Origin of the sequence: Mesorhizobium sp. IMUNJ 23033 (genome assembly GCF_044778005.1) — a bacterium.
In the GTDB taxonomy this organism is placed as follows: domain Bacteria; phylum Pseudomonadota; class Alphaproteobacteria; order Rhizobiales; family Rhizobiaceae; genus Mesorhizobium; species Mesorhizobium amorphae_A.
Genome location: NZ_JBJACT010000024.1, coordinates 57,672 through 113,120 on the forward strand (window position 1 = coordinate 57,672; position 55,449 = coordinate 113,120).

At 63.8% G+C, this 55,449-nt stretch carries 53 protein-coding genes, 1 tRNA gene and 1 pseudogene (2 of these 55 running past the window's edge); 34 read left to right on the forward strand and 21 right to left on the reverse strand.

The features are described from left to right. From ACFX5Q_RS23620 to map, 3 genes are all read right to left on the reverse strand, one after another. Nucleotides 1-111: the start of a RadC family protein gene (locus ACFX5Q_RS23620; protein WP_404281904.1), read on the reverse strand. 510 nt of this gene lie to the left of the window's left edge; 111 of the gene's 621 nt are visible here — the first part of the coding sequence; the start codon lies at nt 109-111; the stop codon falls past the left edge of the window. Nucleotides 112-220: 109 nt separating this feature from the next. Then, on the reverse strand, nt 221-991 hold the full coding sequence (locus tag ACFX5Q_RS23625) for a TIGR01458 family HAD-type hydrolase (protein WP_404281906.1): 771 nt from the start codon (nt 989-991) through the stop codon (nt 221-223). 74 nt (nt 992-1,065) lie between these two features. Next, a complete protein-coding gene (gene map / locus ACFX5Q_RS23630; protein WP_192177701.1) occupies nt 1,066-1,893 on the reverse strand; it encodes a type I methionyl aminopeptidase in 828 nt (275 codons plus the stop codon). A gap of 215 nt (nt 1,894-2,108) precedes the next feature. On the opposite strand from map, the gene ACFX5Q_RS23635 reads away from it, so the two are divergent. The 4 genes from ACFX5Q_RS23635 (at nt 2,109) to ACFX5Q_RS23650 (ending at nt 3,728) form a co-directional block, all read left to right on the forward strand. Further along, nucleotides 2,109-2,501: a hypothetical protein gene (locus ACFX5Q_RS23635; RefSeq protein WP_404281908.1), complete on the forward strand. Its 393-nt coding sequence runs from the start codon at nt 2,109-2,111 to the stop codon at nt 2,499-2,501. 115 nt (nt 2,502-2,616) lie between these two features. Next, nucleotides 2,617-2,853, forward strand: coding sequence for a hypothetical protein (locus tag ACFX5Q_RS23640; protein ID WP_404281910.1), 237 nt, complete (start codon nt 2,617-2,619; stop codon nt 2,851-2,853). A gap of 133 nt (nt 2,854-2,986) precedes the next feature. Beyond that, entirely contained in the window at nt 2,987-3,283 is a 297-nt protein-coding gene (locus ACFX5Q_RS23645; RefSeq protein ID WP_006201677.1) for a DUF982 domain-containing protein, read from the forward strand. Between the two features lie 172 nt (nt 3,284-3,455). After that, nucleotides 3,456-3,728 (forward strand): DUF6074 family protein, encoded by a 273-nt coding sequence (locus tag ACFX5Q_RS23650; RefSeq protein ID WP_404282006.1) that lies wholly within the window; start codon nt 3,456-3,458, stop codon nt 3,726-3,728. 36 nt (nt 3,729-3,764) lie between these two features. Here ACFX5Q_RS23650 and ACFX5Q_RS23655 read toward each other — a convergent pair whose 3' ends face one another. The 5 genes from ACFX5Q_RS23655 to ACFX5Q_RS23675 form a co-directional block, all read right to left on the reverse strand. Further along, nucleotides 3,765-5,306: an efflux transporter outer membrane subunit gene (locus ACFX5Q_RS23655; protein ID WP_404281912.1), complete on the reverse strand. Its 1,542-nt coding sequence runs from the start codon at nt 5,304-5,306 to the stop codon at nt 3,765-3,767. Nucleotides 5,307-5,436: 130 nt separating this feature from the next. After that, on the reverse strand, nt 5,437-8,559 hold the full coding sequence (locus ACFX5Q_RS23660; protein ID WP_404281914.1) for an efflux RND transporter permease subunit: 3,123 nt from the start codon (nt 8,557-8,559) through the stop codon (nt 5,437-5,439). Beyond that, a complete protein-coding gene (locus ACFX5Q_RS23665) occupies nt 8,556-9,707 on the reverse strand; it encodes an efflux RND transporter periplasmic adaptor subunit (protein ID WP_404281915.1) in 1,152 nt (383 codons plus the stop codon). Before ACFX5Q_RS23665 ends, ACFX5Q_RS23660 begins: the two co-directional genes overlap by 4 nt. Continuing rightward, nucleotides 9,688-9,879: a hypothetical protein gene (locus ACFX5Q_RS23670; RefSeq protein ID WP_404281917.1), complete on the reverse strand. Its 192-nt coding sequence runs from the start codon at nt 9,877-9,879 to the stop codon at nt 9,688-9,690. Before ACFX5Q_RS23670 ends, ACFX5Q_RS23665 begins: the two co-directional genes overlap by 20 nt. Nucleotides 9,880-10,005: 126 nt before the next feature. After that, nucleotides 10,006-10,701: a hypothetical protein gene (locus tag ACFX5Q_RS23675; protein WP_404281919.1), complete on the reverse strand. Its 696-nt coding sequence runs from the start codon at nt 10,699-10,701 to the stop codon at nt 10,006-10,008. Nucleotides 10,702-10,913: 212 nt separating this feature from the next. On the opposite strand from ACFX5Q_RS23675, the gene ACFX5Q_RS23680 reads away from it, so the two are divergent. From ACFX5Q_RS23680 to ACFX5Q_RS23710, 7 genes and pseudogenes are all read left to right on the forward strand, one after another. Continuing rightward, nucleotides 10,914-11,639, forward strand: coding sequence for a response regulator (locus ACFX5Q_RS23680; protein ID WP_404281921.1), 726 nt, complete (start codon nt 10,914-10,916; stop codon nt 11,637-11,639). Continuing rightward, nucleotides 11,636-12,883, forward strand: a complete 1,248-nt coding sequence (locus ACFX5Q_RS23685) for an ATP-binding protein (protein ID WP_404281923.1) — start codon at nt 11,636-11,638, stop codon at nt 12,881-12,883. The genes ACFX5Q_RS23680 and ACFX5Q_RS23685 overlap by 4 nt, the downstream gene beginning before the upstream one ends. A gap of 125 nt (nt 12,884-13,008) precedes the next feature. Beyond that, nucleotides 13,009-13,302 (forward strand): hypothetical protein, encoded by a 294-nt coding sequence (locus ACFX5Q_RS23690; protein WP_404281925.1) that lies wholly within the window; start codon nt 13,009-13,011, stop codon nt 13,300-13,302. 976 nt (nt 13,303-14,278) lie between these two features. Next, the gene (locus ACFX5Q_RS23695; protein WP_404281928.1) at nt 14,279-14,524 is read left to right on the forward strand and encodes a hypothetical protein; all 246 of its coding nucleotides are present in this window, start codon (nt 14,279-14,281) and stop codon (nt 14,522-14,524) included. Nucleotides 14,525-15,384: 860 nt separating this feature from the next. Next, nucleotides 15,385-16,066 (forward strand): annotated as a pseudogene (locus ACFX5Q_RS23700) (Crp/Fnr family transcriptional regulator). 1,424 nt (nt 16,067-17,490) lie between these two features. Then, on the forward strand, nt 17,491-17,622 hold the full coding sequence (locus tag ACFX5Q_RS23705) for a hypothetical protein (RefSeq protein ID WP_404281930.1): 132 nt from the start codon (nt 17,491-17,493) through the stop codon (nt 17,620-17,622). Between the two features lie 1,031 nt (nt 17,623-18,653). After that, nucleotides 18,654-18,818: a hypothetical protein gene (locus ACFX5Q_RS23710; RefSeq protein WP_404281932.1), complete on the forward strand. Its 165-nt coding sequence runs from the start codon at nt 18,654-18,656 to the stop codon at nt 18,816-18,818. Nucleotides 18,819-18,913: 95 nt separating this feature from the next. Here the strand turns inward: ACFX5Q_RS23710 and ACFX5Q_RS23715 are convergent. From ACFX5Q_RS23715 to phaC, 3 genes are all read right to left on the reverse strand, one after another. Beyond that, nucleotides 18,914-18,988 (reverse strand) — tRNA-Glu (locus ACFX5Q_RS23715). Between the two features lie 177 nt (nt 18,989-19,165). Further along, nucleotides 19,166-20,305 (reverse strand): D-Ala-D-Ala carboxypeptidase family metallohydrolase, encoded by a 1,140-nt coding sequence (locus ACFX5Q_RS23720; RefSeq protein ID WP_404281934.1) that lies wholly within the window; start codon nt 20,303-20,305, stop codon nt 19,166-19,168. A gap of 327 nt (nt 20,306-20,632) precedes the next feature. After that, a complete protein-coding gene (phaC, locus tag ACFX5Q_RS23725) occupies nt 20,633-22,468 on the reverse strand; it encodes a class I poly(R)-hydroxyalkanoic acid synthase (protein WP_404281936.1) in 1,836 nt (611 codons plus the stop codon). A 97-nt stretch (nt 22,469-22,565) separates the two neighbouring features. Here phaC and ACFX5Q_RS23730 point away from each other — a divergent pair, with 97 nt between their 5' ends. The 5 genes from ACFX5Q_RS23730 (at nt 22,566) to recJ (ending at nt 28,589) form a co-directional block, all read left to right on the forward strand. Further along, entirely contained in the window at nt 22,566-22,973 is a 408-nt protein-coding gene (locus tag ACFX5Q_RS23730; RefSeq protein WP_192177658.1) for a hypothetical protein, read from the forward strand. Between the two features lie 60 nt (nt 22,974-23,033). Beyond that, nucleotides 23,034-24,251: an LL-diaminopimelate aminotransferase gene (locus tag ACFX5Q_RS23735; RefSeq protein WP_404281938.1), complete on the forward strand. Its 1,218-nt coding sequence runs from the start codon at nt 23,034-23,036 to the stop codon at nt 24,249-24,251. A gap of 45 nt (nt 24,252-24,296) precedes the next feature. Beyond that, complete coding sequence (locus ACFX5Q_RS23740; RefSeq protein ID WP_192177657.1) at nt 24,297-25,610, forward strand: homoserine dehydrogenase; 1,314 nt, start codon at nt 24,297-24,299, stop codon at nt 25,608-25,610. A 144-nt stretch (nt 25,611-25,754) separates the two neighbouring features. After that, nucleotides 25,755-26,738 (forward strand): class II fructose-bisphosphatase, encoded by a 984-nt coding sequence (glpX, locus tag ACFX5Q_RS23745; protein WP_404281940.1) that lies wholly within the window; start codon nt 25,755-25,757, stop codon nt 26,736-26,738. Nucleotides 26,739-26,804: 66 nt separating this feature from the next. Continuing rightward, nucleotides 26,805-28,589 carry a single-stranded-DNA-specific exonuclease RecJ gene (gene recJ, locus ACFX5Q_RS23750; protein WP_404281942.1) on the forward strand — a complete coding sequence of 595 codons (1,785 nt, stop codon included), beginning with the start codon at nt 26,805-26,807 and terminating at the stop codon, nt 28,587-28,589. A gap of 18 nt (nt 28,590-28,607) precedes the next feature. Here recJ and ACFX5Q_RS23755 read toward each other — a convergent pair whose 3' ends face one another. The 3 genes from ACFX5Q_RS23755 to folE all read right to left on the reverse strand — a co-directional run bounded on the left by ACFX5Q_RS23755 (nt 28,608) and on the right by folE (nt 30,846). Then, entirely contained in the window at nt 28,608-29,579 is a 972-nt protein-coding gene (locus ACFX5Q_RS23755; RefSeq protein WP_192177654.1) for a patatin family protein, read from the reverse strand. Between the two features lie 85 nt (nt 29,580-29,664). Continuing rightward, nucleotides 29,665-30,123, reverse strand: coding sequence for a phosphoribosyl-AMP cyclohydrolase (hisI, locus tag ACFX5Q_RS23760; protein WP_404282008.1), 459 nt, complete (start codon nt 30,121-30,123; stop codon nt 29,665-29,667). Nucleotides 30,124-30,210: 87 nt separating this feature from the next. Continuing rightward, complete coding sequence (gene folE, locus ACFX5Q_RS23765; RefSeq protein WP_192177653.1) at nt 30,211-30,846, reverse strand: GTP cyclohydrolase I FolE; 636 nt, start codon at nt 30,844-30,846, stop codon at nt 30,211-30,213. A gap of 239 nt (nt 30,847-31,085) precedes the next feature. Between folE and ACFX5Q_RS23770 the strand changes: the two genes are divergently transcribed. Beyond that, the gene (locus ACFX5Q_RS23770; protein ID WP_404281945.1) at nt 31,086-31,532 is read left to right on the forward strand and encodes an iron-sulfur cluster assembly scaffold protein; all 447 of its coding nucleotides are present in this window, start codon (nt 31,086-31,088) and stop codon (nt 31,530-31,532) included. Here ACFX5Q_RS23770 and ACFX5Q_RS23775 read toward each other — a convergent pair. Continuing rightward, a complete protein-coding gene (locus tag ACFX5Q_RS23775) occupies nt 31,529-32,443 on the reverse strand; it encodes a LysR substrate-binding domain-containing protein (protein WP_404281947.1) in 915 nt (304 codons plus the stop codon). The genes ACFX5Q_RS23770 and ACFX5Q_RS23775 overlap by 4 nt on opposite strands. Nucleotides 32,444-32,751: 308 nt before the next feature. On the opposite strand from ACFX5Q_RS23775, the gene ACFX5Q_RS23780 reads away from it, so the two are divergent. The 5 genes from ACFX5Q_RS23780 (at nt 32,752) to ACFX5Q_RS23800 (ending at nt 37,463) form a co-directional block, all read left to right on the forward strand. After that, nucleotides 32,752-32,907, forward strand: coding sequence for a hypothetical protein (locus ACFX5Q_RS23780; protein WP_100084769.1), 156 nt, complete (start codon nt 32,752-32,754; stop codon nt 32,905-32,907). Between the two features lie 117 nt (nt 32,908-33,024). Continuing rightward, a complete protein-coding gene (yidD, locus tag ACFX5Q_RS23785) occupies nt 33,025-33,393 on the forward strand; it encodes a membrane protein insertion efficiency factor YidD (protein WP_404281949.1) in 369 nt (122 codons plus the stop codon). A gap of 148 nt (nt 33,394-33,541) precedes the next feature. Next, nucleotides 33,542-34,360 (forward strand): class D beta-lactamase, encoded by an 819-nt coding sequence (gene blaOXA / locus ACFX5Q_RS23790; RefSeq protein ID WP_404281951.1) that lies wholly within the window; start codon nt 33,542-33,544, stop codon nt 34,358-34,360. Nucleotides 34,361-34,470: 110 nt separating this feature from the next. Next, nucleotides 34,471-36,447 (forward strand): threonine--tRNA ligase, encoded by a 1,977-nt coding sequence (gene thrS / locus ACFX5Q_RS23795; RefSeq protein WP_404281953.1) that lies wholly within the window; start codon nt 34,471-34,473, stop codon nt 36,445-36,447. Nucleotides 36,448-36,524: 77 nt separating this feature from the next. Next, nucleotides 36,525-37,463, forward strand: a complete 939-nt coding sequence (locus tag ACFX5Q_RS23800) for a lysophospholipid acyltransferase family protein (RefSeq protein WP_404281955.1) — start codon at nt 36,525-36,527, stop codon at nt 37,461-37,463. Between the two features lie 22 nt (nt 37,464-37,485). Here ACFX5Q_RS23800 and ACFX5Q_RS23805 read toward each other — a convergent pair whose 3' ends face one another. Next, nucleotides 37,486-38,451 (reverse strand): hypothetical protein, encoded by a 966-nt coding sequence (locus ACFX5Q_RS23805; RefSeq protein WP_404281957.1) that lies wholly within the window; start codon nt 38,449-38,451, stop codon nt 37,486-37,488. After that, on the reverse strand, nt 38,444-38,623 hold the full coding sequence (locus tag ACFX5Q_RS23810) for a hypothetical protein (protein WP_192177645.1): 180 nt from the start codon (nt 38,621-38,623) through the stop codon (nt 38,444-38,446). The genes ACFX5Q_RS23805 and ACFX5Q_RS23810 overlap by 8 nt, the downstream gene beginning before the upstream one ends. Between ACFX5Q_RS23810 and ACFX5Q_RS23815 the strand changes: the two genes are divergently transcribed. From ACFX5Q_RS23815 to ACFX5Q_RS23825, 3 genes are read left to right on the forward strand one after another with little or no spacing between them, the layout of a single operon-like run. After that, on the forward strand, nt 38,607-39,191 hold the full coding sequence (locus ACFX5Q_RS23815) for a nitroreductase (protein ID WP_192177644.1): 585 nt from the start codon (nt 38,607-38,609) through the stop codon (nt 39,189-39,191). The genes ACFX5Q_RS23810 and ACFX5Q_RS23815 overlap by 17 nt on opposite strands. A 7-nt stretch (nt 39,192-39,198) precedes the next feature. Beyond that, nucleotides 39,199-39,807, forward strand: a complete 609-nt coding sequence (locus ACFX5Q_RS23820; RefSeq protein ID WP_404281960.1) for a flavin reductase family protein — start codon at nt 39,199-39,201, stop codon at nt 39,805-39,807. A gap of 18 nt (nt 39,808-39,825) precedes the next feature. Next, entirely contained in the window at nt 39,826-40,500 is a 675-nt protein-coding gene (locus ACFX5Q_RS23825) for a methyltransferase family protein (protein ID WP_404281962.1), read from the forward strand. Nucleotides 40,501-40,503: 3 nt separating this feature from the next. Here the strand turns inward: ACFX5Q_RS23825 and ACFX5Q_RS23830 are convergent, their stop codons facing one another. Further along, a complete protein-coding gene (locus ACFX5Q_RS23830; RefSeq protein ID WP_404281964.1) occupies nt 40,504-41,385 on the reverse strand; it encodes an HpcH/HpaI aldolase/citrate lyase family protein in 882 nt (293 codons plus the stop codon). Between the two features lie 3 nt (nt 41,386-41,388). Next, on the reverse strand, nt 41,389-41,841 hold the full coding sequence (locus ACFX5Q_RS23835; RefSeq protein WP_404281966.1) for a MaoC family dehydratase: 453 nt from the start codon (nt 41,839-41,841) through the stop codon (nt 41,389-41,391). Nucleotides 41,842-41,991: 150 nt separating this feature from the next. Here ACFX5Q_RS23835 and ACFX5Q_RS23840 point away from each other — a divergent pair, with 150 nt between their 5' ends. Further along, complete coding sequence (locus ACFX5Q_RS23840; protein WP_404281968.1) at nt 41,992-43,113, forward strand: DUF2336 domain-containing protein; 1,122 nt, start codon at nt 41,992-41,994, stop codon at nt 43,111-43,113. A gap of 151 nt (nt 43,114-43,264) precedes the next feature. Here the strand turns inward: ACFX5Q_RS23840 and ACFX5Q_RS23845 are convergent, their stop codons facing one another. Together ACFX5Q_RS23845 and parE are read right to left on the reverse strand one after the other, a co-directional pair. After that, on the reverse strand, nt 43,265-45,325 hold the full coding sequence (locus tag ACFX5Q_RS23845; protein ID WP_404281970.1) for an FUSC family protein: 2,061 nt from the start codon (nt 45,323-45,325) through the stop codon (nt 43,265-43,267). Nucleotides 45,326-45,365: 40 nt separating this feature from the next. Next, complete coding sequence (gene parE, locus ACFX5Q_RS23850) at nt 45,366-47,420, reverse strand: DNA topoisomerase IV subunit B (RefSeq protein WP_404281972.1); 2,055 nt, start codon at nt 47,418-47,420, stop codon at nt 45,366-45,368. 254 nt (nt 47,421-47,674) lie between these two features. Between parE and cpaB the strand changes: the two genes are divergently transcribed. The 8 genes from cpaB to ACFX5Q_RS23890 all read left to right on the forward strand — a co-directional run. Then, nucleotides 47,675-48,583, forward strand: a complete 909-nt coding sequence (gene cpaB / locus ACFX5Q_RS23855; protein WP_404281974.1) for a Flp pilus assembly protein CpaB — start codon at nt 47,675-47,677, stop codon at nt 48,581-48,583. Between the two features lie 27 nt (nt 48,584-48,610). Further along, the gene (locus tag ACFX5Q_RS23860) at nt 48,611-50,056 is read left to right on the forward strand and encodes a type II and III secretion system protein family protein (protein ID WP_404281976.1); all 1,446 of its coding nucleotides are present in this window, start codon (nt 48,611-48,613) and stop codon (nt 50,054-50,056) included. A 4-nt stretch (nt 50,057-50,060) separates the two neighbouring features. Further along, complete coding sequence (locus tag ACFX5Q_RS23865; RefSeq protein WP_192177635.1) at nt 50,061-50,330, forward strand: hypothetical protein; 270 nt, start codon at nt 50,061-50,063, stop codon at nt 50,328-50,330. 34 nt (nt 50,331-50,364) lie between these two features. Continuing rightward, a complete protein-coding gene (locus ACFX5Q_RS23870; protein WP_404281978.1) occupies nt 50,365-51,579 on the forward strand; it encodes a CpaE family protein in 1,215 nt (404 codons plus the stop codon). Continuing rightward, a complete protein-coding gene (locus tag ACFX5Q_RS23875) occupies nt 51,576-52,997 on the forward strand; it encodes a CpaF family protein (protein WP_404281980.1) in 1,422 nt (473 codons plus the stop codon). The genes ACFX5Q_RS23870 and ACFX5Q_RS23875 overlap by 4 nt, the downstream gene beginning before the upstream one ends. 3 nt (nt 52,998-53,000) lie before the next feature. Beyond that, entirely contained in the window at nt 53,001-53,966 is a 966-nt protein-coding gene (locus tag ACFX5Q_RS23880; protein ID WP_404281982.1) for a type II secretion system F family protein, read from the forward strand. Between the two features lies 1 nt (nt 53,967). Then, on the forward strand, nt 53,968-54,930 hold the full coding sequence (locus ACFX5Q_RS23885; protein WP_404281984.1) for a type II secretion system F family protein: 963 nt from the start codon (nt 53,968-53,970) through the stop codon (nt 54,928-54,930). Between the two features lie 136 nt (nt 54,931-55,066). Beyond that, a protein-coding gene (locus ACFX5Q_RS23890; protein WP_192177631.1) for a tetratricopeptide repeat protein crosses the window boundary here: on the forward strand, nt 55,067-55,449 show its 5' portion. It continues 88 nt past the right edge of the window; the window shows 383 of its 471 coding nt (coding positions 1-383); the start codon lies at nt 55,067-55,069; the stop codon falls past the right edge of the window.

Consider the following 55,449-nt stretch of genomic DNA (forward strand, 5'->3'; position numbering starts at 1 on the left):
GCGGTCGCGATGGCCGTGATAGTGCGGCTTTTCCACCGCCGCGGCCTTCGCCGGCGGTTCGCTCCACCGCTCGGAGAAGTATCCCCGCTCGTCGTCGCCGTTTTTCCCCATCGAACGCCCATATCCGACTGACCGGAACAGACAGTAGAGCATGATTCTAAAAGGGGAAACCGGCTCGCGATGGTTTTCAAAAGAGCCGCCAGACGCCGATCCCCCGCAGTCAGTCTCGGCGCGCAATGATCCAGTCGGCTGCCGCCGCGAGATCGGCGAAGGTTTCGGTCGGGCGCGGGTCAAAGCGTTTTTCGTCGCCTTGCCGGTATTTGCCCGTCCGCACCAGCAATGCGCTCGAAATTCCGGCGCGCAGGGCGCCAGCTATATCGGCCTCGGCGTCGTCGCCGACCATGATCGCCTGATCCGGCGGACAGTTCATGCTTGCCAGAGCCGACAGAAAGAATGCCGGCGACGGCTTGCCGAGAACGGTTGCGCGTTTCAGGGAGGCATATTCCAATGCCGTGACGAACGGCCCTGCATCGAGGCTGAGCGCACCGTCGGCATCCCGAAACGCCCGGTTGGTGGCGAGGGCCAGCAGTTCGGCCCCCGCGTTCAACTCGCGGAACGCATCATTCAGGACCGTATAGGTGAAGGCCTCGCCGGCATCGCCGACGATGACGGCGCGCTTGTCGCGAACCGGCAATTCGAAAAAGTCCGGCTCAAGGCCGGGATGAACCAACAGATATGGCGCACGACCATTGCGAAGAAGCCATTCGCGCGCCGCGTGCGCCGGCGTGAAAACATCCGCTTTGGTGACGGTCAGTCCCAGCGCTTCCAGATGTTGGAGGACCGTCTGTTTCGACGAACGTGTCGTATTGCTTACGAAGCGCACGGCCAGGCCGGCCTGGCGCAAACGCGCAACGGCTTCCACCCCGCCTGGTATGGCGGTCTCGCCATCATAGATGACGCCTGCGAGATCGAGCAGCACGCCTCGGGTCATCGCCTCAGCATGGCGAGAAGTTCGCCCTGCGTCAAAGCCGGGCGGATGTCAGTCAGGCTTTTGGGCGATATTCATCAGCCCGGCAGGCCGGGGCGGTCGAGTTTTTTCGGCGACAACGTGAAGATCTCGCAACCGGTCTCGGTGACGCCGATCGTGTGCTCGTACTGAGCCGACAGCGAGCGGTCGCGTGTTACGGCCGTCCAGCCGTCCGACAGCACTTTTACGTGCGGGCGGCCGAGATTGATCATCGGCTCGACGGTGAAGATCATGCCCGGCCGCATTTCTACGCCTTCATTGGCGCTGCCATAGTGCAGGATGTTGGGCGCGTCGTGGAACAACTGGCCGACGCCGTGGCCGCAGAAATCGCGCACCACCGAGCAGCGCTCTGCCTCGGCATAGGTCTGGATGGCGGCGCCGATGGCGCCGGTGCGGGCGCCCGGCCTGATCGCCGCTATGCCCCGCATCAGGCATTCATGGGTGACCTCGAGCAGCCGTTCGGCCGCGCGCTTGATGGTGCCGACCGGATACATGCGCGAAGAATCGCCATGCCAGCCGTCGAGGATATAGGTGACATCGATGTTGACGATGTCGCCGTCCTTCAACGGCTTGTTGTCGGGGATGCCATGGCAGACGACGTGGTTGATCGAGGTGCAGGACGATTTGGTGTAGCCGCGATAGTTGAGCGTCGCCGGCAACGCGCCGTGGTCCATGCCAAATTCGAAGACGAAGCGGTCGATTGTCTCCGTGGTGACGCCTGGCTCGACCATCGGCACCAGTTCGTCGAGGCAGCGCGCGGTGAGGTCGCAGGCCTTGCGCATGCCGGCAAAACCCTCTTCGCCATAGAGGCGTATCTGGCCGGTGTTCCTGAGCGGTGCCGTGGCGGCGTCGAGATAGGTGACCATTCTTGTCCGTCTGTCGATTGGGTGGCTCCAAAAATGAGCCGGCGCGAAAATCTCCCCAGATTTGGCACCGGAAGCCGCAAGGTTCAAGGAGGAACTGCCGGCGGCAGGCGTAGCCTGGCGATATTCTTGCCTTTATGGACCCCAGACTGTCTGGCTGCTCCGCTTTCCTTTTGCGGCCCTGTGGGTTAGGCAACATTCGGAGACCCGTGCCCCTGATGGCGTCCAAGCGCGCAACATCATTTCTGTCGCCGATCAGGGCCGCCTGCTCGGGCCTGATGGCGCTGCTGTTGCTGTCGCTGTTATGCCTGGCCCAGTCGGACGCGACGGCTTCCAGGAAGGTCGCGTCGAGCGGCGCCGCTATCAGCGCGGCCAGGCAGGGCGACGCGGTGGCGCTGCTGCGCGTCACCGGCAAGATGAAGGCGGCCGAAATCCGGGCCGCCCGGCCGCTGCCGGCCAAGTTCGTTGGCGGTGACGCGAACACCCTTCTGCCGGAGGCCGGGTTCCTTCCGCTCGATCAACTCTCTTCGGCCTGGGCAGTGCTCGTATCAGCGACCGTGCCTGCGCCGCGCAAGAGAGCCAACCAGCCGCGCGCGCCGCCTTCAGCATAACTGGCGGTCGCGGACCGCGCGTTTCGACCCCATTCATAGCCATTTCGCGTCGTGACCCGTGCGGCGGCCCAGGCCGTGCACCGGCCGCGCGGCGCGTCATTTCCGGAGCCTCCAGATGCAACGTATCAAAACCTTCAAAACCCTCTCGCGTGCCGTTTCGGCCGCCTTGTTTCTCTCGGTGCAGGCGCTGATTTGCATCGGCACCGTCTATTGGGCGATCGCCGAAACGCTTGGCATGACAGGAACGGCGGCGCTGGTCTTCGCGGCGATCTTTGCGGTGCCGACATTCTATGTCCTGACGGTCGTTGTTCGCATGGCCTATGACGCCGAAACCGACCCGGCAAACCAATGAGCCCGCGGTTCGGCCGGGCTTCTTGCGGCTATCGACCGCACTGACGACACATTCCTGCGCCAGAAGCCGGCCAGAGCAACCTTTCACGACGACCGGCGTTGCCGCACGGTGATGCCGGTTCGGGAGAGATGGAATGGACAGATTGCAATTCGAGGTGCCGGTGCGCATTGCGCCCGCGCCCGGCTTGCCGGTCGAGGAAATCTACAGCGTCGAACAGGCGCTCGATTTCCTGCAGAATTGGCCGGCGCGTCGGCAGGGCAAGATCCATGAGGCCGCCTTCAACGCCTGCTTCGGCGCGACGGTGGACGTGGTCAAGACCGAGGACGCCTGCCGGGCGTTCATGACGTTCTGCCGCGTCAGCGGCCTGCTGGCCAAGGACATGATGGTTCCCGGCAAGCGCGGCGGCGAGGCGAGGGGACTGAGGATCTAGGCCGGGCAATTGGCGCTCCAGTCGTCCGTCTGCTGCGATTGCCTCGACTTCGCGGTCCCTTCGCAAATTGAACGATGGACCTCGCCGTTAAGGTTCTGTTTCCAACCTCGCAGCTAGGCCTGTGACCGTAGAGCAGCGTGTGATTCGTTGCGTCAGTGTCGTGGTCCAGAAGATGTCGTCAGCAAACGTGCGAGCCTTTCCAATAGACCGGCAGATGGTCCTGGTTCGCGATGTTGCCGCCAAGCTCGGCAATTTGCATGGCGACACGGCCACATCCTTCTGGAAGGCCACCGCGCGCGAACTCCTCGACCTTGCGATGGGGTCCGGCCGCGATGCCGCTTCCGCCAGCAACGAGGTGCGCCGATTTTTCGCTGCTGTGCAAAAAGAGATGCATGTGCTGACAAGTGAGGCCACTGCTCTGCCTGCGAGATCGTCACCAATCTGAATTGTCCAATTTGCTCTGCTGGCCGAAGCAGATTGGCTATCCCTGGATGTCCCTGTTCTTCGCTGCCAGCCGCGGGCCGGTCTTGGCGTCGACGATTTCGGGTCTGGCGCTGTCGATCGCGCCGTCCCAGCCGCCGCCGAGCGCCTTGTTGAGCGCGATATAGTCGGTGGCGATCAGGACACGGCTTTGCAGAAGAGCGTCCTCGGCCGAATAGAGCGAGCGCTCGGCGTCCAGCACATCGAGGAGACTGGTCTCGCCGGATTTGTAGAGCGTCCGCTCGAGACTCGCCGCGTCGCCGTAGGATTTCGCGGAAGAGGCTAACTTGCCGTTCCTGATGCGCTCCTGCGTCAGCGAAACGCTGGCGTTTTCGACGTCTTCGAGCGCCGTCAGGACTGAGGCTTTGTAGGCGATGAAATATTGGTCGCGCTGGGCCTCGGCGACTTCGACGGCGGCCTGCAGCTTGCCGGCGTTGAACAGCGGCACGCTGAGCGTTGGCCCGAAGGACCAGCCGATGGTGGAGTTCTTGCCGAGATCGCCGAGCTTGAAGGCGGAGGTGTCGATGTCGCCGGTCAGGCTGACGCTCGGATAGCGCGCCGCCTCGGCCTGGCCGATCCTGGCGGTGTACTCGGCATATTGCCGTTCCGCCATGCGCACATCCGGCCGCGAGAGCAGGATATCGGCGGGAACGCCTGTCGGGATGGGCAGGCGCGGTGAGGGTATCGGCGCGCTGTGCTTCAATCGCTCGGTCAGCGCGGCCGGCGGCCGGCCGGTGAGCACCGAAAGGCGGTGTACCGCTTCGGCATAGCTCGCCTCCAGTGTCGGGACGTCGGCCTCGGTGCTGCTCGCCTGTCCCTTCGCCTTGGCAACATCGGCCGCCGTCGCCGTGCCGGCTTCGGCCATGGTGCGGGTGAGCTCCGCCGTCTGCGTCTGCGACGCGGCCGCGCGGCGGGCGAGTTGAGCACGCGCCTGATAGCCGCGCGCCTGGGTGTAATTGGAGGCGACATCGCCGACCAGGGTCAGCAGCGTCGAGCGCAGTTCCTCTTGGGCGGCATCCAGCCCGTAGCGGGCGGCCTCGACGCTCCTGCGGTTGGCGCCGAACAGGTCCAGTTCCCAGCTGGCGTCGAAGCCGGACTGGAACTGGCTGTACGCATCGCTGGCGGTTCCGCCCGAAGTGGTCGCGGCCGTCTTGTTGCGCGTGGTGGATCCGGAGCTGTCTGCGGACGGGAACAATGTCGCGGCGCTCTGGCGGTAGCTGGCACGGGCCTCGTGAATCCTGGCCTTGGCGGTGGCGACGTCGAGATTGCCGGCGACGGCTTCTTCGACAAGCGCGTCCAACTCGGGGTCACGCAGCCGCTGCCACCATTTCGACAATTGCGCCGGTTTGACGGGTGCGGTCTTCTTCTGGCTGCTCCAAGCCGCTGGCATCGCGAGAAAGGGCTTCTGATAGTCCGGGCCGACGACGCAGCCGGCCAGTGTGGTCGCTGCCAGCGCCACGGCGCTCACCTGCCTCCAGGTCGACCGACTGGCCGGCGCCGAGCTTCGGCCGGTCGTCCGGCTCTTGGAGTCCTTACGCGTCATACTCTTACCCTCAACTAGGATTGGTCGTGGCCCCTGCCTTGCATCCGTCGATACGGCCGGGGCATTCGTGAGGCCGCTGTCGGGCGACAACGAAGCCATGATTGGGCGGGCTGCCTTGATTGATGTCCAGTCAGCTTGCGGTGTTGGCGTCCGCTACCTGTCGGTCGGCGTCGGATCGCTCCACCAGCAGCTTGCCGAGATGGCGGGCGAAGAAGCGCTGGATGTCGTCCATGAAGGTGTAGACCACCGGGACATAGACGAGGCTGAGCACCGTCGAGGACAGCAGTCCGCCGACCACGGCGATGGCCATCGGCGCGCGTGTCTCGGCGTCGGCGCCGATGCCGAGCGCGATCGGCAGCATGCCGGCGCCCATGGCGATCGAGGTCATGACGATCGGCCGGGCGCGCTTGCGGGCGGCGTCTAGCAGCGCCTCGAAGCGGCTGAGGCCGCGCTCCTTCTCGGCGACCAAAGCGTATTCGACGAGCAGGATCGAGTTCTTGGCCGCGATGCCCATCAGCATCAAAAGGCCGATCAGCGACGTCACGCCAAGCGCATTGCCGGTGATGAGCAGGAAGCCGAGCGCGCCGCCGATCGACAGCGGCAGCGCGACGAGGATGGTCACCGGCTGCACGAAGCTGCGGAACAAAAGGACAAGCGTCAGGTACATCAGCAGGATGCCGGCGGCGATCGCCGTGGCAAAGCCCGAGAACAGCTCCTGCATGCGGGCGGCGTCGCCGCGCGCCAGCTCGTGCACCCCGGCCGGCAGGTTCTGCATGACTGGCAAGGCGCCGATCGCCGTGGTCGCCTGGCCAAGGGTGAGGCCGGAAAGATCCGCCTCGATGGTCGCGCTGCGGCTGCGGTCGACCCGCGTGATGCTGTTCGGGCCGGCGTTGAAGCCGATATCGGCCACGGCGCCGAGCGGCACGGTGCCCTTGCTGCCGGTCAGCGGCAGCATTGCGAGCTTGGCCGGATCGTCGATGGCGCCGTCGGGCAGAGTGACGACGATCGACACCTGGCGGTCGCCGAGATTGAATTTCGCCAGGCTGGTGTCGGTGTCGCCGATGGTGGCGATCTTGACCGTCGCGGCGATCTCGGTCGGCGTGATGCCGAGTTCAGCCGCCTTGGCGCTGTCGGGACGCACGATGAGCTCCGGTTTGGTCGTGGCGGCGGTCGAGGTCGGGTTGATCAGGCCGGGGACCGATTTCATCTGGTCGATCAGCGCGTCGCTTACCTTCTCAAGTGCGGTGCCATCGTCGCCGACCAGGGTGATCGACACTTTGGCGCCGGAAGAACCGTCGGCGCCGAACTGGATGCGGGCGCCCGCAATGTCGTTGAGCTTGGGCGAGGCTTCGGCCTCGAATTCCTGCTGGCTGACCGTGCGTTCTGCGCGCGGCTTGAGGTTGACGGTGACGGTGGCGGTGCGCACCTCGGCCGAGCTCGAGCCCTGGTTCGGCCCGCCGCCCGAGGCAGCAGCCGTGCCGATGGTGGCAAAGATGCTGTCGACGGCCGGCTCGTCCTTGAGCCGCTTGGTGATGTTTTGCACGACGGCCGTCGTCTGTTCGATCGTCGAGCCCGGCTGCAGTTCGACGGACATCATCGAGCGGCTGCGATCGGTCGCCGCCATGAATTCGGTCGGCAGTTTCGTTGCCAGCGCCATCGAGCCAGCGAAGAAGGCAATGCCGGCGAACAGTGTGATCCAACGGTGGTCGAGCGCCTTGCGCAACAGCCACAGATAGCTCGGCACCCAGGCCGGCGTATCCTCCTCGCTATGGCCGCCGGCACGCACCAGATAGGCGCCCATCAGCGGTGTGAGCATGCGCGCTACCAGCAGCGAGAACAGCACCGAGACGCAGACGGCGATGGCGAAGCTCAGGAAGAACTTTCCGGGAATGCCGGGCATGAAGGCCACCGGCAGGAACACGGCGACGATGGTCGCTGTGGTCGCCACCACGGCAAGCCCGATCTCGTCGGCCGCCTCGATCGCCGCCTGGTAAGCGCTGGCGCCGGTCTGGCGCATATGGCGCACGATATTCTCGATCTCGACGATGGCGTCATCGACGAGGATACCGACCACCAGCGACAGGGCAAGCAGAGTGATGTTGCTGAGCGAGATGTCGAAGGCCGCCATCACGGCAAAGGTCGGGATCAGCGACAGCGGCATGGCGACCGCCGACACCAGCGTCGCCCTGATATCGCGCAGGAACAGCCAGACGACGCCGACCGCGAGCAGGGCGCCCATCCACAACGCCTCGAGCGCTGCATCGTAGCTTTCCTGCACGAAGCCGGACGAGGAGGTGACCTCGGTGAATTTCGCCGCGGTGGACTTGGCACCCATTTCGGCGATCGTGGCGCGCGCGGCCTTGACGACGTCGATCTCGCTGGAACCGACCGACCTGTAGACGTTGAAGGCCACGACCTGCCTGCCGTCGAGATAGGCCGCTTGGCGCGGCTTTTCCCAGCTGTCGACCACGGTGCCGAGATCGGAGAGCTTGACATCGCCGGCGCCTGAAAGCGCGATGCGGGTATCGGCCAGCGCCTCGACGCTCGTGGCACTGGCCAGCGTGCGCACGGACTGTTCCTGGCCGCCGATGGCGGTGCGGCCGCCTGGCTGGTTGACGTTGTTGGAGGCGAGCGTCTGGCTGACATCGCCGGCGCTGATGCCGAGTGCCGCCAGGCGATCCGGATCGAGCTCGACGCGGATGACGCGGTCGACGCCGCCCGAGCGGGTGATCTTGGAGACGCCGTCGACGCCGAGCAGGGCCTTGGCGACATCGTTGTCGATATACCAGCTCAACGCATCGGGCGACATGGACGGCGCCTCGACCACATAGGTCAGCACCGAATTGCCCGTCGCGTTGACCTTGGCCACCACCGGTGTCTGGGCCGCAGCCGGCAGGCTGGACTGCACTTCGGATACAGCGTTGCGGACGTCGTTGGTGGCGGTCTCAGGGTCGGTGCCGAGGGTGAACTCGACCGTGGTGACGGAAGAACCCTCGCTGATCGAGGTCGAGACGTCGTCGACGCCTTCGAGCGTCGCCACGGCATTTTCGACCACGCGCGCGACCTGCACCTCCATCTCGCTCGGCGCGGCACCCGGCTGCGCAACCGTCACCGTGACCGTCGGCAAGTCGATGTCGGGCATGTTGTTGGTGCGCAACTGCATGAAGCCGTAGAGGCCGGCAATCGTCAGCGAGAGGAACAATACGATGGTCGGAACCGGGTTGCGGATCGACCAGGAGGAAATGGCGTTCATTGGGCTGTCTCCGTCGAGGGCGCGGAGGCGTCGGCCTCGGCAGAGGCGATGCGAACCAGATTGCCGTCGCTGAGGAAGCCGGCGCCGGCGACGACGACGCTGTCGCCTGCCGACAGGCCGCTCTCGATGGCGACGCGGCCGTTCTGGCGTGCGCCGGTTGCGACGGAGCGCGCGCTGACCTTGCCTGCGCCATCGACGACGAAAACCGCCGGCTGGCCGTCATGCCAGACGAGGGCCGCCTCGGCGACGCTGAGCTGCTGCGAGGCAGCGGTGGCTATCGACACGCGGGCAAACATGCCGGGCTTCAGGCCGGAGCCTTCGCCGAGGCCGACATAAACGGTGGCAAGCCGCGTGGTCGAATTGACCGTCTCGGCAATGGAGGAAACGCTGCCGGCAAAGGCGCGGCCGGAAGCGTCGGTGACGCTCGCCGACTTGCCAACCGAGATCGCCGCCAGGTCCTTTTCGGGGACGAGGACGCCGACCTCCAGCCTGCCGTCGCGGATGATCTTCATCAACTCGGTGCCGGCCTGGATGATCGAGCCGGCGACAGCGGGCTTGCTGGAGACGATGCCGTCGAAGGGGGCGCGGATGGTCGTCCGGTCGAGTTCGGCCTGCAATCTCTCTGCAGCGGCCTCGGCCTGTTCGACTTGCGCCTGGCCGGTCTTGACGGCGGTTGCTTTCTCTTCCGCGGTCTCGGCGCTGACAGCGTTGCTGGCCAGCAGCTTGTTGGCGCGGGCAGCGGCGGAGACTGCCGAGTCCAGCGTCGCTTGGGCTTGCGCGACCTCGGCCTTCTGCTCGGCGAGCTGGGCCTTGAGCAGCGAGGCGTCGAGGCGCGCGACGACATCGCCCGCCTTGACGTGGTCGCCCTCGGCAACCAGGACATCGGTCAGGCGCAAGCCGCTCTCTTCCGCGCCGATCGTTGCTTCCTGCCAGGCAGCGACCGTGCCGGTGGCGCTGACGGAAGATTTGATGGCATCGGAACGGACCGTCTCGACGGAAACGGTCAGCGTGGCGGCCTGAACCGGCGCGGCCGTTTGCGCAGCGGGTTCGGCCGAGCCGCGGCCATAGGCGTTGAGCACCGCGACAACGCCGGCTGCGACCAAAACGGCCACAAGGAGAAGATGGCTCTTACGCAATTTTCTGGTCATGATCTTTGGTGCTCAAACGTATGGAAATTGGAAGCGACAGGCGGTAGGCGGCGAAGCTCAACCGGACCGCGCCCTTCAGCGTGTCGGCCGGCAGGGTCGGCGGCATGGCGCGAGCGAAATGACCGATCGGCAGGGACGGCGGACCCATCGCCGCGATCAGCCGCAGCATCATCAAGGCTTCCCACATTGTCGTGCTTTCGTTGCTCGATGACGGCCGGGCAAACCGGCCGCCATTTTGGGACAAAAGAGACCGGCCGGCCCGCGAACGGGTGGTCAACGGGCCGGCCGGCGCAACCGGTCAGAGTTGCGAGCCATTCTCGGGCGGCGGGAGCTGCCTGCCATGGTCAGGAAGACCTCCGGGACCGGCTGCGGCATCCGGCGGGCTGCCCCAGGGACCGAGGGGTGGTCTGTGTGGCCGTTCCGCCGAAGCGAGGATTTCGAGCTGTTCGGGCGTCAGCTTGGCGCGGAGCGCGGTAATTGCACCCTTCAGCTTGCCGGCCGAAACCGCACGTTTGGTGATGTCGTCGGCGAGGCTTTCCTGACGGGCGAACGGGTCGCGCGGTGCCTGAGCGGCGCTGCCATCGGGGCCGGGCTTTCCGGCGTCGGGGCCGCGTCCACCGGAGCCGCCCGGACCATGATCAGGCAACGGTGGCGTCAGTGTCTCCTGCAGCGCACTGGTGTAGTCGCGCCAGGCGTCGAGCTGCTCGGCCCGAATGCCAATCTTGGTTTCAAGCGCCGAAAGCCGGGCTGCCAGCATGAATTCCGGCGGCGGTCCCATGCGCTGTGCGCCGAAGCGCAGCGGGCCAAAACCTTCCGGCCGGTGCCGCGTCGGTCCATGCGGACCGGGTTGCATCGGACCCTGGTCCGGGCTGTCCTGCATGGCCACTATTGGCGGTTCGTCGCCCGAGGGGGCGCCAGGGTCGGCTTGCTGCGCCAGCGCCGGATGAATGGCGGCGACCGAGAAGAGGCCGAGGGCAAAAAGTCTGCTTCGCATGATGTTTTCCTTTCCCACATGCTTCGGATGGCTGGAGGATAGGAGGCGTCTTTTGCCGCTTTGCTTCGGCGCGTTGCCGAAGGTTTCCACAAAAGGGAGATTTGTTTCCGAATGTTTCTGTTCGCCGGCCGGAAACATTCGGTTGCAATTTTCCATGCCGCTCGCCTGCGGCTCTCCCTATAATCAAGAGCGAACAGGCAACCGGGCGAAGAATGCAGGCACAATCCCATATCCTAGTCGTCGACGATGACCGCGAGATCAGGACGCTTCTCGGGCGCTATCTCGACGGCCAGGGCTTTCGCGTCTCAGTGGCGGCCGACCGGCGCGAATGCGAACAGAAGCTCGGCACGGGCCAGTTCGACCTGATCGTGCTTGACGTCATGCTGCCCGACGGCTCTGGGCTCGATATCTGCCGCGCCTTGCGCGACCGCAAGCCGCATATTCCGGTGATCCTGCTGACGGCGCTGAAGGAAGATGTCGACCGCATCATCGGGCTGGAGCTTGGCGCCGACGACTATCTCGGCAAGCCGTTCAATCCGCGCGAACTCACTGCCCGCATTCGCGCCGTGCTGCGGCGCTCGGCGCCGGAAGAGGCCGCCCCGCCGCGCGTGCGCGTCTACCAATTCGCCGGCTACAGGCTGGAACCGGACACGCGCAAGGTGACGGATGCCGAGGGCGCGCTCATCGACCTCACCGGCGCCGAGTTCGACCTGCTGCAGGTCTTCCTCGACCGTCCCGGACGGCTCTTATCGCGCGACCAGCTTCTCGACCTGACGCAAGGCCGCGAGCGCGATCCGCTCGACCGCTCCGTCGACGTGCTGATGAGCCGGCTGCGGCGCAAGTTTGGCGACACCGGCGAAGGGCCTCTGTTCAAAACGGTGCGCAATGGCGGCTACCAGCTCACCGCCCGCGTCGAGACGGCGGAGGCCGAGGCATGAAGTCGCTGCGCCGGCGCCTGATCATCCTGCTGGTCGTCTCGATCGTCGGCGTTGTCGGCCTTGCAACGATCGTCGCCATCAAGGTGCTTGGCGGGCCGTCGCCCGAGTTGAGCATGGGGCCGGTGGCTCGTCAGATCCAGTTGATGGTGCAACTGGTCCCGGGCCACGTGCCGGGCGCCGGCGACGCGCCGGTCAATCTCAGCGATCAGCCCGCCGATGGCGTCGAGGACCAAAGGCACACCCGTGTGCTCAACCACATCATGCACGAGTTGGGCCTTGATGTTTCGGCCGTCGTCAGCCGCAATGTCGGCAGACCCGGCATGGTCGCTTCGGTCGCGCTGCCCGACAATCGCTGGATGATCGTCGATGTCCCCGATTTCGGGCCACCGCGAGATGCCTGGTTCGTGCTCTCGGGCTGGATCACGCTGATCGTACTGGGCGCTACCGCCGTGTCGGTCTATTTCACCGCCGTGCTGGTGCGGCCGCTGGAGATGCTCGAGACCGCGGTCAGCAAGATCGGCTCGGACGGCGTTTTAGCGGCGGTGCCTGAGGAAGGGTCGGCCGAGGTCAGGGCGACCGCGCATGCGCTCAACCAGCTTTCCGCCAGGCTGAAGACGGCGATGGAAAGCCGCATGCGGCTGGTCGCCGCCGCCGGGCACGACCTCAGAACACCGATGACGCGGATGCGGCTGCGGGCCGAATTCCTCGACGACGATCGCGACAAGTGGCTTCACGATCTCGACGAGCTCGACCGCATCGCCGACAGCGCGATCCGGCTGGTGCGCGAGGAGGTGAACCAGGATGCGGTGGAGCCGGTGGAGCTCGACAGGCTGGTCCGTGATATCGAAACCGAGATGATTTCGGCCGGCCATGCGGTCTCGATCGACCATCTCGACAAGGTGTCGGTCAAAGCCGGCGCCCTCGGGCTGCGCCGCGCGCTGCGAAATCTGATCGTCAACGCCGCGACGCACGGCAAAAGCTGCACCATTGCGCTCACCGGGCAGGGTGGCCGGGCCGTTCTCACCATCGCCGATCGCGGGCCCGGCATTCCGCCGGACCTCCTGAACAAGGCGTTCGAGCCGTTTTTCCGGGTCGATCCGGCCCGCGCGCAATCTATCCCCGGCGCGGGGCTGGGCCTCGCGATCGCCAAGGAGATCATCGAGCGCTACGGCGGCACGATCCGGCTGGAGAACCGGCAGGGCGGAGGGCTGCTGCAGACGGTGGTGTTTGGCGCGGTTTCCTAATGGACCGGAGCCGTTCAAGCCCTGCCAAATCGAGACGATCTCGGCCTCGCTCGCTGCATCGTGACAGCGCGACCGTTGCGGGCCTGCGAATTTTGGCAGTACAACGTTTTTGCGAGGATGCCACCATGACCATACGCGGGACCATGCTTTGCGCGGCAGCGATAGTGATTGCGGCTACAAATTTCGCAAACGCTCGGCCCGACACGCGAAAGATGACCTGCGCGCAGACCCAGGCGTTGATCCAGAGCCAGCATGCGACAGTGCTGAGCACCGGACTGAATACCTATGATCGCTATGTCCGCCATTTCGGCAATGACTGCGATGCTCCTTACGTGCCGATGGTTGACTATGTCCCGACCGGTGACGGTCAGTGCATGGTTTATCGGTGCGAACAGCCGGCGCCAATGGTTCCGTTTTGATCGGAGGCAGTGCCGCTTTCCCGGCTTTCACGGAATCTCAGACATGGGCCGACGCTGCTCACTTGACCTGCTCGATCTCCGGAGCTGGCGTCTGGTCAATCACTGGAGCCGGCGTGCAAGCTTGCCCCTTGCATGCCTCGACAGGATCCTCGGCCGGCGGCAGGCAATTTTGTCCTTCGCAATGAACTGGCGGCCGCTCTGGCGCTGCTTCGTCGCTCGGCGGAGCAGGCTGATCCTCAGCGCGAACGGCCGCTGGTCCTACCAGGCCCATCATGGCCGTGCACAAGAGCGCTATGCGAAGCAAGTTCATTTCCGCCTCCGCGGCTGACAGCAAGCAGAACTTTACGCTCTCGATCTGAGGCCGACATCCTATCACCCGCGAACGACGTTAACAGCGCGTTTCCGCCCAAGGAATGCGCTCGGCCTTCACGCCCTGGGAGGATGCCATGGCCGATGGTGGAATGAACGTCACGAGGTTCGAATCCAAGTCCCACAACAACCCGGATGAAATTCGGGCGCCCGACAAGACACGTGTCGAAGTGGTCCGGCTTCCCGGCTTCACGATCGGGCGACTCAATATGGAGCCCGGGTTGAAATGGCCCGAGTGCGTGAAGCCTGTCGTCAAGACGGACAGTTGTCAGGTGTCGCATGTCGGCTACGTCGTATCCGGAACCTTGACCGTCAGATTGAATGACGGGACCCCAGAAAACGTTCGGGCAGGGCATGTCCTATACAATTCCGCCCGGCCACGACGCCTGGGTGGAAGGCAACGAACGCTTCGTGTGCATCGAAGTCATGAGCGCCGAGCAGTACGCCAAACCGGCATAGGGCAGGCGCAGAGCTGCAGGCTAGGCTGCAACGGGGTGGCGGGTGTTGCCGCGCCGCGCGTCACCGTTCGCCTTGGCGGACCATTTGCAAGGTCAGTCTCGCAACAGCCAGCACGGATATCATTGAGCCGTCACCAGAGGAGGTCTCAATGGTTTCCGCGATTGCAAGTCAACATCGGCATGTTCCGGAAAATCAACTGAAAGCGGCAAAGCCGGAAACAGGTGAAGGATTTGCGCCGGGCAACAGCGCAGACAGCGTGGGACATCGCGCCAAGGCGATGGTTGCCGAAGCCGGCGACACGGATCCTGGTGCGCAAGGCCGCGCGGCATCGACGATCGCCAGGATGGACATCACAGTTTTGACGCCGCCACCCGAAGAAGCACCAGCGGAGTAGGCTGAAGGACCGCCACTGACTAGACGTGGCACCGACTGGAGCTTGGGATGGCGCGTCACGATGGAAGAGATTCTGGAGCGACGAAGGCGCTGCACTTTCCCAAGCTCAACGTGACCTTCTGGTTTGACGGGTCGGAAATGGTTGGGCTCACTGCAAGAGATCCGGAAGGATGAAGAACGGCCTTCAGCGCGCGCTTACGCGGCGCGCGCAGGCCGGTCCGGGGCCGCGCATATAGTGGAGTTCCGGCCGGTAACGCGGTGCAACGAATTCGCGAACGTCTGATGCCAACCGAGTGATCAAGGCCCACCGCTCCATGACACATTCTCTGCAATACGCCGCTGCAGTAGGCTGTTCATTTCCGATTTTTGTCTGGGCTATCCACAGTCTCGCGGTCATCGAAGCGCTCCCTATGACCTTGTGACGGCCGGCGGACATGATGGCAAAATCCGCGACGTCGATGCCGATGCGATCTCTGCTGATTGACTGCTTGAACAAAAGACCGAGTCGGATTGGGTCGCAGTCAGAAATCCCCAAGAGGTCTCGGACAACCAAAGGGCTGCTCCCAGGGTCGCGGCCAAGAATGCTGCGGGAAGGCCGAACAGAAGCTTACGCGACATCATTGTCCCAACCTCACATGCCGGTATCGAAATGGAACAGCGCCTTTGCGCCCGGCATGTCTGAAATCAGAGGGAGCAAGAACCGTGCCACGCGTACCCGCGCACGACAGCTGTCAGGTGTCGCACGTCGCTACGTCGTATCCGGGACCTTGACCGTCAGATTGGATTCAGCGAAGCGGGCTGCCGTCCTCTATTTTCCCGCGACCTGCGTTAAAATATCACGTACCGATCTGGAGACGCGTCGTGGCCAAGGCCAGCAAGCGCCCATTCAACGTCAACGTCTTCCTCAACACCGTGGACGGCGGAAGGACTGTAGCGACCTATCTCAAGAATGAGACTGTCTATTCGCAGGGCGACCCCGCGGATTCCGTCTTCTACATCCAGAAGGGCAAGGTCAAGGTCAGCATCCTATCGGAGCAGGGCAAGGAAGCGATCGTCGCTCTCCACGGCAGCCGGGGACTTCTTCGGCGAAGGCTGCTTGTCCGGCCAGCCGCTACGCCTGGCTACAGTCTCTGCGATGGTGGACAGCGTCGTCATGCGGCTTGATAAAGCATCGATCACGCGGGTGCTCAAAGAGGAACCGAAGTTCTCTGAGGTATTCATGTCATACTTGCTGGCCAGGAACGCCCGCGTCGAAGAGGACTTGGTGGACCAGCTTTTCAATTCGAGCGAGAAGCGCCTGGCGAGGTTGCTCCTGCTGATGGCAAACTTTGGCAAGGAGGGAGGCCCGCAGCCCGTCATTGCGAAGATAAGCCAAGAGACGCTGGCTGAGATGGTCGGCACCACGAGATCTCGCGTGAGCACCTTCATGAACAAGTTCCGCAAGCTCGGGTTCATTAAGTACAACGGAGATTTGGAGGTTCACAACTCTCTGCTGAATGTGGTCCTCCACGACAATCCTCACCTCAGGGGCAGGGACCTTTGAGGAACCTGTTCTGTATGGAACAGCCAAGCCACTTGCACTCGTGCTAGGTTCTCACGTCGGTTCCGCCCCCCCGGACCGGCCCTACAACCGTGAGACCATCTCGGTGCGGCAACTGCACGACTGCCTGCAGAGTCCCAGTTGTGTGCGTCAGCAAGATGGCTCGGCGTTGTCGGTGACTTCGGCGCGTCCGTCCCAGCCCACCCAACCCCCCAGCGGACGCGCCGGCACCGCCGTTGCGCCGCGGCTGGGGGCGATGTGGAAAAATCGCTTTGTCAGGCCGTGATGGCATTGGCCCGCCGGCGCATTTCGCGGGCTGAAGCTGTTGGACGGAACTCGCGCCTGATATTGTAATCAATCGTGCAGCGGCAAATGCGGCCAAAATCATCAAAACCGCTGTGATGTTCAGAAAGATCGACGACGCAAGAACGGTGCCGCCATAGTCGTAGCAACTGGCGAATTGCATGGCACTTTCCCCTTCAAAACCCACCTGATCCAGCGGCCCCAAACCGCCCTCATGCCTAACTATGATCCATACCAGCCGCGGGCGCTGCCACAGGCGGGCGCCAGGGCGCTTGAGGCGCTTCGCCGGTGTAGGGACAGCGACCAGCACAGCGCGCTCCGGCGGGGGCCATCCGAAGTTGCCACATCAAGGAACGCAACGCGGAACCAAGGCGTTGAAGAAGCGATGTTAATCAACGTGGGGGCTGTGGATGAGCTCTCTTCGTGAAAAGCCTAGCCTAGCGTTCCATGCAGAAGCGGAACGCCACGCCCGCCTCGAAAAGAACGCCCGTCTGAGGGAATTGCGATCTCATGCGTCTTGGCTGGTGTTCGATCCGCATGCTCCGTTTCACGATGAGATCGATTGCTCGGCTATTTTTGAAAGGGAATGCGTCCGCCAAGGCGTCCAAGGGCAATAGCGTGCGGCTGACACTGCCCCACAATGGGTCATTTGCCTTGGCATCAGAATTGCAATGTCAGCAATGCCGGGTGTTGGGCCCGGCAATTGGGGCGGCTGGGGGGCCTCGCCGCTTCGCAAATGGAGCGGCGAGGCTTTTTCTGTGCTGAATTTGGTGCCAGCCCTAGCCAAGGCGCTGGCCTGCGCCGCTGGCACCAGAATTGCTGCGTTAGCAACGCCGAGCGTTGGGGCTCGGCAATCAGGAGTGAGTGGGGGTCCCGCCGCTTCGCAAATGGAGCGGCGGGGCTTTCTGCTCTGCGGGCTGTTTTAGCAACCCTGCAACAAAAGCCAGGGCGGACCGTTTGCAATTTGCCAGATACCACACTCTGGCTACCTCAGACCCTCCCGTTGGCTCCGGCCGGCGGGCTTTTCGGGGAGACGAAGCCGCTCTGCAATGGAACGCAAACTGAAGCTGCAGCGTTCAGTGTCTCGGCCTGACACGTCAGCCAGCGGATTTCGGAAACAGCAAATGAAAAAGGTCTATGAAAAGCCCACGCTTGTGAAGCGCGAGAAGCTCACCGAGATGACCGCTCAAATCGTCGTTTCGGGGGTGACCATCTTCTCGGCGATCGACCATCGTGATGGGGGCTCGGCGGGCTGATGAGGCCTTGCGGCGCTTCGCGGCAGGGCCAACTCACTTTTCGTCTTTATAGGATTTGGCGGCCTCATCGATCTTTCGCCAATCGTTGCCGTGTCGACGCACAAGCTCTCTTGCCTGGTTCGGCGAGACGTCATGCGTTTCGACAATGTGGCTCACTTCCGCCTCCTCGCCTTTTAGCGGGCGCGTGCGTGGCTTCTTGGGCGGCCGAGCCGCGTGATCTCGTCTTGGCACGAACACTCTCTCCGGCTTTGGGTTAACAACCGGCCAGCATTAGAAAGGTTTCATGTACAGAGACGAGCCATTGTCTCGCCGGTAGCGCCAGCGCCATGATCGCGATAGCTGGGCGGGGAGATGGGTTGTGGTATCGTCGGCGAAAGGCCTGACACCCTCTGCAGTGTTAACCACGTTGCTATGTTGGGTCGAACCCGCGGTGTGTCGTTGCCGTTGCGGACCATGGAAGATCACAAAGCGAGATTCCGCTATCGCCCCGAACCGTCGGGTACTTGGAGGGAGCACCTCCTTATCGGTAGGACCTGGCAGCGCGCCAAGGTGGCCTGCGACCGGCTGAGGCGCGTCTACGACAAAAGGCTGAAGGCTCGATCGCAGGGCAGGAAGGGAAAGCCCCCAGCCGATCCGGTAGACCGTGTCGACGATCTCATTTCATCTATCCGAAAGAGCCGCAGCTAGCCGTAACCGACGCGGATCGCTCATGGAAGATGGCCGGCGCCCATTGGGCGGGGGGCTTTGGGGTAAAAGGCGCCGGCCAGGCGGGCAATCAAGTCCGCCGCCTGGGCAAGCTAGCACATGGGCCGCCAGGACGTATGGCGTGATCGCGGAAGTCGACCATGTCGCGCTGCTTGTAGCCAGACGGCGCCGACGAACATTAGAGCGGTGATGTAGACGCCGACGAAGTTCACCAGGCCCATTCTCACCCCTTGGAATAGTTTCGCGACCTGTATCGCAAACCAGATGAAGGGCATCAACGGAACGGATGTGCGGCGATCCGGTTTCAGAATTGGAGGAAACTGGACATGCAAAACAAAATCAAAGATCCGCCACCGAAGCCCGACCCGAAGAAAAAGACACCTGTTCGTCCTGACAAGGAAGCGTCGCCAGAGCCTGAACATGTCGACCCGCCACCGCGAGATGTACGAGAGGCACCGGCGCCAAATCCAAACGGCGATAAGAAGTCCTGACCTCGGCATCCCCTAGGCGACTCAGTTTGCCAAAAAGGAAATTGCCCAGACATTTGACAGGGAAGGGAGGTTTTCAGCTAAGTCCTTGAGAGATCTGGTACGCCCAAGGGGAATCGAACCCCTGTTACCGCCGTGAAAGGGCGGTGTCCTGACCGCTAGACGATGGGCGCGCTCAGATGAGCGGCTTATAATTGCGTTGTTCGCAACCGGCAACCCGTCTGCCGCCGCCTGCGACAACTTTTTTCAACAGTGGCAAAAACAGCGTTTTTGGCTGCGGGCCGCGGCTTCGCAGCTTTGCCCGATCTTCGGAAAACGTATTCGGCAGAGTTGCGCAGGTCGGCGAAAAATCAGCCGGCGCTGCGCCGGCGGCAGCGCCAGTTCCAGTCGCGCTCGGGGCCGACATCGATATGCACGGATTCGGTGTGGCAATAGGTGCCGACGCCGCCACGACCGGGCATGGTACGGATGTAGTTTGCCAGATCCCATTTGGAGACGCCGGGAACCTGGATGTCGGCGGCGGCGCAATACATGTGCAGCGAGTTCTTGGCGCCGTTGGCGCGGCGGTTGCGGGCCGGGTCGCGATAGCCCGAGGTGACGACCATCTTGCGGCCGTAGTGGCCTTCGATCGTCTTCAGCACGCGCACCAGCGAGGGCTTCAGGCAGGCGACGTCGACGCTCTCGTTCTGCTTCAGCAGGCCGTTCGGGGCCAGGCGGGCAAGGCCCGCGGCAGAGGCCACCTGGTAAGCGCCGCCCTCGTCCTCGTTCAGATCGACGTCGCTTTCGTCGTCGAGACCGGATTTGCGCTTGATCTCGAACAGCGCCGTCTGGCGCACGCCGGGCAGGGCGTCGGCACCGGTGATGTGGTTGCTATCGCCGCCGATCGAGGCAAGCTGTACCGGCTTTTCGGCAGGAGTGGCCGAGGCCAGCGTGATAATAGGCTTTGCGGGCGCCGTGGCCTTGGCCTGCACAGGCTGCTCGCCCGAGCGCGCGTTGACCAACGGCGCCGGTGCCGCCGAGGCCGGTGTGGTGCTGAACAGCGAGGCGAGGAAACCCTTCTTCGGTGCGCTGACCTGCTGCGGCGCCGCCTCGCCGGCCGTCACATAGACGGCTTTGTCCACCGCCGGGGCGGCAGCCTTGGCGTCGGCTTTCGGTGCCGTCGTGGAGGCATCGGCGGCGGCGACCTTCTGCGCGACGGCGTCGGTCTCGGCGGCTGTCTGCGCCGGCTGCACCAGCGGCTGCGGCGTATTGCCGGCAACGGTGTCGGAACCGGCAGGCACGTTGATGGGGAAGGCCGCCCCGGGCTTGGTCACCGGCACATAGGCGACCTTTTCAGGCAAAGGCTTGTCGCCCTCACTCATCACGGTCGAGGCCTCCGAAGAGGCTGACGTCGCCTGCATTGACGAATCGGTCGCGGTTGCCGTTGTCGCGCTGGAGGCCGCATTGATGTCGGCCGAGGTGGCGTTGTAGCCCGGCATGCCGACGGACATTGTCGGGTCGCCGGCGGAGGTACAGGACGCCAGAAGCACGGAGAAAAGCGCTGCCGCAATGCTGCGGCTTTCCCCTCGTGTGAGACGCCAACCTGCTGATCTCAAAACAAATTTCCCCCTCGGTATCCGGCCGGTTCATCGTCGACTCGGCGCCTCGCGCTCCATCGCAATGCCCCCTCTGTTCCCCAACCGGAAACGGGACCTGTGTCAAATCTGCAAGCCTCGGATTTATTCGATTGTAGAAGGCGAATTGAGGCTGCCGGATGGTTGACGACACCATTTCGGCCTGTTTTGCCTAGCCGTCAACTCACCAGACATTACAGTCTGTTACACACGCACCTTGACATAGGTGCCCGGCGCATCGCCCAAGGTTTTCATATGCTTGCCCGGTTTGCGGGCTGCAACGCGGGTGTTGTCCTGGGTCTCGATCCAGCGCTGCCAGTGCGTCCACCAGGAGCCGGGATGCTCCATCGCCGAAGCGAACCACTGGCCAAAGTCGCCCACCGGCTTGCCGCCGGTCCAGTACTGGTACTTCATCGAAGCCGGCGGGTTGACGACGCCGGCAATGTGGCCGGAGCCGGCCATCACATACTCGACCGGGCCGCCGAAATACTTCGACCCGAGGAACACCGAAAGCGCCGGCGCAATGTGGTCTTCCTTGGAGGCGAGGTTGTAGACCGGAATGGTGATGTCGGCGAGCGACACAGTGCGGCCGGCAAGTTCCATCGTGCCTTTCGAGAGGTTGTTCTCGAGGTAGCAGTTGCGCAGATAGAAGGAATGGTTGGCGGCGGCCATGCGGGTGGAATCGGCGTTCCAGTAGAGCAGGTCGAAGGGCAGGGGATCCTTGCCGCGCATGTAGTTGTTGACGACATAGGGCCAGATCAGGTCGCCCGAGCGCAGCATGTTGAAGGCTGTCGCCATCTTGGTGCCGTCGAGGTAGCCCTTCTCGTTCATCGACTTCTCGACGGCCGCGACCTGGTCTTCGTCGACGAAGACTTTCAAGTCGCCGGCATAGGTGAAATCGACCTGGGTGGTGAAGAAGGTGGCCGATTTGATGCGGTCGTCGCCCTCTTGCGCCAGCAGCGCCAATGCCGCCGCCAGCAGCGTGCCGCCGACGCAGTAGCCGATGGCGTTGACGTCCCTTTCGCCGGTGGCCTTCTCGGCCATGTCGAGGCCGTATTGCAGGCCCTCGCGGATATAGGCCTCCCAGCCCTTGGCGCCGTGGCGCTCGTCCGGATTGATCCAGGAGATGACAAAGACGGTGTGGCCCTGCTCGATCGCCCAGCGGATGAAGGATTTCTGCGGGTTGAGATCGAGGATGTAGTATTTGTTGATCCAGGGCGGGCAGATCAGCAGCGGCCGCTTGAGCACCGTCTCGGTCGTCGGGTCATACTGGATGATCTCGGCGACATCGCTGCGGCCGACCACCTTGCCGGGTGTGGTGGCGACGTTCTTGCCGATCTCGAAGGGCGAATAGTCGGCCTGCCTGAGCTTCAGGTCGCCCTTGCCGGCGGCGATGTCCTCGGCCAGCATCTTCATGCCGCGCACCAGGTTCTCGCCGTTGGAGGCGACGGTTTCGCGAAACAGCTCCGGATTGGTCAGGATGAAGTTCGACGGTGAAATCGCGTTGGACACCTGCTTGACGTAGAAACTGGCCTTGTGGCGGGTGTGCTCGTCCAGCCCCTCGGCATGCTCGACCAGGTCGGCAGCCCAGCGCGAGGTGACGAGATAGGCCTGCTTGAGGAAATCAAAGAAGGCGTTGCGGCCCCATTCGGGATCCTGGAAGCGCTTGTCGCCGCTCTCCGGCTTGACCGCGTCGTCAGGTGCTTCGGCGTTGGGGCTGACGCGCTGAATGGCATTTGCCCAGACGGTCATATAGCCGGCGAACAGCCGCGTCTGCGCCTCCAGCGCACGCTGCGGGTCGGCAAGCCAGTATTCGCTGAGCTTGGAGAAAGTCTTGACCATGTCGACCACGGGTTCGGCGACGTGATCGCGCACCTCGCCCTTTTCGCGCGGCTCGGCCCAGGCGGAGGCGGCCTTGCCGGCCTGCTCGACCATGCGCGCCATGTTCAGCGCAAAGCGTTCCGGGTCCTTCACCAGATATTGCTCGACGGTCGAAGGTCCGCCATCTTCCGCTTTGCCCGAATCGGGTGTCTTGGACATGGTTCTCGGGGTTCCTCCCGGAGCGTTTTCTTGACATAGTATCATGGGACATTCGGCCGGGTCCAACACGGTCTAACCCGGCTGCCAGGAAAACAATATGACGATTAATGTCGGCGAGACCGTTTTTTCGAGCGCTGTTGGTATTTGCCGCATCGCTGCCGCGATGGCCTTGCTGGGGGGCACCCTGCTTGCGGCCGGCGGCTGCGCCAGCAGCAACACCGGCAACACGACGCCGGTCGCCACTACCGACGGCCCGAAGGACACCGGCTCCTATCCGAACCTCAACATCCCGCCGCAGGTGGCTGCCAAGCAGCTCACGCCTGAGGAGACCAAGGCCAAGCTTGCCCAATTGAAGGGCGACCAGCAGGCGCAGCTCGGCAAGAGCGGCGGCACCGGTGGGAGCAATCCGGCGGCGCTGAACTCGCTGGCGAAGACCCATGGCGACGATACGCTGAAGCAGATCGAGACCAAATGCGATCCCGCCCTCGACCCTACCTGCAATTAGGGCTATATCGCACGCCGAAAGCGTCTCTTTGCCAAACACGTTTAAATGTCTGGAACTGACATGGAAGAATTTCACAAGGTCCGCCGGCTTCCGCCTTATGTCTTCGAGCAGGTCAATCGGCTGAAGGCCAGCGCCCGCTCGCGCGGCGCCGACATCATCGACCTTGGCATGGGCAATCCGGACCTGCCGACGCCGAAGGCCATCGTCGACAAATTGTGCGAAGTGGTGCGCGATCCGCGCACGCATCGCTATTCGTCGTCGCGCGGCATTCCGGGCCTGCGCCGCGCCCAGGCCGCCTACTATCAGCGCCGCTTCGGCGTGAAGCTCGACGCGGACACGCAGGTGGTGGCGACGCTGGGCTCCAAGGAAGGCTTCGCCAACATGGCGCAGGCGATCACCGCGCCCGGCGACGTGATCCTTTGCCCGAACCCGACCTATCCGATCCATGCCTTCGGCTTCATCATGTCGGGCGGCGTCATCCGCTCGCTGCAGGTCGAGCCGGATGACGGCTTCATCCCGGCGGTCGAGCGCGGCATCCGCCACTCGATCCCGAAGCCGCTGGCGCTGATCCTCAACTATCCGTCGAACCCGACGGCGCTGGTCGCCTCGCTCGATTTCTACAAGGACGTGGTCGCCTTCGCCAAGAAGAACGACATCATCATCCTGTCGGACCTTGCCTATTCGGAGATCTATTTCGACGGCAACCCGCCGCCTTCGGTGCTGCAGGTTCCGGGCGCCATCGATGTCTGCGTCGAGTTCACCTCGATGTCGAAGACGTTTTCCATGCCCGGCTGGCGCATGGGCTTCGCCGTCGGTAACGAACGGCTGATCTCCGCGCTGACGCGCGTAAAATCCTACCTCGACTATGGCGCCTTCACGCCGATCCAGGTGGCTGCGGCGCATGCGCTGAACGGCGACGGCGCCGATATCGCCGAAGTCCGCGAGGTCTACCACAAGCGCCGCGACGTGATGGTCGACGCCTTCACCCGCGCCGGCTGGACCATCCCGGCGCCGGCTGCCTCGATGTTCGCCTGGGCGCCGATCCCGGAACCGTTCCGTCATCTCGGCTCGCTCGAATTCTCGAAGCTGCTCATCGAGCACGCCGACGTGGCGGTGGCGCCGGGCGTCGGCTTCGGCGAGCATGGCGACGATCATGTGCGCATCGCGCTGGTCGAGAACGAGCACCGGATCCGGCAGGCTGCCCGCAACATCAAGCGCTTCCTGGCGTCCAGCGCCAAGCAGCCCAACAATGTGGTGCCGCTCTCCGCGCATCGCTGAGTTTGCCTGACATCATCGAAACGAATTTGAGGGGCGTCGCCGGACATGGCTGAAGCGTTGCGTGTTGGAATTGCCGGTCTCGGCACTGTCGGTGCCTCGGTGGTGCGCGTGCTCGGCGACAAGGCGGCGGAACTGACCCGCCAGTGCGGCCGCGACATCGTCGTTACAGCTGTCTCCGCCCGCGATCCGAAGCGCGACCGCGGTGTCGACATTGGCTCGGCGACTTGGTTCGACGACGCCGTGAAGATGGCTGAGAAGGCCGATATCGACGTCTTCGTCGAATTGATCGGCGGCGACGAGGGGCCCGCGCTCGCGTCCGTGAAAGCGGCACTGGGGGCCGGCCGCCACGTGGTGACCGCCAACAAGGCGCTGCTGGCCAAGCATGGCGTGCAGCTTGCCGAGATCGCCGAGAAGAAGGGCGTGCTGCTCAACTACGAGGCGGCGGTGGCCGGCGGCATCCCGGTCATCAAGACAATGCGCGAGGCGATGGCCGGCAATTCCGTCACCCGCGTCTTCGGCATCCTCAACGGCACCTGCAACTACATCCTGACCCGCATGGAGGCCGAGGGCATCTCCTTCGACGCCTGCCTGAAGGATGCGCAGCGCCTCGGCTATGCCGAGGCCGATCCAACCTTCGACATCGAAGGGCATGACACGGCGCACAAGCTGTCGATCCTGACCAGCCTGGCCTTCGGCACGAAAATCGCCGCCAACGACATCTACATGGAAGGCATCTCCAACATCAGCCAGGCCGACATCCGCGCGGCCGCCGATCTCGGCTACCGGATCAAGCTGCTCGGCGTTGCCCAGCGCACCGACAGCGGCATCGAGCAGCGCGTGCATCCGACCATGGTGCCGACCGCCTCGGTCATCGCGCAGGTGCATGGCGTCACCAATGCGGTGGCGATCGAGACCGACATCCTTGGCGAGCTGCTGCTTTCCGGCCCCGGCGCCGGCGGCAACGCCACGGCGTCGGCCGTCATCGGTGATATCGCCGACATCGCCAAGAGCCGGCCGGGCTTCCAGCACGGTCCGGTCTTCGGCCGTCCGGCCAAGGAATTGAAACCCTACAAGAAAGCGCAGATGCGCAGCCATGCCGGCGGCTATTTCATCCGGCTGACCGTGCATGACCGCATCGGCGTCTTTGCGGCGATCGCCAAGCGCATGGCCGACAACGACATTTCGCTGGAATCGATTGTCCAGCACGCCTCCGGGCCGGAAACGGACGCGCAGAAGACGGTCATCCTGGTCACCCACGAGACGACCGAAGCGGCGGTGCGCAAGGCCGTCGACGGCATCACCAAGGACGGCCATCTGACCGACAAACCGCAGGTGATCCGCATCGAACGCGCCGGATAAATTCAATCATATTCCGCCTTTAATCGATTGATATTGCTGCGATTTCGAAAAATTGACGTGGCAAGTCTTGCCGTTGTCATGGAGCTTTGACACAAGAAGCGGGCCTCTGGCGGGAGGTAGCGTGGCAACAAGGATTTTCCATCGATGAATGTCGCCCAGAACATTGTCGCCGGTCTCGACCGGATACTCACCATGGAACTGGTGCGCGTCACCGAACGGGCCGCTGTCGCCGCCGCCAGGCTGCGCGGACGCGGCGACGAGAAGGCCGCCGACCAGGTCGCCGTCGATGCCATGCGCGAGGAGCTCAACCGCCTCGCCATCAAGGGCACAGTGGTGATCGGCGAGGGCGAGCGCGACGAGGCGCCGATGCTCTACATCGGCGAAGAGGTCGGCACCGGCAAAGGCCCGACGGTCGATATCGCGCTCGATCCGCTGGAAGGCACGACGATCTGCGCCAAGAACCTGCCTAACGCGCTTGCCGTCATCGCGATTGCGGAAAAGGGCAGCCTTTTGTTCGCGCCGGACGTCTATATGGACAAGATCGCCATCGGCCCGGGCTATGCCGAAGGCGTCATCGGCATCGACGCCTCGCCGGCCGAAAACATCGCCAGCCTCGCCAGGGCCAAGGGTGTTGCGGTGTCCGAGATCACCGCCTGCATCCTCGACCGGCCGCGCCACGGTAGACTGATCGAGGCGGTACGGGCGACGGGCGCGGCGATCCGGCTGATCGGCGACGGCGATGTCGCCGGGGTCATCCACACCACCGATCCGGAAGAGACCGGCATCGACATCTATCTCGGTACCGGCGGCGCGCCGGAAGGGGTGCTGGCGGCGGCAGCCTTGCGTTGCACCGGCGGCCAGATGCAGGGCCGGCTGATCCTCGACACGCCGGAAAAGGTGGCGCGCGCGGCCAAGATGGGCATCTCCGACCCGAAGCGGGTCTACCGCGCGCAGGACATGGCGCGCGGCGACGTGCTGTTTGCGGCAACCGGTGTCACCGACGGCAACATGCTCGACGGCGTCAAGTTCGGCCGCACCTACATCACCACGCACACCATCGTGCTGCGTTCGTCGTCGCGCACCGTGCGCGAGATCAAGGCACGCCATCAGGATCTGGAAAAGTTTTGATTCCTTCCTGCTTAGCCGTCGCCTATTGATGTCGTGACAGATGGCAATAGGCGGGCGGCACGTCATATGACGGGCGAGAAGAGGCTTTTCCTCGACGTAAGGCAGTCGGCTACCGGTGTCTCCTGGGAACACCGGCTGACCGAGCGGCAGGACATGACTGCACTTGCCATAGCGCAAGGCTACGTCGTGCCGGATATCGTCGCGCGGGTGCTCGCCGGGCGCGGCGTGACCGCCGAGCAGACCGAGCGCTTCCTCGATCCGACGATCCGCGATCTCTTGCCGGATCCGGCATCGCTGACCGACATGGGGAAGGCCGCGGCCCGCATCGCCGGGGCCATAATCGCCAAGGAAAAGGTGGCGATCTTCGGCGACTACGATGTCGACGGAGCCGCCTCGTCGGCGCTGCTCAAGCGCTTTCTCGGGCATTTCTCGGTGCCGTCCGAGATCTACATACCCGACCGCATCTTCGAAGGTTACGGCCCCAATCCGGAGGCTATGCGCGACCTCATCTCGCGCGGCGCGACCCTGATCGTCACTGTCGATTGCGGCACCAACAGTGCCGTCTCCATCGACGCGGCGAGAGAGGCCGGCGCCGATGTCGTGGTGCTCGACCACCATCAGGTCGGCGGTCCGCTGCCGGCAGCCGATGCGGTGGTCAATCCCAATCGCGAGGACGATCTTTCCGGGCAGGGCCATCTTTGCGCGGCCGGCGTCGTTTTTCTCACCCTGGTGCAGACGGCCAGGATTCTGCGCGGTCGGCTGCCGGATGCCACGTCACCGGATCTGCTTTCGCTGCTCGACCTGGTGGCGCTGGCCACCGTTTGCGATGTGGTGCCGCTGACCGGCGTCAACCGCGCCTTCGTGGTCAAGGGGCTGCAGGTGGCGCGCCAGCAGAAGAACGAGGGGCTGGCCGCCCTTGCGCGGGTGTCGCGCATCGGCGAGCCGATCAGCACCTTTCATCTCGCCTATCTGATCGGGCCGCGCATCAATGCCGGCGGGCGCATCGGCGACGCCGCCCTCGGCAGCCGCCTGCTCGCCACCGACGATCCGGTCGAGGCCAACACGATCGCCGAGACGCTCGACCGGCTCAATCAGGAACGCCAGCAGATGGAGCTGGAGATGCTGGCGCAGGCGCGCGCCGAAGCCGATGCCGAGCTTGCCGGCGGCAATGGCCCGGCCGTCGTCGTCACCGCCAGCACCACCTGGCATCCGGGTATCGTCGGCCTGCTCGCCTCGCGGCTCAAGGACCACGCACGGCGGCCGGCCTTTGCCATCGCCTTCAACGCCAATGGCGTCGGCACCGGCTCGGGACGCTCGGTGTCCGGCTTCGATCTCGGACGGCTGGTGCGCGAGGCGGCAGATGCCGGGCTGATCGTCAAGGGCGGCGGCCACGGCATGGCGGCCGGCATCACGGTCGAGCGGGCGAAGCTCGGGGCGCTAAGAGCCTTCTTCGAGGAGCGGGCGGCGGCCGAGGTGTTCCGGCTGCAGGACGAGGAGAGCCTGGCCATCGACGGTGCACTCGCCGCCGAGGGCGCCACACTCGCGCTGCTCGACGCGCTGGAAAAGGCCGGGCCGTTCGGCGCCGGCCATGTCGCGCCGGTCTTCGCGCTGCCGCGCCACCGGCTGGCGGATGCACGGCCGGTCGGCACCAACCACATCCGCGCCGAGCTGCAGTCGCAAAGCGGCGGCCGCATCCAGGCGATCGCCTTTCGCGCCGTCGATACCGCGCTTGGCGAATTCCTGTTCAAGAACCGGGGCAAGACGGTGCATGTCGCGGGTTCGCTGTCGGGCAATTACTGGAACGGCAACCGCACGGTGCAGTTCCGCATCACCGACGCGGCAATAGCCTGAGAACTGTCTGATTGTGGGTCAGGCGAGAACCGTCTGCAGCCGGGTGAGTTCGCTGATCTGCGCCATCGTCGCCTGGTAGCCGAGGCGGATCGCCTCGTCGGCGCGATGGAATTCGGTCAGGCCGATATGGCTGAGCTTGGGCTGCAGCGACATGTCGGGCGGGTCACCGGCCAGCCTGGCGCGCGAAATGCGATCCTGGATGATGTTGAAGGCCTCGACCATGACGCCAGTGATGCCGAGCCGCGTTTGGTGCGACTGGCGCTCGGCGTCGACGTGGCCGGCTCTTGGCGCGTCCTTCTCGATGACCAGTTCACCGGCGCTGTGCTTGATGACGGCGGCGCGGCCGAACAGGTCGTAGTGAAGGTTGACCGCGACAACCAGCGGCTGCTCGTAGGCGCGGCAGACCGAGACCGGCACCGGATTGACCAGCGCGCCGTCGACCAGGACGCGGCCGTTGCAGATTACTGGCTCGAACACGCCGGGCAGCGCGTAGGAAGCACGCATGGCGGTGATCAGCGAGCCGCTCGACAGCCAGATCTCATGGCCGGTGCGGATTTCCGAGGTGACGCAAACGAAAGGCTTGGACAGGTCTTCGAAGCGGATGCCGGCCATGTGCTCGCGCAGCCTGGCGTCCAGCTTCATGCCGCCGAACAGCCCGCTGCCGCGCAGATTGAGATCGAGAAGGCCGAAGAGGCGCCGCTTGGTCAGGCTCCTGGCGAATTCTTCGAGATCGTCCAGTTTGCCGGCAAGGTAGCAGCCGCCGACCAGGGCGCCGATCGAAGTGCCGGCGATCATCGACACTTCGATGCCGGCCTCGTCGAGCGCACGCAGCACGCCGATATGAGCCCAGCCGCGCGCGCAGCCACCGCCGAGCGCCAATGAAATGCCTGTTTTCTTGCCAGGCTTCGTATCGGATGCGCCGCCCGACGAGGAGGGGCCGTTGGCCTCTCGAACGTCTGGTCTGCTACGCAATGACGCCCATTCGAGCATCACAATCTCCCCTTGTCCCACATCCCTTCTACAGCAAGGATGTTCGAGAATAGTGAGTATGAGTGGTTTGTGAATATTGAATGGTTCACAAAGGCTTCCGATACGCTTGTTCCGTATCGAACAGCGGTTTGCTGCCGTCGTCGACAAGCGTCGCCTTGCCGTCGTTCAACCCCACCGTCCGATAAAAGCAGGAACGCCGGCCGGTGTGACAAGTTGCGTCGTGGCCCAACACTTTCACGCGCAGCCACAATGCATCCTGGTCGCAATCGGTGCGCATCTCGACGATGCTCTGGAAATTGCCGGAGGTTTCCCCCTTCTTCCACAGCGCGTTGCGCGAGCGTGACCAGTAATGGGCGATGCCCGTCTCCAGCGTCAGCGCCAGCGCTTCGGCATTCATATGCGCGACCATCAACAGCATGCCGTCGGCGTCATCGGTGACGACCACCGTGACGAGGCCTTTGGCATCGAAGCGCGGCGAAAGGACAGTGCCTTCCTCCAGCGCTTTCTTGTCTGACGGAGCTTTCGGAAATTCCAGTGCCGACATCGCCGGATCTTCTTGTTTGACCATGATCTTGTCCAAAAACCGGTTCCCACTTTTTGGGATCATGGTCTAGCGGCCGGCGAGGGCCGATCAGACCCCGCCGCCGCGCACCATGGTGACGAAACGGACCTGTTCCTCGGGGGTGTCCTTGAAGACGCCGGTGAAGGTTGAGGTCAGCGTGGTGGAGCCTTGTTTGCGGATGCCGCGCATGGCCATGCACATGTGCTCGGCTTCGATCATGACGGCGACGCCGCGCGGATTGAGCACGTCCTGGATGACGCTGGCGATCTGCGCGGTCATCGCTTCCTGCGTCTGCAGGCGATGGGCGAAGATGTCGACGACGCGCGCGATCTTGGACAGGCCGACGACCTTGCCGTCCGGCAGGTAGCCGACATGCGCCTTGCCGATGATCGGCACCATATGATGCTCGCAATGCGAATGGAAATTTATGTCCCTGACGATGACGAGATCGTCATAGCCGGCGACTTCCTCGAAGGTCCGGCCAAGCTCCTCGGCCGGGCACATGTCGTAGCCGTTGAACATTTCGAGGAATGCCTTGGTAACACGCTTCGGCGTGTCGATCAGGCCCTCCCGCTCCGGATTGTCGCCGGTCCATCGCAACAGGGTGCGCACCGCGGCCTCGACCTCGGCTTCGCTCGGCCTGTCGGTGACCGGCTTTTCCATGTAAGTGGACTGGGGCATGAGTTTCTTGATGACGGCATCCATAAAGGCGTCTCCCGTAGTCCCTCTCTCAGGAGGGACGAGTTGAACGGACCACGACCTTTCGGGTGTAAGAAACTCGCGGTTTCCAGCCCTCAAGCGGCGTGAATTAATTTGAGCAAAGACGTGGCCTTCGGCTGCCTTGTCGATGCTCGACTGTGAGCATTATATATGGTCGTGCCGAGCGAATGAAAGACGCATCAGCGGCAATCGCTGTTCGCTGGGCGGCGACAGATTGGAAAAATATGATCGACGACGTCTACAATGCGAAAATTCTGGGTTTTGCCGGAAATATCGCGCGGATCGGCCGGCTCGACCATCCGGACGCGACAGCGCGCGCGCATTCCAAATTATGCGGATCGACCGTGACCGTCGATCTCAAGATGGATGACGGCGTCGTCACCGATTTTGCGCATGACGTGAAAGCCTGCGCGCTCGGCCAGGCGTCGTCCTCGATCATGGCCCAGCATGTCATTGGCGCCAGCGCGGAGGAGTTGCGCGCAGTGCGCGAGACCATGCTGAAGATGCTGAAGGAAAATGGCGCGCCGCCGGAAGGCCGCTTCGCCGATCTCAGATATCTCGAACCGGTGCGCGACTACAAAGCGCGCCATGCCTCGACCATGCTCACCTTCGACGCGGTCGTCGATGCGATCGGCCAGATCGAAAAGAAGCGCGCCGAAGAAGCAGCCTAGATTTCTTTCAGAGAACGCCGGCTCTCGGCAAATTCTGCGCGGATCCAGTCAGCGAAGGCGGCGGCAGGCTCGGACAGATTGCGCAGGCTTTTTGCGACCAGCCAGTAGGCGCCGCAGATGACGTTGGTGTCGAAGGGCTTGATCAAGGCGCCGGATGCCAGTTCCTCCTCGATCAGCAGGAGATCGCCGAGAGCTACGCCATGGCCGAGCATGGCCGCCTGTTTCGACAGCGACGCATCGGCCAGAAGCGGACCGCGTTCCGGCAGTGCATCGCCGGTCACGCCCGCCGCCTCGAACCAGCGCGCCCAGCCCTGGCGGCTTTCCTCATGCAGCAGGGTGTAGCGGCGCAGGTCGGCGGGGCTTCGCAGGGCCGGGCCGGACTTGAAAAGAGCAGGTGACAGGACCGGGGAATCGATGACCGGCGCCAACCGCTCGGCCTCGCTGCGCGGCCATGCGGTGCTGTTGGCGCTGAAGCGCAGAGCGAGTTCGGCCTGGTCGCTGCGGAACTCGATCAGGCGTGCGTCGACCTCGAGGGAAATGTCGATGTCCGGCCGCAGCTCGCGGAACCGGTTGAGTCGTGGCACCAGCCACGAGGCTGCAAGCGAGGGTTCGGCACTGACGCAGACCAGGGACTGGGCCGGTGTGACCACCATTTCCGACAGCATGTTGTCGATATCGCCAAAACTTCTGACGAGCTGATCAAGCAGCCGTCGGCCGGCGTCTGTTAGCTCGACGCGGCGACGATGGCGGAAAAACAGGGGCTGGTGCAGGAAGGTCTCGAGTTCGCGGATCTGGCGGCTGATCGCGGCTTGCGAAACATAGAGTTCCTCGGCCGCACGGCTGAAACTCAGGTGCCTTCCGGCCGCCTCGAAACTCCTCAGTGCCGTCAGGGGAAGGCGTCCGCGCTTCATTCGGGGGTCTTCAGCCTGTCGGCGAGTTTTTGATGCAGTTTGACGATCGGCACGAGTCTAGCTCTTTTTTCCGAGCTTACATCAAGCGCACAAACCGCGCGAAATAGCCCTACGGCCCGCTCAACACAGTAAGCTTGAAGCCGCCGCGGCATAAGCCAGATCGCATAATGATTTCATATAGTTGCATCGTTGTCATGCAGCCGGGCACACTTCAATACGCATAATCTAAAGTTATCCGATGTGGAAATTATACTCGTTTGAAGACGAAGGCCAGCGGCAGTCTAATCGATGCCAAAGGAGATACGGCCATGATCCAGTTCCTGGAGATTTTTGGCGACGTCATGCGGATCGCGACGTTTCAATGGTATGGCGAGAAGCGGCCACAGGCCGGACGCCGCGAACAGGGACCAACCAGTCCCACGCGCTGGGTATCTCCGGCAGATCGGCGCACATTTCACCGGTGAAAGGCAGGACGGCCAGCATCGACAGCCGGCATCACCAAGGGCCAGCATCAACGGGGATTGCGTTCTCTGCTCGAAGTCCACATTTATCCTGGGGCGAAACGCGATACGGAGAATGCGGTGCGCGACCACCATAGGCATGCGCATGCCGCAACACCGGCCCGGCGCGGGCGCAATTGGCCAGGCCCCTGGCGCAAGACGCCGGGCCGCATCCTCGGCACGTCGCTTGTGCGTCTCTACCAGCTGACGCTGTCCGGTTTTGTCGGCAATACCTGCCGCCATCTGCCGACCTGTTCCGAATACGCGCATGAGGCGATCGCCCGCCACGGCCTGTGGGCCGGCGGCTGGATGGGGCTTTTCCGGGTGCTGCGCTGCGGCCCGTTTGGCACGCATGGCATCGATCGCGTGCCGGAGACGCTGGCCGGGCGCTATGTCTGGTTCATGCCGTGGCGGTACTGGCGGATCGGCAAGAAGCGCGGCCAGGTCTGACTGCACCCACGGGCCTCGGCTCCGGCCGGTCTTTACGATCTGGTAGGGTTAACGCAAGCCTGCACAAAGACTGCGAATTTGAGACAAAATCGAGACAAGACGCCTCGCTAAGTCCTCTTCTGCCCACCCGTCAGGAGAGAGATTTTACATGCGCCAGATAGACCGCCTTCCGTTCGTTTTTGCCATCGTTCTGTTCCTGCTGGCGTGGCTGCTTGGGTTCCCGATGCGGGCGCAGTCGGCTCCGCTTGGCGATGTCGAATGCACGCTGATCCAGGATGCGGTAAGCGGCGAAACGCTCTATCGGGACGGCGTCTGCGATCAACGCTTCAGCCCGGCGTCGACATTCAAGGTGCCGCTGGCGCTGATCGGCTACGACGCGGGCATTCTGAACGACGAGCATAAGCCGAGCTGGGACTACAAGCCTGAGTTCAATGCGGTGAAGCGGGACCGGAAGACCGTCGATCCGACGATCTGGGAGCGCGATTCCGTTCTCTGGTATTCCCGCGAAATCACAAGCAGGCTCGGCGGCGAGCGATTTGCCGGCTATGTATCGAAATTCGGCTACGGCAACATGGACGTCTCCGGCAGCGCCGGCGAGAATGATAGCCTGACCCATTCCTGGGTGAATTCCTCGCTCGAAATCTCGCCGGTAGAGCAGACGGCCTTCCTGCGCCGGATACTTGCCGGCAAAATGCCGGTGTCGGCCACGGCGCATCAGATGGCCAAAGCGATCATCCCGAATTTTCGTGCGGGAGGTTGGGTAGTGCAGGGCAAGACCGGCAGCACGAGGCTCGGCAATGGCGGCACGGGCAAACGCTCGCTCGGCTGGTTCGTCGGCTGGGCCGAGAAGGATGGCCGCCGGATCGTCTTTGCGCGGCTGGTGGTTGACGAGAAGCGCACCGACATGCCGAAGGGCCTGGCGACGCGGGCAGGGTTCCTAAATGACCTGCCTGGCCTGATCAAATAGGCGGGCCTCCCGGCTTTACGCCGGCGGCTTCTGCCCCTAAAAGGCTGCCGCCGGACGCATCCGGCATTTCACCACCCGCGCTCGTTTGCGGGACTGGATAGGAGATAACTATGCTGAATTCCGTTTCCCTGACATTTCCCGATGGCTCCGTCCGCGACTATGAAGCGGCGATGACCGGCGCCGGCCTGGCCGAATCGATCTCGAAGTCGCTGGCCAAGAAGGCCGTCGCCTACGCCATCGACGGCGTCGTGCGCGATCTGGCTGATCCGCTTGGCAAGTCCGGGAAGGTCGAGATCATCACCCGCGAGGACCCGCGCGCGCTCGAACTCATCCGCCACGACGCAGCACACGTGCTGGCCGAGGCCGTGCAGGAACTGTGGCCGGGAACGCAGGTGACCATCGGGCCGGTGATCGAGAACGGGTTCTATTACGACTTCGCCCGCAACGAGCCGTTCACGCCCGACGATTTCCCGGTGATCGAGAAGAAGATGCGCGAGATCATCCAGCGCAACAAGCCGTTCACCAAGGAAGTGTGGCCGCGCGAGAAGGCCAAGAAGGTCTTCGCCGACAAGGGCGAGCGCTACAAGCTGGAACTGATCGACGCCATCCCCGAGGACCAGGACCTCAAGATCTACGCGCAGGGCGACTGGTTCGATCTTTGCCGTGGCCCGCACATGGCCTCGACCGGGCAGATCGGCAATGCTTTCAAGCTGATGAAGGTGGCCGGCGCCTATTGGCGCGGCGACAGCAACAACCCGATGCTGACGCGCATCTACGGCACGGCCTGGGCCGACCAGGCGCAGCTCGACGCCTACCAGACGATGCTCGAGGAAGCCGAGAAGCGTGACCACAGGAAGCTCGGCCGTGAAATGGACCTGTTCCATTTCCAGGAGGAAGGCCCCGGTGTCGTCTTCTGGCACGCCAAGGGCTGGAAGATGTTCCAGAACCTGGTCAACTACATGCGCCGCCGCCTCGACGAACAGGGCTACCAGGAGGTCAACGCACCGCAGGTTCTGGACAAGAGCCTGTGGGAGACGTCAGGCCACTGGGGCTGGTATCGCGACGCCATGTTCAAGGTGACTGTCGCCGGCGACGACACCGACGACGACCGGGTGTTCGCGCTCAAGCCGATGAACTGCCCCGGCCATGTGCAGATATTCAAGCATGGGTTGAAATCCTATCGCGATCTGCCCGTAAAGCTTGCGGAATTCGGCAATGTGCATCGCTACGAGCCATCCGGCGCGCTGCATGGGCTGATGCGCGTGCGCGGCTTCACGCAGGACGACGCGCATATCTTCTGCACTGAGGAGCAGCTTGCCTCCGAATGCCTGCGCATCAACGATCTGATCCTGTCGACCTATGCCGATTTCGGCTTCGACGAGATCAGCGTCAAGCTGTCGACGCGGCCGGACAAGCGTGTCGGCACTGACGAGGCCTGGGATCATGCCGAGGCAATCATGGGCGGCGTTCTGGAGACGATCCGGACGCGCTCGGGCAATCGCATCAAGACCTCGATCAATCCGGGCGAGGGCGCCTTCTACGGGCCGAAATTCGAATATGTGCTGAAGGACGCCATCGGTCGCGAATGGCAGTGCGGCACCACGCAGGTCGACTTCAACCTGCCGGAACGTTTTGGCGCCTTCTACATCGGCTCGGATTCGGAAAAGAAGCAGCCTGTCATGGTGCATCGTGCCATCTGCGGTTCGATGGAGCGTTTCCTCGGCATCCTGATCGAGAACTATTCCGGCCATTTCCCGCTGTGGTTCGCGCCGCTGCAGGTGGTGGTGGCGACGATCACCTCCGATGCGGACGATTACGCGATGAAGGTCGTAGGCCAGTTGAAGGCGGTTGGGCTTCTGGCGGAAGCCGATCTGCGCAACGAGAAGATCAACTACAAGGTGCGCGAGCATTCGCTGGCCAAGGTTCCGGTCATCCTCGTCTGCGGCAAGCGCGAGGCGGAGGAGGAGACGGTCAACATCCGCCGGCTCGGCTCGCGCGACCAGGAATCGCTTGGTCTCGCCGAGGCGCTCAAACTGCTTTCCGAAGAAGCGATGACGCCGGATCGCAGGCGCAAGCGCGCTGCCTGATCCACGATGAGATGGCGGTGGAGCGATCCACCGCCATTTTCACATGCCTGTCACGCCAAGCCTGTAACGAGCCTTCCATGCTCAAGCTGAAACTGCGGGAAAGACCGTTTCCCGAGCTTTCCTACGCCAGTCCTCACCAACCGGCGCTGACGCGCTGGTTCATCCATTCGATCGAAGGCCTGTCCGGGCGCGATCATTTTGCCGCACTCTATGATTTCTGGCGCCGGCAGGTGGCGCCGAGCGGCGACCGGGTGTTCAGCCGCATGCTGGAACTGATCGACGTCAAGGTGCGGAGCGCCGATCAATGGCCGCCGGCAAAGCTGCCAGAGACACCGCTGGTGATCGTCGCCAACCATCCGTTCGGCATCGGCGACGGCATTGCCGTGCTGTCGCTGGCCGAGCAACTCGCGCGGCCGTTTCGCGTCATGATCCACAAAGACCTGCTCAAGATCCGCGAGATGGAACCCTATTCGCTGCCGATCGATTTTTCCGAGACCAAGGATGCGCTCAGGAACAACATGGCGGTGCGCCATGAGGCGGTGCGGCTGCTGAAGGAAGGCGTCACCATCGTCGTCTTTCCGGCCGGCGGCGTCGCCACCGCGCCGAAGGGCTTTGGCCGGGCGCGCGACCTGCCGTGGAAGATGTTTCCGGCCCGTCTCGTCCAGGACGCCAGGGCATCGGTCATCCCGATGCATTTCTCCGGCCAGAACGGGCGGCTGTTCCATCTGGTCAGCGGTCCGATGAACATGGCAGAGCGCGATGGGCGTGTGGCGAAATTCGTCGGCAAGGCTTCGCTGACGCTGCGCATTTCTCTGCTCATCCACGAATTCGCGCGGCTGTCCGGCAAGTCGATCGACGTGCGCGTCGGCGACGTTCTGAGCTGGAGCGAACTGGAACCTTTGCGCGACCGCAAGGCTTTGCTAGAGCGCCTCTATCGCGGTGTGTTCGATCTGGCGCCGGCAGCGTCGCGTGGCCGGGTCCATTTCCTGCCGAGGCGCATGCGTAAGGCAGCTTGAGGAACAGGAGCAGAAGCGCTGCTTAGTCCGCGCCTTCCTCGGGATCGATGGCCGAGGCCTCGGTAGCGAGAACCTCGATCTCCTGGTTCTGACCGGCGACCACGGTAAAATCCTTCTGGTAGATGCGGTCGCGGTTCTTGGCGATGATGGTGTAGTCGCCTTCGGCCAGCACCATCGAGGCGAAGGCGCCAACGGTTTCCTTGATCGGATCGCCGGATTCGTTGAGCAGCGACCAGGACGTGTCGGCGATCGCCTCGCCGCCGGTTTCGCGCACCAGCTTCATGGTCATCTCGGCCGCCCGGTGCTCGACGGTGGCCTCGGTCAGCTTGCCGGCCTCGACGCGGATGTCGGAGCGGATCACGGCATTGACCGAGCCATAGTTCGAGACGACATGGTAGGTGCCGGCGTTCAGCCGCACGACGCTGTTCGGTTCGACATCGGGGATGATCAGCGCGTGCTCGCCATTGGCTTCGGTGCGGCTTTCATAGATCGAGAAACGCAGTTTTTTCGGCGGTATGTGCGCCCCGCCCGACAGGACGGCGTCGAGCTTGAGGCCGCCGGCGTCGAGCACCAGGCTTTCGCGCTTGGCCTCCTTGCCGACGGTGATGCGCTTGGTGGCGCCGGCGCGTCCGTAGGAAGCGTGCACCAGATAGCTGCCGGGCTCGAGCTGGAACACGGCGGTGCCGCCATGGGCGGAGGCCACCATCGGCAGCTTGCCGTCGCTCGCGGCTTCAGGCTTGAAGACGCGCCAGACGATACCGCGCGTAATATCGGTGCCTTTGTCGGTCAGCTGCGCCGACAGCGTGATTGCGCCGCCGCTTCCCAGCGCCAGCGACGTCTCGTTCTTGGGTGACGAATAGTTTGCGATTCCGGGAAGTTTGAGGTCGCTGATGCCATCCCTGGTCTGCGCGGAAGCAAGCAAAACCGGCGCCATGAACAGCGCGGCGGCGAACCAGACCAGGAAAAGACGCAAGTTCCCCTCAAACATGCCTTGCGTTGAAGCCCAAGGCGGTGGCAATTTCAAGGCTTAAGAGTCTGATCCGCTCTGCCGGAGGCTCTTCCTTCCGGCGCGCCGCGCCAATGCCCGAGCCGCCCGGATTCCCGATGGCGCGCTTCAGCTCACAGTTCAGGAGACTTGCGCCCATGGCGTCGCCGATCATCGACTTTCTGCTGACTCGAAATTCGGCGCCGATTCCTGAGCTGAAGGAGCCGGCGCCCGGCGATGCCGAGATCGCGACGATGATCGCCGCCGCCGCACGCGTGCCGGACCACGGCCGGCTCGAACCATGGCGCTTCATCCTCTATCGCGGCGAGGCGCGCGTCGAGATCGGCAAGCAGCTGGCGGCACTCGCCGAACAGCGCGAAGGGCCGCTGCCGGAAGGTCGCCGCAACCAGGAATTGGCGCGCTTTTCGCGCGCGCCGCTGGTGATCGGCGTGGTGTCGATCCCTCGGGAGAACCCCAAGATCCCGCAATGGGAAATGTTCCTGTCCGGCGGCATGGCGGCGATGAACCTGATGATCGCGGCCAACGCGCTCGGCTATGGCACCAACATGATCAGCAACTGGTATTCCGACGTGCCGGAGGGCAGGGCGATCCTGGGACTGGCGCCGCAGGAGCGCGTCGTCGGCTTCGTCCATATCGGTTCCTACCAGGGACCGGCGCCGGAGCGGCCGCGACCCGATCCGGCAAAGCTCTATGCCGATTATCAGGGGCCGTGGGCCGGTTAGGGAGAAAATGTTCTACGAGCCGGCGAAAGGGCATGGGCTGCCGCACGATCCGTCCAAGGCGATCGTGGCGCCACGCCCGATCGGCTGGATTTCGACCTTGAACAGGCAAGGCAAGATCAACCTCGCGCCCTATTCTTTCTTCAACGCCTTTTCGACCCGGCCTTTCATCGTCTGGTTCTCGTCCGAAGGCGAGAAGGACAGCGCCAGCTTCGCTCAAGAGACGGGCGAGTTCGTCGCCAATCTGGTCAGCCGCGAACTGGCGGAGAAGATGAACCGCACGGCGGTCGATGCGCCGCGCGGTGTCAGCGAATTCGACTATGCCGATCTCGCCATGGTGCCGTCGCGCCTCGTCGCGCCGCCGCGTGTGGCGGCAGCGCCGGCGGCGCTCGAATGCCGGGTGACGGAAATCCTGCGGCCAAGGGCGCTCGACGGGTCGCAGACCAGCGCCGTCGTTGTCGCCGGCGAAGTCGTCGGCGTGCATATCGACGACGCCTACCTCAAAGACGGCAGGTTCGACATCGTCAGGGCCGGCAATGTCAGCCGCCTCGGCTATATGGACTATTCCAGCATCAGCGACATATTTTCGATGCGGCGGCCGCGCTGGGGGAAGGACTAGCGGATCAGGAGGCATCTTATGATCTCGAAGTTGATCCTGCAGACGTTCGTGTGGTTCGGCGCCATGGGCGCCTTGCTCTTCCTGTCGGCCGGCACGCTGAACTGGCCTGGAGCCTGGCTGTACCTGGTGATGATGGTTGGGCTCAGCCTCACCTTGGGCGTGTCCCTGGCCCGGCGCGATCCCGGCCTGATGAATGAGCGGCTGAGCCCGCCCATTCAGAAGAATCAGACCGCGGCCGACAAGGTCCTGCTGAGCGTGCTTCTGCTGGCCATGCTTGTTTGGCAGGTCCTGATGGGGCTCGACTTCCGCTTCGGCTGGTCGGCGGTTCCCGTATGGGTGCAGGTGGTCGGCACGGCAGTGCTGCTGCTCGGGATCTGGATCTGCTACCGCACGATGCTGGAGAACAGCTTCGCGGCGCCCGTCGTGAAGATCCAGGAAGAACGCGGACAGCACGTCATCACCACCGGCCCATACGGCTACGTCCGCCATCCAATGTATGCCGGCGCCATTCTCTTCTTCGCCGGCGCGGCGCTTCTGCTTGGCTCTTGGTGGGGGCTGGCGTCGGTGCTTGTGTTCGTCGTTCTCCTGGCCATTCGCATATTTATCGAAGAGGGAACGCTGCGGACCGGCCTGCGCGGCTACGACGACTACGCGGAAAATGTCCGCTACAGGCTGATCCCGCTGGTCTGGTAGCGGCTAGACGGAAATCCCCGCCGCCTTGGCGCGCGCCAGAAGCCGCTCGGCCAGCCGCAGATGCGGCCTGTCCACCATCTTGCCGTCGATGCCGACCACGCCGGGATTTCCGGCCGCCGCGAAGGCCTCGACGATCGCCTGGGAGTGTTTCACGGCTTCGGCCGACGGTGTGAAGGCTGCGTTGATCACCGGCACTTGCGCCGGGTGGATCGCCATCTTGCCGGTGAATCCGTCGCGCTCAGCCTCGATGCATTCGGCTTCGAAGGCGCTCATGTCGCGGAAGTTTGGAAAAACCGTATCGATCGCCGCGACCTCGGCGTTGCCGGCAGCAAGGATGGTCATGGTGCGGGCAAGGCGAAAGACATCGGTGTAGCGGCCCCGCTCATCGCGCGCGGCGCGGGCGCCAATGGCTGCCGACAGATCCTCTGCGCCCCAGGTCAGGCCGGCAAGCCGTGCGCTCGCCCCGGCATAGGTCGCGGCCGCCAATACGCCGGCGGCCGTCTCGGTGATGATCGGCAGGATTTTGATTCCGCCATCCGGCAAGCCGTTCTCGGCCTCGTGCACCCTGAGTTTGGCCGAAAGCTGCTGCACATCCTGGCCGCTGTTCGACTTCGGCAGCATGATGCCGTCCGGTTTCGCCGGGACCAGGGCCGCGAGATCATCGTCGGTCAGGCCGGTCGATAGATCGTTGACCCGCACATAGATGGCAGACCTCGTCTGCTGCCTTTGGCTGGCGATGAAGCCCTTCGCAATAGTTCGTGCCGCCGCCTTGTTGGCGGCCGCAACGGAATCTTCTAGGTCGACGATGACCACGTCGGCGCCGGCGCCAAAACCCTTTTCAAGTTTCTTTTCGGAATCGCCTGGAATGAAGAGCAGCGAACGCATCGCTCAGGCCACCTTTTTCATCATCATCGCCTGTCTCGTGCATTTGGCGACGAGAATGTCATCCTGGTTGTAGGCGCGGTGCTCGAACTCGACGATGCCGCGATCCGGCTTGGATTTGGACTCGCGCACTGAAACCACCGTGGTCTCGACGCGAATGGTATCGCCGTGGAAGACCGGATGCGGAAACACGGTTTCCTTCATGCCGAGATTGGCGACGGTGGTGCCGACGGTGATGTCGTTGACCGAGATGCCGATCATCAGCCCCAGCGTGAACAGCGAATTGACCAGCGGTCTGCCCCATTCGCTCTTCGCGGCGAAGTCGAAATCGATATGCAGCGGCTGCGGGTTCAGCGTCATCACCGAAAACAGCATGTTGTCGCTTTCGGTGACTGTCTTGCGCAGCGTGTGCCGGAAGACATGGCCGACGACGAACTCTTCCAGATAAAGCCCGGCCATGGTCGATCTCCTCGTTCCCGTTGCTTGATAGGCGTTGGCCGCTGCTCCATCAAGCCGGTTAAGGAACATGGTGAACGCTTCGTAAACCATTTCAGGCCTACGTTTCCATCGGGGCCAGGCGCGTTCTGGCAAGGGGCGTAAGCAGGCGGCATGGTAGTTTCGCACTTTCTGAAATGGATTGACACGGCGCGGGTCTCCGAGCGCGCCTCCGCAGCCAGTGCGCTGGCCCGCGCCTACATCAATTCCGACCTGCCGTTCGAGGATCGCTGCGCCGCCGAGGCCGCGTTGACGCTGCTGCTCGACGATGCCTCGTCGAAGGTGCGGCTGGCGATTGCCGAAGCGCTGTCGATGAGCCACCACGCGCCGCTGCAGATCATCAGTGCGCTCGCTTCCGACCAGCCGGAAGTGGCCGCCATGGTGCTGGCGCGCTCGCCGCTGCTTACCGACGCGGACCTGATCGACCGGGTTGCCGGCGGCCAGAAGGCGACGCAGAAGCTGATCGCCGACCGGCCTGTCGTGTCGATGTCGCTGGCAGCGGCCATCGCCGAGATCGGCGAGCCGGAGGCCTGCGCCGTGCTGCTCGCCAACAGCGGCGCCGACATCGCCTCGCTCAGCTTTCGCCGCATGGCGGAGCGGCACGGCCACCTCGCACTGGTGCGCGAAGCGCTGATATCGGATGCGCGGCTACCCGCCGACTGCCGCCATATGCTGCTGGTCAAGCTCGGCGAGACGCTCAAGACATCGCCGCTGGTGCTGGCGCTGATGGGCTCCGCCCGTGCCGATCGCGTCATGCGTGATGCCTGCGTCAAGGCTTCCGTGACCTTGATCGAAGGCACGCACGCCGAGGAGCACGCCGCGCTGATCGAACATCTGAGGTTGCGCGGCGACCTCACCGCGAGCTTCATCATCCGCACCATTGCGCATGGCAAGGTCGACTTCTTCGGCTCGGCGCTGGTGGCGCTTGCCCAACAGTCCGAGCAACGGGTGAGGGCGCTGCTCGCCGGCGGGCACGACGTGGCGCTGCAGGCGCTGTTCCGCAGCGCCGGCCTCGCCGCCGCTACCCATGGCATCATCCTGCGCGCGCTGAAGGTCTGGCGCGAGGTTGCCAACGGCAGGCGCGTCGCCGGCGTGCAGGAAGTCAGCTGGCTGATGCTGAAGGAACTCGGCGGTCAGTCCGCCGAAGGCGATCTCGCCGGGCTGGTGAAGTCGATCCATCTCGAGGCCCTGCGTGAAAACGCGCGCGGCCATGCGTTGGCGATCGCAGCCGCCTAGGGTGTGCTGATATTCAGGTGATGCCGGCGTGCAAACGATGACTTCCTGCGCTTCCGGTGCTCACGTACTTTGAGTACGCTCCGCTCCGGTTCTCGGAAGCCATCGTTTTCGACTCGGCCTGACCTGAATCTCAACACACCCTGTGCCGCGCCTAGGCCTTCGCGAAAAAATCCGGAAAGTCCTCGATTGCCGCTGCAATGACGCGCAGCGAGGCTGCGACCTGCAGCATCTCGGCGGCGTCGCTGCGCTCGGCGATGCCTGCCGCATATTGCCTGGCGACGGCGACAGTCGCGGTTTGCGGCTCGCCTGGTCTTCGAAACAGCAGCTCACGTGCCAGACCGCGCAGGAAATTGGTGATTGAAAGCACGGTCTCGGGCGGGATCGCCGCATTTTGCTGGGCAGCACGCAGCCGCAGGATCTCCAACCCGACAGTAACGGTGGCGATGCTGCCACCCAGAACGGCGTCGCCTTGCCTGCCGGTGCGCTGCAACTGCGGCATCAACTGGTTGACCCGGTCGTAGGCAAGGCTTTCGAAGGCCGACCGCCTCGGCACGCGCTCATGCAGGCAAAGCCGCGCCAGATCCTCCCGCATGGCCTGCAGGATGCGGTTGACCGTGACCCAAGGGTCGGCGGGCAGCACGACGATGAAGACGCCGACCGCCAGCAGGATGCCGACCAGGATCGACGCCGAGCCGGCAAAGAACGGGCCGGGGTCGTAGGTCATGGCCTGATGCGGGCTGAGGAAGGCGAAGAAGTTGATGGCGAAGGCGGTCGCCACGCCGACATGGCGCGGATTGGCCATGCCAAGGGCTGCCGGCACCATGATCGGCACGACGAAGACGACGAACCAGCCGAAGCCGGGCAGGGCGGGAAGGGCGATCTGGCCGACGAGAAACGCAAAGGGCAGGGCCAGCAGCGTGCCCTTGAAGAAACCCCAGGCCGAGTCGACGGGATCTGGGCGGGCGGCGAACAGGCTGGAGACGACGGCGACGAGAATGACCGTGCCCGCCGCTTCCGACCATTTCGTCGTCAGCCAGAAGGCCGCGACCAGCAGCGTGGCAAGGGCGGCGCGCACGGCATTGCGCCATGCCGCATGATAGTCGCGGTGCACGACCAACGCCGGCTGCCGCCGGTCGCGGGAGGGGCGGGAAACGGGCGAGCGGAGCGCGTCCAGGCCGCGCAACACTTGCTTCAACGCTTCGGCGAAATCGGCGGCGATGGTGAGGCGGGTGATGGTGCCGATCTTGTCGCCGTCCTGCCCGGCCGGCATTTCCGGTATCCGCCGCGCTCTGGCGGCGATCGCGTCGAGCCGGGCGACCCACGGTCCGGTGTCCTCCAGCGCGCCTGGCTTCGCTGCCAACTCGCCAACAAGGGCCTGCAACTCGCTGCGCACCGGGATCAGCGCCGCGTTCTTCGGCGCGGCGTGAGAATGCAGCGCGCGTGCCGCCGACAGCGCCCACAGAAGCTGTCCGATCGTGCGCCTGACCGGGTGGGCGCGGGTGGCGAAGCTTGGCGCCTCGAGCCTGGCGTAGGTGCGCATTTCGGCGAGCGTCTGGGCGTCAGCGATCAGCTTGCGTTGCAGCCCGGCAAGGATCGCAGGATCGCCGCCGGAAAAGGCGCCGCCGGCATAGGTGGCAAGATCGAGAATGCTGCGCTTCAGCCTGGAGATGATGGCGTCGGCGGCCAGTTTCGGCAGGATCAGCCGGCTGGTCACGCCGGCGCAGACAATGCCGAGCACGATTTCGGCACAGCGCGCGACGGCGAGATCGACGACGAGGTGTGGCTGCCCGAAAGCAGGCAGGCCGATAATCATCGCGGTGTAGCCGGCAAGGGCCGCGCCATAGGCCTCCGGGTTGCGCAGCAGCGACGAGACTAGCGTGCAGAGCCCGATCCACACCGCGAGCGCGGTGACGAGCATCCAGGGATTGCTGCCGAACAGGGAAGTGACGCCGATCGCCGCCAGGCCGCCGGCCAGCGTGCCGAGCAGCCGGTAAAAACCTTTCGCCAACACCATGCCGGCGACCGGCTGGGCGACGATGAACACCGTCATCATCGCCCATTGCGGATGGTCGAGCTTGAGAGCGTAGGCGGCGAGAAGCGCGATCAGCCCGGCCGAAACGGTGCGTAGGGCGAAAATCCAGTCCGAGCGGGTCGGTCGTGTCATTTCCGCGAATGTCGTACCGAAGTAATCGTTCAGCCGCGTCCAGGTCACATGCTCGTCTCCTAGAACGGCAAGCTAGAACGGCAGACGCTCAGATATCCAGCACGTCCGTCTCGGCGAATTCGGCGCGTTCCTGGATGAAGCGGAAGCGTGCCTCGGGCTTGGTGCCCATCAGCTCATCGACCCTATCTTTGGTGGCTGAATCGATTTCGTTTACATCGACCCTGAGAAGCGTGCGCTTCCTCGGATCCATGGTGGTCTCCTTGAGCTGCGCTGCCATCATCTCGCCCAGCCCCTTGAAGCGGCCGATCTCGACCTTGGCGCGCCCGGTGAATTCGGTGCGCAGAAGTTCGTCCTTGTGCGCGTCGTCGCGGGCATAGGCGACTTTGCCGCCCTGGCGGATCGAATAGAGCGGCGGCACCGCCAGATAGAGATGGCCGCCGCGGACCAGGTTCGGCATTTCCTGATAGAAGAAGGTGATCAGCAGCGACGCGATGTGGGCGCCGTCGACGTCGGCGTCGGTCATGATGATGACGCGGTCGTAGCGCAAATCCTCGTCGCGATATTTCGACCGCGTGCCGCAGCCCAGCGCCTGGACCAGGTCGGAGATCTGCTGGTTGGCGGCAAGCTTGTCGTTGCCGGCGCTGGCGACGTTGAGGATCTTGCCGCGCAGCGGCAGCACCGCCTGGCTGGCGCGGTCGCGCGCCTGCTTGGCCGAGCCGCCGGCCGAGTCGCCTTCGACGATGAAGAGTTCGGCGCCGGCGGCGGCATTCTGCGTGCAGTCGGCGAGCTTGCCGGGCAGGCGCAGCTTGCGCACCGCGCTCTTGCGCGACACTTCCTTTTCCTGGCGTCGGCGCACCCGCTCGTCGGCGCGCGCGATCACCCATTCGAGCAGTTTCGAGGCTTCCTGCGGGTTGTCGGCCAGCCAGTGGTCGAAGGGATCGCGGATGGTGGTCTCGACGATGCGCACCGCCTCGATCGTCGCCAGCCTGTCCTTGGTCTGGCCAACGAATTCGGGCTCGCGGATGAACACCGACAGCATGCCGGCGGCCGAGATCATCACGTCTTCCGAGGTGACGATCGAGGCGCGCTTGTTGCCGATCAGATCGGCATAGGCGCGAAGGCCACGGGTCAGCACGTTGCGGAAGCCGGCCTCGTGCGTGCCGCCTTCGGCGGTCGGAATGGTGTTGCAGTAGGAGTTGATGAAGCCGTCGCCGCCGAACCAGGTCACCGCCCATTCGAGCGAGCCATGGCCGCCTTGCTTGTCGCTCTTGCCGGCAAAGATTTCGCGCGTGACCTGGAATTCGTCGCCGAGCGATGCCTTGAGGTAGTCCTTGAGGCCACCCGGGAAATGGAACTCGGCCTTGGCCGGCGTCTGGTCCTTTTCCTTGATCAGCGAGGGCTCGCAACTCCAGCGGATCTCGACGCCGCCGAACAGATACGCCTTCGAGCGCGTCATGCGGTAAAGCCGCGCCGGTTCGAACGCCGCTCCCTTGCCGAAGATCTGCTCGTCGGGATGGAAACGGATTTTCGTGCCGCGCCGGTTGTGCACCTCGCCGAGCTGCTCCAGGCCGGTCACCGGAATGCCGCGCGAGAATTTCTGCCGGTAGAGCTGCCGTCCGCGCGCGACCTCGACTTCGAGATGATCGGACAGCGCATTGACCACGGAGACGCCGACGCCATGCAGGCCGCCGGAAGTTTCATAGACCTTCGAGTCGAACTTGCCGCCCGAATGCAGCGTCGTCATGATGACTTCGAGCGCCGGCTTCTTGAATTTGGGGTGCGGGTCGACCGGAATGCCGCGGCCATTGTCGGTAACCGAGAGATAGCCGTCGGCGGAGAGTTCGACGTCGATGAAGGTCGCGTGGCCGGCAACCGCCTCGTCCATCGAATTGTCGATGACTTCGGCAAACAGATGGTGCATCGCCTTGTCGTCGGTGCCGCCAATATACATGCCCGGCCGGCGCCGCACCGGCTCCAGCCCTTCCAGCACCTCGATGTCGGCGGCGCTGTAGCTCTCGCTGCCGTCGCGCGAGGCGGCCGGACGTTTCGCCGCCTGCACCAGCGGATCGGCAGGCCGCGCCGGTGCGCGAGCCGGTGGCGGCTGCTTGTCGAGGGTGCCGAAAAGATCGCTATTGTCGTCCATGCTCGCCATAAATTCCGGTGCTGCGAATCACCCCGCGATACTGCCACGCTTTTGGCGGGCGAACGAGGTTCCTGTTCCGTTCAGGGATCAAAGTGTCTCTTATTCCAAAACCATTCGATAACCAAGCCGGCGGAAATAGGTCGGCGCGCGCATTGCGGCGTTCCTGATTCTTTAACAATGACGCCTAGCGTAAGCGTCAACGAACAAAAGACCACGGGCGTCAGGGGTTTAGCGTGAGGGGCAAGGCCATAACCATGATCGGCATCGCCGCCGTTTTCGGCGCGATCTCGATCTTCGCTGCGGATTTCTGGGTCAAGAGCCAGGCGAAGGCTGATTCCGAGGAAAAAACGGCGTCGATCGTGGCGCCGGCGGCACCCAAGGTCGAGTTCAAAACCATCGTGGTGGCGAACGCCCCGCTGCGCTACGGCATGCAGCTCGAGCGGGCTCAGCTCAGCGAAATCCCGTGGCCGCAGGATTCCCTGCCGCAAGGCGCCTTCACCACCATCGGATCGCTGCTTGACGAAGGCAGCCGTGTGGTGCTGTCGCCGATCGAGATCAACGAGCCGGTGCTGCTCACCAAGTTGTCCGGGCCGAACGGCCGCGCGACGTTGTCCAACATGCTGTCGCCCGGGATGCGGGCAGTGACCATCCGCACCGACGAGATTGCCGGTGTCGGCGGCTTCGTGACACCGGGCGACCGGGTCGACGTCGTTTTGACGCGCGATGCCGGCGAAATCCAGGAAGTGGCCAAGAACGCGCAGGGTGCCGCCGGTTCGACCATCACATCAGAAATCGTGGTGTCCGATGCCAAGGTGCTGAGCGTCGGCCAGGGCGCCGACGAGCGGCAGACCGCCCCGCAGGTCGCCAATTCCGTGACCCTCGAGGTGACGACCGACGGGGCGCAGAAAGTGGCGCTGGCCCGCACCGTAGGCACCTTGTCGCTGTCGCTTCGCTCGGCCAGCGAAGACGGCGCCGGCAAGGATGGCCTGACCACCATATCGTCCTTCGGCGGGTCGGTCGCAGCCAACGTCCAGGCAGCCGCAGGGTCGCTGTTCAATGCGGCCACCAAGGAGCCGGAGAAGCCGAAGTTCAAGACGATCATCGTAACGCGCGGCACGCAGGCCGAGGAATACAAGGTTCCTTCGAAGGACCTGAAACAATAACCGGTGGGGACCGGACGGGGACAGACAATGTTTGGGCTGAACATCTATCGCTTGACGAAGGGGTTGCACCTCGCACGCGCGCTCGTCGCGGCGGCCTCGCTGGCCGCTTCCGGAGTGCTTGGCCTCGGTGGGCCGGCTATGGCCAACAACGACGTCGTCTATGTCTCGGCGACCAAGAACACCTCGATCAAGGTGGCCAAGGGCAAGCCGAAGACGATCATGACAAGTGCGGCCTTCTACCAGATCGTCATCGGCGATCCGGAGATCGCCAACGTCAATCCGCTGACCGACAAGTCCTTCTACGTGCTGGGCAACAATCTCGGCACCACCGGCATCGCCCTGTTCGACGAGAACAAGCATCTGGTCGGCACCATCGACATCGAGGTGACTTTGGACACCGACCAGTTGGCGAACACCATTCGCGCCAGCGTGCCGGACGCCAACATCAAGGTCGGTTCGGCCAACGGCCGCGTGGTGCTGTCGGGCGAGGCGGATGACGCGGTTGCCGCCGAGAAGGCAAACAAGATCGCCACCCGCTTTTCCGGCAATGAGGAAGTGATCAACTCGGTCAACATCTCCTCGTCGCAGCAGGTCCAGCTCAATGTCCGCTTCGTCGAGATCAACCGGCAGGCCGGTCAGGACCTCGGCGCCAAATACAGCGCCAACTTCGCCTACGGTATCGGGGGGCGCGAGGTCAGCCTTGAGCCGGGCGAGCTACCGGCGGCGGGGACCGGCGAAATCATCGGTCGGCTGTTGTCGAACGGCGTGTCGATCGACATCGCCATCAAGGCGCTGGAACAGCGAGGTCTCGCCCGCCGGCTGGCCGAGCCGAACCTGATCGCCCGTTCGGGTCAGACCGCGAGTTTCCTCGCCGGCGGCGAGTTCCCGATCCCGGTTTCCGAAGAAGACGGCAAGATCAGCGTCAGCTACAAGAAATACGGCGTCAGCCTGGATTTCACGCCGACCGTGCTGAAGGACGGGCTGGTGGCCCTCGACATCGCGCCGGAGGTGTCCTCGATCGATGCCTCGGCGTCCTACAATATCGGCGATATCTCGGTGCCGGGCTTCATCGTGCGCCGGGCCAGGACGTCGGTCGATCTTAAGAACGGCCAGAGCTTCATGATCGCCGGCCTGCTGCAGTCGCAGAACGACATCACCACCTCGCGCCTTCCTGGCCTCGGCAAGCTGCCGGTGCTTGGGCCGCTGTTCTCGTCGAAGTCCTATCAGCGGCGCGAGACCGATCTGGTGATCATCGTCACGCCCTACCTGGTCAAACCGGTCGATCCGTCGAAGAAGCTCGTCGAGCCGACCGACGGCACGCAGCCGGCCAGCAATGCCGATTATTTCCTGAACAACACCGAGGAAGTGAAGGCCTCCGACCCGAACCGCGCCCTGGCGATGGCCGACGGCCGCGTCGCGCAGCCTGCCGCAGCCACCACGGCCGGTCATTTCCTCGACCTGCCGAAGGATTGAAGCCATGCGTCTGGCCCCAGGATTGTTGCTTGCCCTGTCGCTTGCCGGCCTCTCCAGCGGCTGCACCAGCGACGACTATGTGCGCAGCGAAGGCGTGACGCCGGCCGCCGGCAACGCGCAGGCATCCAATACCGTCATGCAGATGGTCGATCCGTGGAAATACGGCGTCCAGAACACCAGGCTTCTGGTGCCGGCCCAGCGCGACACTCCCGCGAGCGGCGGCGCCGACCCGGCAGCCAGCGCGACGACGGCACCGACGTCCACAACCAATTGATTTTGATTTGTTATTGACCTGACGGGCTGACGACATGGCAAGCGGCATCAAGACCAAGAAGATACTGCTCGTATCCACCGACAGGACGTTCCTGCAGGACACGCGCACGGCGTTCGCCGCGTCGGAAGTCATCGAGCTTTCGACGGTCGACAAGAATGTCACCGAGCTTCGCGGCGAGGTTCAGGAAACCGATTTCGGCGCGCTTATCGTCGACATGGATGCGGCGAAGCTCGAGGAGATCGAGTCGCTGCAGCGCATCATGCGCCGGCTCGAGGGCCGTGTTCCGGTCGTCGTCGTCACGCAGGAGTTCAACGCCGCGGCGGTGCGCATCCTGGTGCAGCTCAAGGTCGCCGACTTCCTGCTCAAGCCGATCACCACCGCCGACCTGGTGCGCTCCGTGATCCGCGCGCTGCAGGGTCCGGGGCGGGAGGAGAACACCGAATCGCAGATCTATACGTTCATGCCGGCCGCGGGCGGCGTCGGCACCACGACACTGGCGCTGCAGACCGCCTTCCAGCTGCATCATTCGGTGACGCGGGGCGCCTCGACCTGCGTGGTCGACCTGAATTTCCAGCAAGGCGCCTGCGCCGAATATCTCGACCTCGAACCGCGCTTCGATATCACCGAAATCGAGAACCAGCCCGAGCGCCTCGACCGGCAACTGCTCGATGTGATGCTGTCCAAGCATGCGAGCGGGCTCTGCGTGCTGGCGGCGCCGACACGCCCGTCTGAAATGCGCTCCTTCAAGACCGATGTCGTGGTGCGCATGCTGGACCTCGTCTCGGCCTATTTCGACAATGTCGTGATCGACATGCCGCGCACCTGGTTTCCGTGGACGGAAACGGTGCTGCTCGGCTCCAACAAGCTCTACATCGTCGCCGAAATGACGGTGCCGTGCCTGCGTCACACACAGAGGCTCATCCAGGCGGTCTACGAGACGGCCGGCAAGGAAGTGAAGCCGAACGTCATCGTCAACCGCTTCGAGCAGAAGATGTTCGACAACGGCATCAAGCATGCGGATGTGCAGGAAATCCTCGGCGAGCATTTCGTCGGCGGCATCTCGAACAATTATCGGCTGGTGCGCGAGGCGGTCGATCGGGGCGTGCCGCTGCACGAGATCGACCCGAACGCCAATGTCGTCAACGATCTGAAGAAGATCATCCTGCCGGAAGAAGCGGTCGCGACGCCCGAGAAATCGCGCTCGCTGTTCGGTATCGGCAAGGGATTGCTCAAGAGGAAGGTCGGATGACCAGCCGCTTTTCCACCCTGCAGAACCGCGACGCGCGTCCGCTGAGGGCGCCCGAGACCGCGCCGGTCACCCAGCACGCCGTGGTCATTCCGACGACCCGCAAGCCTGTCGCGCCAAAGCCGGAGGCCACACCGGCCAAGAGCGGCAACAAAGTGGGCGACGCGCGCGTTCGTATCCACCGGATGTTGCTCGAGGAGATCAACCTGGTCGCGCTGGAACGGCTGCCAAAGGACGAGATGCGCCGCCAGGTGCATGAATTCGTCTCCGAAAAGGCCCGCCAGGAGCGGATGGCGATCAACACTGTCGAGCTTGAAGCGCTGGTCGACGACATCGTCGACGAGATGGTCGGCCTCGGTCCGCTGGAGCCGCTGCTGAAGGATCCCGAGATCAACGATATCCTGATCAACGGCCACCAGAACTGCTTCGTCGAAAAACGCGGCAAGCTGCAGCAGGTGCACATCCCATTCAAGGATGAGGCGCATCTGCTTCGAATCATTAACAAAATCGTCGCGGCCGTCGGCCGCCGCGTCGATGAATCTCAGCCCATGGTCGATGCGCGCATGCTCGACGGCTCGCGCTTCAACGCAGCCATCCGGCCTGTTGGCGTCGACGGACCGCTGGTGTCGATCAGAAAGTTCTCGAAGAACAAGCTTGGCCTGCACAGACTGGTCGAGTTCGGCGCCATCACCCAGAACATGGCCGAAGTGCTGGCGGCGGCGGTGCACGCCCGCAAGACCACCATCATCTCGGGCGGCACCGGCACCGGCAAGACGACCATGCTGAATGCGCTGTCGGCCTTCATCCCCGAAGACGAGCGGCTGATCACCATCGAGGACGCGGCCGAGCTTCAGCTGCAACAGCCGCATGTCGCACGCATGGAAACACGCCCGGCCAACATCGAAGGCCATGGCGAACTGAAACAGCGCGACCTGGTCAAGAACGCGCTGCGCATGCGCCCCGACCGCGTCATCCTCGGCGAGTGCCGCGGAGAGGAAGCTTTCGACATGTTGCAAGCGATGAACACAGGCCATGAAGGCTCGATGGCGACCATCCACGCCAACACGCCGCGCGACGCCATCGCCCGCCTGGAGCAGATGCTGGGCATGACCGGCATGCCGATGACGGTGCAGTCGATCCGCAGCCAGATCGCCAGCGCCATCGACATCATCGTCCAGCTGACGCGCCTGTCCGACGGCAAGCGCAAGGTGACCAGCGTCGCCGAGGTGACCGGCATGGAAGGCGATGTCATCCAGATGCAGGAGATCTTCCGCTTCGTGCGCACCGGCATGGAGGCCGATGGCAAGATCCTCGGTCACTACGAGGCGACCGGCATCCGTCCGCGCTTTCTCGAGGATCTGCGCGCCATGGGCATCGAGTTCCCCGGACGCTATTTCGAGCCCGGCCGGCCGCAGGAGTAGCAGGTGTTCGAGGGGTTCAGCGCGATCTACGTCGTCTATGCCGCGGCCGCGCTCACCGGCATCATGATCGCTGAGGCCTGCTACCTGCTCTATGCCGGCCGCAGCGACAAGCGCACGGCGATCAACCGGCGCATGAAGCTGCAGGAAAACAAGATCAGCCAGGAGCAGGTGCTGATCCAGCTGCGCAAGGAGCGCGGTCTCGAGGCCGGAGCGTCACGGTTTTCGCTCGACCAGTTCCGTGCGCTGCGCACCCAGTCCGGCATGGTCATGCCGTTGCCCAAATTCCTGACGATCACCTCCGGCGTGGCGTTTGCGCTGGCGCTGGTTGCCATCTGGTATGGCCTGCCGCTGCTGATGGGCCCGCTGCTTTTCGTCGTGCTGCTGCCTGTCCTGCCGGTGATGGTGATGCGCTCCCAGCGCAATCGCCGGCTGAAGCGGTTCGGCATGCAGTTGCCGGAGGCGCTGGAGCTGATCACGCGCGGCCTGAAGGCCGGCCATCCCGTGCCGGTGGCCATCGCCATGGTGTCACGCGAAATGCCGGACCCGATCGGCACCGAATTCGGCGTCATTGCCGACGAGGTGACTTATGGCTCGGATCTGGTCTCGGCGTTGAACGCGCTGTTCGACCGCGTCGGCCACGAGGACCTTCCGCTGTTCGTCACCGCCGTGTCGATCCAGACCAGTTCGGGCGGCAATCTGCGCGAAATCCTGGATGGGCTGTCGATGACGATCCGCGACCGCGGCAAGCTGCGCCGCAAGGTGCGCGCCATTTCGACCGAGGGCCGCATGTCGGCCTACATCCTGACGGCGGTGCCGGCGCTGCTGTTCGCCGCCATCATGGTGCTGATGCCGCAGTTCTATCAAGATGTGTGGGGCGAAGCGAAGACCTGGTATCTGCTCGGTGGCTCGATCTCCTGGCTGATGCTTGGCAACCTCATCATGTTCAAGATGTCGAACTTCAAATTCTGACATGCAAAGCGTCATCGAATTCCTCGCCTCGCTTGCGCCGACCTCGCTGATGCCGGTCGCGCTGCTGTTGCTTGTGCTGGGCGGCGGCGCGGTGGCGTGGCCGCTGGTCGCCGCGCAAGGCGACCGCAACGACGTCAAGCGCCGGCTGAAGGTAGAGGACAGTCAGGCGGTCGAACGCATCGAAGCGGCGCCCAGGAAGAACCCCAGCGCTGTGCGCGAGAAGGCGGTCAAGCGAGCGCAGGAATTCTACGCCAAGAGCGATCCGGAAAACGTCGCGCGGCTGCGCATGAAACTGATCCAGGCCGGCTACATGGAGCCGCGCGCGGTGGGCACGTTCTTCCTGATCCGCTTTGCCGCCTTTGTCGGCGCCGCCGTCGGTGCGTTTCTGATCAACCAGTGGATGGCCAGCGCCGATGCGACCATGACCAGCCGCTGGAGCTTCGTCATCCTGTCGGGAGCGGCCGGCTATTTCCTGCCGGGCCTGGTGCTGAGCCAGAAGGTGCGCGAAAAGATGCGCGAATACCGCAACGGCTTTCCCGACTTCATGGACCTGATGATCGTCTGCTCCGATGCCGGCATGAGCATGGAGGCCGGCATCGAGCGGGTTTCGAAAGAACTTGCCAAGACCTATCCGTCGCTCAGCCATAATCTGCAGATGGTGTCGCTGGAGCTGAGGGCCGGCCGCAGCCTCGACGACGCGCTGAAGGCGCTCGCCGATCGCCTCAGCCTGGACGAGGTGCGTTCCTTCGCCACGCTCCTGCAGCAGTCCAAGGAGCTTGGCACCAGCCTGTCGGGGGCGCTTCGCGTGTTTTCCGACGAAATGCGCCACAAGCGCATGTCGCTCGCCGAGGAGAAGGCGCATGCCTTGCCGGCCAAGATGTCGGTCCCGGTGACGGTCTGCATCCTGCCGGTGGTGCTGATGATCGCCATCATTCCGATCATCGTCAAAATGACGGCGAATTAGGATTTCGTTTTTGCGACAAATGCGATCCTTGTTCGAAACCAAATCTTAGGCGCGTTTCGGCACCGAAGGTTAATCGCCCTCCTGTACATTGCTTCCTGAAGAACGACCCGGCAAATCGGGCGATTGGGGCAGGGGCATGCGTCACAGAACTCTCACGGCAATGGCCGCGATGGCAGCCGTCTTGATGATATCCGGTTGCACGTCGAGCAACGTCGACACGACCAAGACCACCGCCATCCAGCCAACGGCAAAGGACGTCAGCGCGTCCGACCTGGATCAGGGCAAGGCGCAGTTCCGCGAGGCGAATTACGGCCTCGCCGAAAAGCACTTCCGCAAGGCCGTCGAGCTGAAGGCCGACAATGCCGAGGCATGGATGGGGCTGGCGGCTTCCTATGATGAACTCGGCCGCTTCGACTTCGCCGACCGCGCCTACGACCAGCTTTTGAAGGTTGCCGGCCGCAAGCCGCAAATCGTCAACAATATGGGCTATTCGCAGCTGCTGCGCGGCAACAAGAAGAA

Coding starts and splice junctions, on each gene's coding strand:
- phaC (WP_404281936.1), bottom strand. CDS start 22,468: ATGTCCAAGACACCCGATTCGGGCAAAGCGGAAGATGGCGGACCTTCG.
- ACFX5Q_RS23800 (WP_404281955.1), top strand. CDS start 36,525: ATGCTCAAGCTGAAACTGCGGGAAAGACCGTTTCCCGAGCTTTCCTAC.
- parE (WP_404281972.1), bottom strand. CDS start 47,420: ATGGACGACAATAGCGATCTTTTCGGCACCCTCGACAAGCAGCCGCCA.
- ACFX5Q_RS23675 (WP_404281919.1), bottom strand. CDS start 10,701: ATGCGAAGCAGACTTTTTGCCCTCGGCCTCTTCTCGGTCGCCGCCATT.
- ACFX5Q_RS23805 (WP_404281957.1), bottom strand. CDS start 38,451: ATGTTTGAGGGGAACTTGCGTCTTTTCCTGGTCTGGTTCGCCGCCGCG.
- ACFX5Q_RS23840 (WP_404281968.1), top strand. CDS start 41,992: ATGGTAGTTTCGCACTTTCTGAAATGGATTGACACGGCGCGGGTCTCC.
- ACFX5Q_RS23875 (WP_404281980.1), top strand. CDS start 51,576: ATGACCAGCCGCTTTTCCACCCTGCAGAACCGCGACGCGCGTCCGCTG.
- ACFX5Q_RS23830 (WP_404281964.1), bottom strand. CDS start 41,385: ATGCGTTCGCTGCTCTTCATTCCAGGCGATTCCGAAAAGAAACTTGAA.
- ACFX5Q_RS23870 (WP_404281978.1), top strand. CDS start 50,365: ATGGCAAGCGGCATCAAGACCAAGAAGATACTGCTCGTATCCACCGAC.
- ACFX5Q_RS23640 (WP_404281910.1), top strand. CDS start 2,617: ATGCAACGTATCAAAACCTTCAAAACCCTCTCGCGTGCCGTTTCGGCC.
- ACFX5Q_RS23645 (WP_006201677.1), top strand. CDS start 2,987: ATGGACAGATTGCAATTCGAGGTGCCGGTGCGCATTGCGCCCGCGCCC.
- blaOXA (WP_404281951.1), top strand. CDS start 33,542: ATGCGCCAGATAGACCGCCTTCCGTTCGTTTTTGCCATCGTTCTGTTC.
- glpX (WP_404281940.1), top strand. CDS start 25,755: ATGAATGTCGCCCAGAACATTGTCGCCGGTCTCGACCGGATACTCACC.
- ACFX5Q_RS23730 (WP_192177658.1), top strand. CDS start 22,566: ATGACGATTAATGTCGGCGAGACCGTTTTTTCGAGCGCTGTTGGTATT.
- ACFX5Q_RS23635 (WP_404281908.1), top strand. CDS start 2,109: ATGGCGTCCAAGCGCGCAACATCATTTCTGTCGCCGATCAGGGCCGCC.
- ACFX5Q_RS23670 (WP_404281917.1), bottom strand. CDS start 9,879: ATGATGCTGCGGCTGATCGCGGCGATGGGTCCGCCGTCCCTGCCGATC.
- ACFX5Q_RS23865 (WP_192177635.1), top strand. CDS start 50,061: ATGCGTCTGGCCCCAGGATTGTTGCTTGCCCTGTCGCTTGCCGGCCTC.
- hisI (WP_404282008.1), bottom strand. CDS start 30,123: ATGTCGGCACTGGAATTTCCGAAAGCTCCGTCAGACAAGAAAGCGCTG.
- ACFX5Q_RS23690 (WP_404281925.1), top strand. CDS start 13,009: ATGACCATACGCGGGACCATGCTTTGCGCGGCAGCGATAGTGATTGCG.
- ACFX5Q_RS23780 (WP_100084769.1), top strand. CDS start 32,752: ATGATCCAGTTCCTGGAGATTTTTGGCGACGTCATGCGGATCGCGACG.
- folE (WP_192177653.1), bottom strand. CDS start 30,846: ATGGATGCCGTCATCAAGAAACTCATGCCCCAGTCCACTTACATGGAA.
- ACFX5Q_RS23770 (WP_404281945.1), top strand. CDS start 31,086: ATGATCGACGACGTCTACAATGCGAAAATTCTGGGTTTTGCCGGAAAT.
- ACFX5Q_RS23735 (WP_404281938.1), top strand. CDS start 23,034: ATGGAAGAATTTCACAAGGTCCGCCGGCTTCCGCCTTATGTCTTCGAG.
- ACFX5Q_RS23710 (WP_404281932.1), top strand. CDS start 18,654: ATGCAAAACAAAATCAAAGATCCGCCACCGAAGCCCGACCCGAAGAAA.
- ACFX5Q_RS23775 (WP_404281947.1), bottom strand. CDS start 32,443: ATGAAGCGCGGACGCCTTCCCCTGACGGCACTGAGGAGTTTCGAGGCG.
- ACFX5Q_RS23740 (WP_192177657.1), top strand. CDS start 24,297: ATGGCTGAAGCGTTGCGTGTTGGAATTGCCGGTCTCGGCACTGTCGGT.
- ACFX5Q_RS23625 (WP_404281906.1), bottom strand. CDS start 991: ATGACCCGAGGCGTGCTGCTCGATCTCGCAGGCGTCATCTATGATGGC.
- ACFX5Q_RS23810 (WP_192177645.1), bottom strand. CDS start 38,623: ATGATCGGCGACGCCATGGGCGCAAGTCTCCTGAACTGTGAGCTGAAG.
- ACFX5Q_RS23860 (WP_404281976.1), top strand. CDS start 48,611: ATGTTTGGGCTGAACATCTATCGCTTGACGAAGGGGTTGCACCTCGCA.
- ACFX5Q_RS23660 (WP_404281914.1), bottom strand. CDS start 8,559: ATGAACGCCATTTCCTCCTGGTCGATCCGCAACCCGGTTCCGACCATC.
- ACFX5Q_RS23655 (WP_404281912.1), bottom strand. CDS start 5,306: ATGACGCGTAAGGACTCCAAGAGCCGGACGACCGGCCGAAGCTCGGCG.
- ACFX5Q_RS23685 (WP_404281923.1), top strand. CDS start 11,636: ATGAAGTCGCTGCGCCGGCGCCTGATCATCCTGCTGGTCGTCTCGATC.
- ACFX5Q_RS23650 (WP_404282006.1), top strand. CDS start 3,456: ATGTCGTCAGCAAACGTGCGAGCCTTTCCAATAGACCGGCAGATGGTC.
- ACFX5Q_RS23680 (WP_404281921.1), top strand. CDS start 10,914: ATGCAGGCACAATCCCATATCCTAGTCGTCGACGATGACCGCGAGATC.
- map (WP_192177701.1), bottom strand. CDS start 1,893: ATGGTCACCTATCTCGACGCCGCCACGGCACCGCTCAGGAACACCGGC.
- cpaB (WP_404281974.1), top strand. CDS start 47,675: ATGATCGGCATCGCCGCCGTTTTCGGCGCGATCTCGATCTTCGCTGCG.
- ACFX5Q_RS23755 (WP_192177654.1), bottom strand. CDS start 29,579: ATGCTCGAATGGGCGTCATTGCGTAGCAGACCAGACGTTCGAGAGGCC.
- ACFX5Q_RS23695 (WP_404281928.1), top strand. CDS start 14,279: ATGGTTTCCGCGATTGCAAGTCAACATCGGCATGTTCCGGAAAATCAA.
- ACFX5Q_RS23835 (WP_404281966.1), bottom strand. CDS start 41,841: ATGGCCGGGCTTTATCTGGAAGAGTTCGTCGTCGGCCATGTCTTCCGG.
- ACFX5Q_RS23815 (WP_192177644.1), top strand. CDS start 38,607: ATGGCGTCGCCGATCATCGACTTTCTGCTGACTCGAAATTCGGCGCCG.
- thrS (WP_404281953.1), top strand. CDS start 34,471: ATGCTGAATTCCGTTTCCCTGACATTTCCCGATGGCTCCGTCCGCGAC.
- ACFX5Q_RS23665 (WP_404281915.1), bottom strand. CDS start 9,707: ATGACCAGAAAATTGCGTAAGAGCCATCTTCTCCTTGTGGCCGTTTTG.
- ACFX5Q_RS23825 (WP_404281962.1), top strand. CDS start 39,826: ATGATCTCGAAGTTGATCCTGCAGACGTTCGTGTGGTTCGGCGCCATG.
- ACFX5Q_RS23705 (WP_404281930.1), top strand. CDS start 17,491: ATGAAAAAGGTCTATGAAAAGCCCACGCTTGTGAAGCGCGAGAAGCTC.
- recJ (WP_404281942.1), top strand. CDS start 26,805: ATGACGGGCGAGAAGAGGCTTTTCCTCGACGTAAGGCAGTCGGCTACC.
- ACFX5Q_RS23820 (WP_404281960.1), top strand. CDS start 39,199: ATGTTCTACGAGCCGGCGAAAGGGCATGGGCTGCCGCACGATCCGTCC.
- ACFX5Q_RS23885 (WP_404281984.1), top strand. CDS start 53,968: ATGCAAAGCGTCATCGAATTCCTCGCCTCGCTTGCGCCGACCTCGCTG.
- ACFX5Q_RS23720 (WP_404281934.1), bottom strand. CDS start 20,305: ATGTCCGTCGGCATGCCGGGCTACAACGCCACCTCGGCCGACATCAAT.